The sequence below is a fragment of the Fusobacterium ulcerans genome (assembly GCF_003019675.1).
Taxonomy (GTDB): domain Bacteria; phylum Fusobacteriota; class Fusobacteriia; order Fusobacteriales; family Fusobacteriaceae; genus Fusobacterium_A; species Fusobacterium_A ulcerans.
The window spans coordinates 3,460,291-3,517,961 of the sequence record NZ_CP028105.1; the positions used below are offsets into that span (position 1 = coordinate 3,460,291).

Sequence of the window (57,671 nt, forward strand, 5' to 3'; positions counted from 1 at the left end):
TAGCATGATATTCTGTTCCATATTTTTGATCTGTTTCATATGTAGTGCTGTATACAGCATTAAAAGCATCCATTCCAACGCAACGCTGGAAGCACGCAGCTGTTTTCTGTCCCAACAATCTCTGCATTTTTACTTTTTTTACAAGATCATCTGTACTTTGGTGGATATGTGTAAATCTGTTGATTTTCTCTCCTGTCATATGAGAATCAACTACCATAAGTTCAGCATACTTTGGATCTTGTGCAAGTTCATAAGTCATTATTACTGAATTTAAAGATGGTCTGATGATAGGATTATCTACTGGATCCTTTACTCTTTCTCCAAAAAGATAAACTTCCAAGTTTAATTTTCTTAAACTCTCTAAATATTCCTGAGGTGTTTTTAAAGCCATTCAAATCACTTCCCTTTAAATTTATTTTAATCCCTTGGTATATGTAATAAGCAAGTTCCCTGCCAATGAAATAAATTTCTCTTTATTTTTCTGAACTCTTTCCAAATCAAGATTTGATATTTTTTCAAAAAGAATTAAAAAAAACTGTATTGCATAATTTCAATACAGTTTTTATATAGTTTTGCATTTTTGCAATAAATTGCAATTTTGCAACATAGTTATACTTGATGGCTTATAATTATTCCTGTCCTGCAAGTTTTCTTGTAATTGTAGCAGGATCTACCTGTAATGCTTTGGCTACCTGTCTTTGAGAACCTTTTTCTTTGAGCATATTTTTTATAAGATTCTGCTGAAATTTGAGTGTTGCTTCCTTTAAACTCATTTTATGATACTGATAAAGTTCCTCTATTACTCCTGTTTTGTCACTTCCTAATTCTAAAGCTCCCTTTTGAAAAATATATTTTGGAAGATAATCAGTAGATACTTCATTTCCTTGAGATATAATTACAAGCTGTTCTATAAGATTTTTCATCTCTCTAATATTTCCAGGCCATTGATACCTATAAAATACCTCTATTATCTCCTGACTGAAAAATTTTTCCACATCATATTTCTTATTAAATTCTTTCAGAAACCTTAAACAAAGAGGTACTATATCATCTTTTCTCTCTTTTAAAGATGGAATATTTATAGATATCACATTAAGTCTGTAATACAAATCTTCTCTGAATTTTCCCTCTTTTACTAATTCTCTTAAATCTCTGTTTGTTGCAGCTATTATCCTTGCATTTGTCTGTATAACTCTCTCCCCACCTATACGCCTTACTTCCAGACTTTCCAATACTTTCAGCAGTTTTACCTGCAAATCTATATTCAGCTCTGATATCTCATCCAAAAACAAAGTAGAATTATTGGCAAGTTCAAAAACTCCCATTTTTCCTTTTTTTGATGCTCCAGTAAAAGCTCCTGCCTCATATCCAAAAAATTCTGATTCTATAAGGCTTTCTGGAATAGCTCCACAATTTATCTCAATAAATGTCTGTTCATTTCTGTTGCTGTATTTATGTATCAGCTTGGCTATATGTGTTTTTCCAGTTCCTGTCTCTCCTGTAAGAAGGACAGAAGTATCCATCTTTGATATCTTCAATATCATTTTCAAAGTATTGAACATAGATTTGTCTTTAAATGTTATATCATCTATATCTACCAGCTGTTCTTTCATATTTTCCAGCTCATCTTTATATTTCTGTGTCAGATTCTGATTCAGAAACAATTCTCTTCTTAGTCTTTCTATATCTGACAAATCCCTTACATTAGTCACGATATATTTTCTTTTTCCATCTTCATCAAATACTGGTACACTTGTTACAAGCACTTCTTTTCCAGAGGAAAGCTTCTGATTTACTGTAGCTTCTTTTCCAGTTTCTATCACTACAAGAGACCCAGAATTGTCATATACTCCTGCCTCTACTAAATCTCTCATATTTTTCCCAATAAGGTCCTCTATATTCAATCCTGTAATACGTCCATAGGATTTATTTACCAGAAGAGTATTTGCCTCTCCATCAGTTACATAAATCCCATCATAAGATGAGTCCACTATGGATTTCATCATCTTATTAATGTATCTATTTTCTATAATCTCATCTTTTAAAGATTCTGATTCTATTTTTTCCCTGAACAACAACCCATCTTCCTTATGATCCATCCCTCTCTCCTTAGTGTTTATGTATTTTCCGACCTAACCCAATTTTATACTTTATTTTCTCTTATTGTCAATGTTTTTAATTAATCTTGTTTACTAAAAAAATTTATATATTTCTTAAAAATTCACTTTTTCTTATTTAGAATGCATATTTTTATTTTATTGTACTTAGCTCTTTTCTTATTATGTTTTTTATATTATAATTATTATATTAAAATTAAAGTTTAATTTAATGAGATTTTTTAGGGAGGTAAAATGTTTTCATACAAATATAAGATAGTAAAGGAAGATATAAACTATGGAGGTCATGTAGGAAATGAGAGAGCTCTTCTTTTCTTTCAATTTTCAAGAATGGCATTCTTTGAATCTCTTGGATTTACAGAATTAGATTTAGGAGATGGAATAGGAGTTATCCAAAAAAATGGATATGTTGAATATAATAAGGAACTTTTCCTAAATGATGAAATAGAAATAAAAATAACTAAAATAGAAATAGAAAAAATCAATTTTACTTGCCACTATGAAATATATAATAATGCTGGCGAAAAAGTTATCAACGGATACACTATGCTTGTATGTTATGATTATACAGCTAAGAAAATAAAAAGAGTTCCTCAAGGCTTTAAAGATAAAGTTGAAGCTCTGGCTTAGTTAATTGGAGGTTATTATGAAAATACTGGTCAGTGCCTGCCTGTTAGGTGTAGAATGTCGTTACAATGGTAAGGGAGAATTGAGAGAGGATATAAAAGCTTTGATGAAAGATCATGAACTTATACCAGTGTGTCCAGAACAACTTGGGGGACTTGCTACTCCTCGTGATCCTGCTGAAAGACAGGGAGATAAAATTATCACAAAAACTGGTATAGATGTTACTGCTGAATATCTGAAAGGAGCAGAGGAAGTTTTAAAACTGGCTAAGCTCTATAATTGCAGTGCTGCTGTCTTGAAAGAAAGAAGCCCTTCTTGTGGTGCTGGAAAGATTTATGATGGTACTTTTTCAAAGATACTTATAGCTGGAAACGGAGCTGCTGCTGACTTACTTATAAAGAATGAGATAAAAGTTACTGGCGAATCTGAAATAGATAAAATATTTTTATAATCAAAAAGCTGCCTGAAGAAATAAAATAATCTTCTTTATGGCAGCTTTATTTATACTTTCAAATCAACTTTGATTATATTAAAACTTCTGTATCTTCAAGTATCAGCTTCAATCTTTCAATGACTTCTTCCAGCCACAGCTCATTTGACTCAAAAATCTCTATTTTTTCCATTATACTGTCATGATACTGCATTATCTCTTTTTTTATCTCAGTGACTTCTCTTTTTTCTTTTCTCACTTTAGTTTCTGCAATCTTTTCTATATTCTCTCTAACAGTTTTTAATAATTTTTTTGTTTCTGATATTTTATCCATAGCTTTCCTCCATTAGATCAGTTATTATCTTATATTTCAAAGATTATCTTAACTATCCTTTATTTTTTCCTCTGAATAAAAAAGATGTCAATACCAGAGAAAGAAGAAAGGCAGTGATAAAATTCACTATCAAATTCCAAAAAGAAGGATATGGAATTCTCTTTGAAAGTCCCACATACATAATTATAGGTGTTGAAACAATCAGAAAAATCCAATATTTATATTTGCCTTTTTTAGATACACAGGTTTTATCTGCTGGGAGATTAACAATAGCTTTTATCACTATTATTCCTCCTAAAAGGGTGCTTATATGCTGTAATATTCTATATACAGGTATCTTTTGTCCAAACATTTTCACTGAAGATTCCAGTACTGAAAACATTTTCACAAAATGACCTGTTCTATGAGTAAAGCCATCCCATAATATATGAGAACATATCCCAATTATAATTGAAACTACAACAACATACCAGTTCTTTTTAAAATAGCTGTTCCAGTTAAAGTCTCTGAGATTCAAAAAACGTGACTGAAAAAATAGAGGCATATTATTAATCAATGCTTCTTTAATTAAGTTATGAAAAATAAAAGCAAGTAAAATCCCCATAGGAAGATCATACCATAAAATACCACTTATAGTGTGGCTGTATTTACTTTTCATTCTCAAAAAATATTCGAAATCAGGGGCTATACTTCCAACAATAAGCCCTGTCATTGATATATATTTTCGTGGTAATTTTTTTAACGGCAATATGATTGCAGGATGCGAAAATGTAAATGGCATTGATTTCTCCTTTTATGTTCAAAATTTATGTTCCTAGTAAAATAATGCTGATTTTTTGCTTTTATTCTTCTATATCAATTCCTACTATTCTGCCATTTCTATAGATACCACTCATCAAAAGATCTCCATCTCTATCAAATGCGTGCCATGCTCCATTTCTTATACCTTTTTCATAATTTACAATATAAGCTATATTTCCTTTCTCATCAAAATATTTCCATTCTCCCTGCCTCAACTGATTTATAACATTTCCATTGCACAGAAGTTTTCCATTTTTTTGATATATTGCTATGCTTATAATATTTTCTCCATCAATGAATATATTCTGCACTTCCAGTTTTCCATCTTCATCAAACATTTCCCAGAAACCGCTTCTTACACCATTGGTATAATTTCCTCTTACTTTTAATTTACCATTTTCATGATAATATACCTGTTCTCCATTTAATTTTCCATCCATATATTTTTCAACACTGAATATTTTCCCATTTTTTTCATTATAAAATATCCATTTTTTATCTCTCTTATCATCTTTGAAAAAACCTTTAGCAGCAATTTTTCCATTTTCAAAATAGCTTGTCATTTTTCCATTCTTTTTATTACCTACATATATTATTTTAGATTCCATATTTCCATTATCATAATAAGTTTTTACAGTTTCCTTTGGAGTAGAGGGAGTATTGTTCCTTATATTTGTACATCCTATCATCAAAAAACTGATGACCAGAATAATAAACTTCATAGTTAGACCTCCAGTTGTTCTATTCTTTACTTTCTATTTTACAACAATTATAGTCACTATTCAACAAATATATTCCTCTGGCTGTAAATAAATTTATTGTAATCTAAAAAAAAGATTATATCAGTATTGTTCTGAAACTAATTATCCTGATAATGGAGCTGTAATGTATTCTGAATAATGTTCTTATTGACTTTTATTGAAAAAAAAATTATACTTATCATAAGTGTTTAAAACGAAATATGATTTAGCTTGAATTCATGCTGAAGTTTAAGGAGGAAAATAATGGATAGATTAAAAGGAAAAATCGCTTTAGTTACTGGAAGTGCTAGGGGAATAGGAAGAGCTGTTGTTGAGAAATTTGCTGCTGAAGGTGCAGAAATGGTTATCTCTTGTGATATGGGAGAAGCTGTATATGAGCAGTCAAATGTTAGACATGAAATATTAAATGTTACTGACAGACCTGCTATAAAAGAATTTGTTGCAAAAATAGCAGCTGAATATGGAAGAATAGATATCTTAATAAACAATGCTGGTATTACTAAAGATGCTCTTTTACAAAGAATGACTGAAGAGCAATGGGATGCAGTTATAAATGTAAACTTAAAAGGAGTATTCAACATGACTCAAGCTGTTGCTCCTATTATGTCAAAAAATAAATCTGGATCAATAGTTACTCTTTCATCTGTAGTTGGACTATATGGAAACTTAGCTCAAACTAACTACTCAGCTACAAAAGGTGGAGTTATAGCTATGACTAAAACTTGGGCAAAAGAATTAGCAAGAAGAGGAGCTATCAGAGCAAACTGTGTAGCACCTGGATTCATTGAAAGCCCAATGACTGATGTATTATCAGAAAAAGTAGTTGCTGGAATGATGGAGAGAACTCCATTAGCAAGATTTGGAACTGCTGAAGATGTAGCAAATGCTATTCTTTTCTTAGCAAGTGATGATGCTTCATACATTACAGGACAAGTTTTACCTGTAACTGGAGGACTGGTTATTTAATTTTTCACAAATTAAAATAAAATTTAGGTATAGGAGGATTTAATGAGTAAAGTGTACATTGTAGCAGCTAAAAGATCTGCTATAGGAAGTTTTTTAGGAAGTTTAGCCCCTTTATCATCTAGCGACCTTGGAGCCGCAGTTGCAAAGCAAGTTATTGAAGATGCAAAAATTGATCCAGCTAATCTGGACGAAGTAGTTATCGGAAATGTATTACAAGCAGGTCAGGCACAAGGTGTAGGAAGACAGGTAGCCATAAAAGCTGGTGTACCTCAGGAAGTTCCTGGTTATACACTGAATATTATATGTGGAAGTGGAATGAAAACTATCATTTCATCATATGCTAACATTAAAGCAGGAGAAGCAAATCTTATCCTTGCTGGAGGAACTGAATCAATGTCTAATGCTGGATTCATCCTTCCAGGAAAAGTAAGAGGCGGACATAAAATGGCTGACCTTACTATGAAGGATCATATGGTATTTGATGCTCTTACAGATGCATTTACAAATGTACATATGGGAATCACTGCTGAAAATATAGCTGCTAAATATGGAATCACAAGAGAAGAGCAAGATGCATTCTCATTTGCTTCTCAACAAAAAGCAATAGCTGCTGTTGACTCTGGAAGATTCAAAGATGAAATAGTTCCAGTAGTTATCAGTACTAAAAAAGGAGATATCACTGTTGATACAGATGAATATCCTAATAGAAAAACTGACCTTGAAAAATTAGGTAAATTAAGACCTTCATTCAAAAAAGATGGAACTGTAACAGCTGGAAATGCTTCTGGACTAAACGACGGAGCATCAATGATGGTACTTGCTTCTGAAGAAGCTGTTGCTAAATACAACCTTAAACCTTTAGTTGAAATTGTTGCTACTGGTATTGGTGGAGTAGACCCTCAAATAATGGGAATGGGACCTGTTCCTGCTATTGGAAATGCTCTTAAAAAATCTGGAATGAAACTTCAAGATATGGAGCTTATTGAATTGAATGAAGCATTTGCTTCTCAATCTCTAGGAGTTATGAAAGAATTATGTGCACAACACGGTGTAGAAAGAGAATGGTTCAACGATAAAACTAACGTTAATGGTGGAGCTATCGCTTTAGGACATCCAGTTGGAGCTTCTGGAAACAGAATCATGGTTACTTTAATATATGAAATGAAGAAAAGAGGATTAACTTATGGACTTGCTTCTCTATGTATTGGTGGAGGAATGGGAACTGCTATAATCCTTAAAAATGTTGACTAATTAAAAAATTTTAAACTTAGAAGCTGGTAAAAAAACCAGCTTCTTTTTTTGCTCAATTATGATATAATTATTATAAGAGAGGTGATGATAATGTTTAAGAAATTATTATTTTTATGTATCATTATGAGCAGCTTTGCTTTTGCAGCACCTGCACCTAAAGATAGTGTTGAAATGAGAATAAAACAATTTAATGAATATAAACAGCTGGTTGATTCAAACAGGGAAAAAGAAATAGCTAGAAATACTCCTAGTAAGGCAGAGGTAGAAATAGAACTCATGAGAGAAAAGCAGGAGTTTGATAAACAGATAGCTATGGAGAGAGAAAAAAGAGAACAGAGAAGAGATAACCTTGTAAACACTGTTTTGATAGGTGGAATAGGCTATGGTGGCTATAGAATAGGAAGACATCATAGATGGTGGTAAAAAAATAAAAGCAGATGACTAAAAGCTAGAATAATTTTTAGTCATCTGTTTTTTTCATTGCAGCTATTACAGTTTTATCAGAAAATATGGTGAAAGCAGACTATCTAAAAGTGGTTCTATTCCTAGAAAATCTTTAAACTTTCCATACTCTTCAAATCTTTTCTTCAAAGATTCAGTTGTTGTCTTTTCTTTTATTCCTCTGATAAGTGTATTCTTAGGAGTATGCTCCATGTCTATAAATTCCATTACCTGAGTTCTATATCCACATAATTCTAATGCCTGAGCTCTAAAAGCATCAGTGGCAATAGTTGCATATTTTTCTAAAAGTATTCCATGCTTTCCTATAGGAAGCTGCGATGCAAAGAAATCACTTTTTTTATTGGCACTTAGCTTATCATTAAATTCATGCTGACAGCATGGAACTGCAAGAATAGCCTTTGCATTTAATTCCAGTCCTTTTAAAAGTGCATAATCTGTAGCATTATTACAAGCATGAAGAGAGAATATTATGTCTACATTTTGAAGCTTATCAAAATCTTTAATATCCCCTGTTAAAAATTCCAGATTTTCACATTTTAATTCCTTAGCTATATCATTGCATTTCTTCATTACATCTTTCTTTAAATCCAATCCTATTATCTCAAAAGTAAAGTTTTTGATATTCTTTAAATAGTGATGAAGTGCAAAAGTAAGATATGATTTTCCACATCCAAAATCTACAAATTTAATATGAGAACCTATGAGTTTTCTATTTTGAAGTTCTCTTATAGTGTCATCTATAAATTCAAGATATTTATTTATCTGTCTGAACTTGTCGTAACTCTGCTTGAAAACTTCTCCCTTTTCTCCCATCACTCCCAATTTTATAAGGAAAGGTACAGGTGTTCCTTCTTCAAGTATATAGTTTTTCTTTTTGTTATGCTCCAGTGTTTTTAATGTTTTTGTATTTTCTGATTTTTTCAGATTAAAGTCGTTTTTCCCTTTCAATATCTGGTAATCACTTCCGTTTACAGATATAAGAATCTGTTTAAAATTATCCAGTATTTCAGAAAATTTCATTTTTGAAGAATCTATACAGATATTTTCATGGAAAGCCTTGTTATCTTTAAATTGTTCAAACTGTATAAAGATTTCATCTTTTATTTTTAATGGCTTTATATTTATTTTTGAATATGGATACTCTTTGTTCACAGGACTTGAAATAACCCCTTTAATAAAAATATTCTCATCTATAATATCAGAAAATAATCTCTCAATATATTCCTTATTTACTTTCATTTCTACCACTCCTTTACCTTGATGTTAAGCCTCAAAGGATCTCTATTAATCTTATCATATGAGAGAAATAATGTCCACTTCTTTAAGGTTATAGGTTTACTACTGTTCAAAGTATGTACAATAACATTCTTATTTATATATTTAAACAAAATCAAAAAGATATTTAATATAAAGTCGTATACCTTAAAAGGATAAAGGAATAAAAATATCTTTTATTATCTAATTGACAAAGAATAATAAATATGATATTTTATATATAGGGTATGGGGGTATATACTATATCACTTGTAGATTAATTAAATAATTAATAATATTATGGAGGATATATATGAAAGTAAGAGAGTATGCAGTAGATAATCTTGGCTGCGCCGGATGTGCTGCCAAAATACAACATGAAGGTTCTAAAATGTCAGGTATACTAAACAGCAATCTTGACCTTTACAAGAAAAAAATGATAGTTGAAACTGATGATAATTTTAATGAAGAAAAATTTTTATCAGATATCAATAAAATAGCTGACAAGCTTGAACCGGGAACAAAAATATACAAAAAAGAAAATGAACAGATAAAAACAAGAGAATATGTTGTAGAAAATTTAGGATGTGCTGGATGTGCTGCTAAGATACAACATGAAGGTTCTAAAATAGCAGGAGTTATCAACAGCAATCTTGATCTTTACAAGAAAAAGATGACCATTGAATCTGATTCATCTTTTGATGAAGAGAGCTTTCTGGAAAAAATAAATACAATAGCTGATAAATTAGAGCCTGGAACTTTAATATACAAAGCTGAATCTGATGATGATACTGATGAAGCAAGAGCTAAAAGAGAAGAGGAAATAGCTCAGGAAAAAGCAGAAGAGAAAAGGGAAAAAATGCTTCTTATTATTGGAGCTGCTCTATTTATTATCTCTGTTTTCCTTAAACCATTTCCAATGCTGAAACTTGCTGTATCTATAGTGGCATATATAATTTTAGGTGGAGATGTTGTTCTTAATTCATTTAAAAATATTACAAAAGGAAATTTCCTTGATGAAAACTTCCTGATGACTATTGCCACATTTGGTGCTTTTTATCTGGGAGAAACAACTGAAGCTGTTGGAGTAATGCTTTTCTATAAAATAGGAGAATACTTCCAGGAATCAGCTGTAAGAAATTCAAGAAAATCTATTGAAAAACTTTTGGATATCAGACCTGATTATGCAAATATAAGAGATAACAATGGTGAAGTAATAAAAGTTTCCCCTAAAAAATTGAAAATTGGAGATATTATTATTGTCAAATCTGGAGAAAAAGTTCCAGTAGATGGAATTGTAGTAAAAGGTGAAAGTGACCTGAATACTGCTGCTCTTACTGGAGAATCTGTTCCTTCTGATGTTGCTGTAAACAGTGAAGTTCTAAGTGGAAGCTTGAATGGAGCTGGAGTTCTTGAAGTAAAAGTTACAAAACTTTTCAGTGATTCTACTATCAACAAAATAATTGAAATGGTAGAAAATGCAAGCAACAAGAAAGCTGAATCAGAAAAATTTATTACAAAGTTTGCAAGATATTATACTCCAATAGTTGTGGTAATAGCTCTGATAGTTGGACTTGGATTCCCAACATTATTTGGTAATTTCAATATGTGGTTTGGAAGAGCATTGATATTCCTTGTTATATCTTGTCCATGTGCTTTGGTATTATCTGTACCGCTTACTTTCTTCAGCAGTATAGGAAAAGCTTCTAAAAGTGGTATCCTTATCAAAGGAGGTAACTATCTTGAAGCTCTTACAACTATAGGTGCTGTTGTATTCGATAAGACTGGAACACTTACTAAAGGTAAATTTAAAATAGACAAGCTTGAAGCTGTAAATGGAAATGAAGATGATCTTTTAAAAACAGCTAAAATAGGTGAATTTTATTCTAATCACCCAATAGGAAAAGCTATTATAAGTCATGGAAGCATTGAAATAAATGAAGAATATATAGAAGGGTACAAAGAACTTTCCGGATTCGGAGTACTTTCATATTATGAAGGTAAAATGATTCTTATAGGTAACTATAAACTTATGAAAGAATACAAAATAGAAGCTGAAGAAAAACATTATGCTGGAACTGTTCTATATGTTGCTGAAAATAATATCTTCCTAGGATATGTATATATTTCAGATGAAATAAAAGAAGATTCTCCTATGACTATAGAGGGATTGAAAAAAGCTGGAATCCAAAGCTATATGCTTACTGGAGACAGTGACAGAATAGGTGCAGTAGTTGGAGAGAAATTAGGATTACAACCTGAAAATGTATATTCACAGCTGCTTCCACAGGATAAAGTAAGCAAACTTGAAGAAATTAAATCTAAAAATGATAAAGGTGTTGTCTTTGTAGGAGATGGTGTCAATGATGCCCCTGTGTTGTCTCTAGCTGATGTAGGAATCGCTATGGGTGGTGTAGGTAGTGATATTGCAATAGAGGCTGCTGATGTGGTTATAATGAAAGATGAGCCTTCTAAAATACTTGAACTGTTAAAAATAGCAAAACAAAACAAAAAAGTTGTTATGCAGAATATAGTTATGGCTCTTGGAGTAAAAGTAATAGTTATGGTACTTGGAGTTTTTGGTATAGCAAATATGTGGATGGCTATATTCTCAGACGTTGGGGTATCATTACTGGCTGTTCTTAATGCTTCTCAAGGAATAAAAAGAAATTAAATTTAAATAATAAAAAGAGTGATAAAAAAGCTAGATTAATTTTCCAGTAATTACATCAGTTAATAATTTCAACTGACATAATTACTCAGATACAACAGTAGAATTGTTGTAATCTTTAATTATTTTTGCTTATGAATCACTCTTTTTTTCATATATAATACTAAAAAAGATTTATTTTAAAAGATAAAATGGTATAATCTAAATAATAAAACTATTGGAGGAAAAATAAATGATGGGAAAAGATATAAAAGAATGCTATGAAAGAGAAAATGAAAAATATTTTGATTATTTTGTATTAGGTATATCGGGAATTTACTTAATTCTTACTCTTGCAACTTACTGGCTTAGTTTTTTGCTATATCGTGGTCAGGCTGCTAATATAGCAGGAATTATTATTGGAATCTTCTTTCTGGCTGTATATATTGTATATTTTAAAATGGACAAATACTACAAGTTCATATATTTCTTCATATTTATTATTTGTTCATGGGTATCATCTTTCACTTTGTCAGGTATAGTATCTTTTATCATAATTCTACCTGCACAATATTTAAGTGATTCCAATCTGAAATTTGAGTATATTCTTATGTTCATTCTTATTATGAAAGGAATTATTGGTATGTTTATAAATTCATTTTTATATCAGCTTTTTAAAAAACTTTCATACAAACATATTTATCTAAATCCAGAAAAATATGAAGAAGAGGAAGACGATGATGAAGAAGATGAGAATGAAGAATATACTATCTAAATAACAAAATTGATAAAAAATTAACTTTTCATTATTAAATAATCAAAAGTTTTTAACTGCTATAATTATTTAGAAGTAGCTATGTTATTGTAAAAATTTTATATTTTTCTATATTTTATAAAAAAATCAAAGATAGCTATTTTTATAGGAAAATTTTTTAAGTATATCCAATCTCTAAATTCTCTCTTTTATATTTCATTAAATATTTTATTGAAAGAATTTAAAAACTATCTTATATATTATCTAATAAAATAAAAGGATGATTCAAAGAAAATTAAATTTATCACTTTTCTTTCAAATCATCCTTTTTAAATTATTTATTTTTTGTAAAAACTTATGTCTGCTAATGGAAGTTCAGATAAAGCTTCCTGCAAATTAAGAGCAAGAGGTTTCATTGTAATATAAGTAACCACCCCTGAAATCACTCCTCCTATATATGGAATAGCTCTGCTCACTCCAACAGAAAAACTCTGCTGACTGACTTTAACTCCCAATATAGAGGCAGCCTTTTTAATTATTGGATATACTGCACTTCTTGTCAAAGCTTTCTGCAATATCTTTTTTTCAATATTTAATGCAGCACTTTGAGCAAGTTTAACGACAGCATTATCTGCTAAATCCACTCCAAACATGACACCCATAAGTAAAGTCATACGATCAATTGTATCTTTACTCAGCTCCTCATTCTTTTCAAACATATCTTTCCATCCATAAAGATAGGCTAATTTTTGAGTTATTCTGATTATATGTCCAAAATATTGAGTAATATCAATAGCTATTGTTCCCACAATAACTATTCCTCCTGGAACACCTATAATTGTCGAGATAAGAGTAGCTTGTCTTAGTTCATAGGCAATTACCTTATCTGCTATTTTATTTATTTCAGAAACTTCTATCCCTGCAATAGCTGGATTATCCTGAACAGCTTTTTTTACTATATCTTCAGAAAAATATTTTGATAATTCTTTTTTCAAGAAGCCTTCTCTATTTATTTTGACTCCACGAATTTTCATTACTTTTTCTAAGACAGCATCAAATTTATTCCTATCCATACTGACCCCACTTAACTAGTATAATTAAAAAGCTGACCCAAATCATTTGATCAGCTTTTATTTAAAAAATTATTTTTTGATTCTTTCTACATATTCATTTGTTCTAGTATCAATTTTAATCCACTCACCTTGCTCAACAAATAAAGGAACTTGAATTTCAAATCCAGTGTTGATTTTAGCAGGTTTCATTACTTTTCCACTTGTATCTCCTCTTAGTCCTGGCTCAGTATATTCAACTTGTCTATCAAGGAAAGTAGGTAATTCTACAGCAACTGGAGTAGATTCATAATATATTACATCTAGTTCCATTCCTTCTTCAAGATAGTTGATAGCATCTCCTAAGTCTTCCTCTTTAAGTTCTACTTGATCCCAAGTTTCTGGATTTGAGAATACATAAAAACTTCCATCATTGTAAGAATAAACAGTTTTGATTTTATCAAGTCTGATGTCATCCATTTTCTCGTCTGCTTTGTAAACAGCATCTGAAATGTTTCCATTTAATAGATTTTTCATTTTAAATTTTACCACTGCTGCGTTTCTTCCTGATTTGTTGTACTCTGATTTTAGAACTACAAATGGATCGTTTCCAATTTTAATTGTACTTCCTGCTCTTAATTCTTGAGCTATTTTCATTTTTGACCTCCTAAAATTTCTCTATAAAATCTTTTATTTTATTTATAAGATTACAGTTTGAGATAAGAAAATCTCTAAATAGAGAATTGCATCTTTCTATCTCCTTCAGATTGTTGAAGAAAAATAAATATTCCTCTTTTCCTTCTTCTAAAGAATTTTCTCTTCTAAAATTGTAATCTTTAAAAAGCTTTTTATACTCAGACAGATATTCTTCTGAAGTTTTTCCCTTCATCTGTCTTTCATATTTGTCTAAGAATCCTTCTATCTTATCCATATGAGCATAATCTTCCTGACAGTAAATATGCCATAGATAAGGCTTTCCAGTGAGTACTGCTCTTATAAAAGAATCCTCTCCTCTTACAAAATTAAAATCTGTCAGATTTATTAATTCTTCATAATCTTCCTGACTTAAAAATTTGCAGAACTGTACTTCTATTTTACCATATTTATAAATATTTCCAAGCTTTTCTATAAAATTTTTCTCAAAAAAGTTTTTAAAGCCTTCCTGTGTCTTTTCTCCCATAGCTAAAATTACTACTTCTTTGTCTAAAGACTTCAAGTCTCTAAATAATGGAGTAAAGTTTTTTTCATATGAAAACACTGTTCCTATGATTTTTTTATCAATATTTTCTATTTCTGAGAAATATTTTTTTCTGTAATATTCCTTGTTTTCAATTACATTTTTTATTCTATCCAAATAAAGTGAATCAGCAATGACTCCTCCACTTTTTTCAGTGAATCCAGGCATAAAAAATATCTTCTTTAATTTCCCTTTTCCGCTTGGTGATTCTTGTAAATGACAGCTCTCTATCCAGTCCTCTGCTGAAAGATATTCCAGATTTATAAGCAAATCTGAGTTATCATAAGCCTCATTCATATACTCCTCAGGTATTGTACACCCAAAGGCTTCTATTATAACATTTGCAGTAGAAAAAGTACACATATTTTTCTTAACATATTCATAGGTAACATATTGAATTCCGTCTATCTCTTGATTTTGAATATTTTTCACATTTGAATTTATATTAATAAACTCATCAAGTCTGTTGAGTATTACTCTTATCTTTACGTTTTCTCCAAATACTTTTTTAAATTCCTTTCCCAATCTGTATACTACACCTATATCTCCAAAATTATCTATTATTTCACAGAATATATCAAGACTCTTTAATTCCATTTCTTTTTTCATACTCCTTCTTTGCTGCTTCTGCCCAGTTTGGTCTTGCTATCATAGCTCTTCCCACTGCTACAAAATCTAAAAGATTATTTTCTACAAGCCAGCTGGCTTCCGTTTCTTTTTTTATCTTTCTTACTCCTATTACAGGTATATTTACATGCTTCTTAATCTCTGTTCCCATATATATTACCCAGTCCAAAGGAAATTCACTTGGCATTTCTATTTTCCTTTCCTGTTTAAATACAGGATCAGGTACACCACTTGATACATGAAGAATATCTACTCCCAATTTCTCCAGATACTTTGCTATCTCTATTCCATCTTTTACTTCAGGTTCGTTTCCACCCATTCTGTAGCCTAAAATAAAATCATCATTAAAAAGTTCTCTTGTTTCCTCTATGAGCCTTTTAGAAAAGTACATTCTCTTTTCAAAAGTTCCCCCATATTTATCATCTCTCAAATTCCACAGTCTTGAATTTAATTGTGATATAAGATAAGTATGAGCTCCATGTATTTCTATTCCATCAAACCCCGCTTCTCTCGCTCTCCTAAAAGCCCTTTTAAAGCTTTCAAGTATTTCATCAAGAATATGTTCAGGGACATCCTTTATTTTCTCTTTAAAACCTGCATGGTGAAGTTGTATAAGGACTGGAACCTCATACTCATGACAAATATCTGCTATTCTTTTAAGTCCAGCAATAAATTTATCATCCCATATCCCCAACTGGTTGTCTCTCAATTTTCCATCCTCTGCTACAGCAGAAGCTTCCACTATCACTAGTCCAGTTCCTCCAGCACAAACATCTCTGTACCATTCCACCACTCTGTCAGTAACAAATCCATCTTTTCCCACCATCGAAAATCTTACTAAAGGGGGAAGAACTATTCTGTTCTTTATTTTTATATTTTTTATATTTATACTATCAAATAATTTTGGCATTTTTACCTCTCTGAAACTTTGCTTTGATGTAACATTATATCATATTTTTTATAATTCTATTCAATTTTTTTTGTTTTTTAGAGATAAAGTTAAAAGAAATATCACCAGATAAATATTTTAATATAATTTAAACTCCTATTGCTAAATTGTCAATAACTGTGGTATAATATAATGATTTTTTGAATACGTATAAAAGTAAAATTTATAGGAGGATATATATTAAATGATAGCTACTAGTAATCTTGGAATGAGATTTTCTGGAAGAAAACTGTTTGAAGATGTTAATCTTAAATTTACTCCTGGAAACTGTTATGGTCTTATAGGAGCAAATGGTGCTGGAAAATCTACATTTGTTAAAATACTTTCTGGAGATCTTGATCCTACAGAAGGAGAAGTAATTTTTGATAAAAAAAATAAAAGAATGGCTGTATTAAAGCAGGATCACTTTGCTCATGAAGAAGATGAAGTACTTAATGTAGTTCTTATGGGGCATAAAAAACTTTGGGACATTATTGTGGAAAAAAATGCTATATACGCAAAAAGTGAATTTACTGATGAAGATGGTTTAAAAGCTGCTGAATTAGAAGGAGAATTTGCTGAATTAAATGGTTGGGAAGCTGAAACTGAAGCTGAAACTCTTTTGATGGGATTAGGTATAGGAATTGACTCTCACCATAGACTTATGAAAGAATTAACAGAGCCTGAAAAAGTTAAAATACTTTTGGCACAAGCTCTATTTGGACAACCTGACATACTGCTTTTAGACGAGCCTACTAACGGACTTGATATCAAAGCTATCTCTTGGCTTGAAAATTTCCTTATGAATCTGGATAATACAACTGTTATAGTTGTATCACATGACAGACACTTTTTAAATAAAGTATGTACTCATATTACAGATATCGATTATGGAAAAGTTAAAATGTATGTAGGAAACTATGATTTCTGGTATGAATCAAATGAACTTATGGTAAAACTTCTTTCTTCTAAAAATAAGAAAATTGAACAGAAAAGACAAGAGTTACAAGAATTCATTGCTAGATTTAGTGCCAATGCTTCAAAATCTAAACAAGCTACTTCAAGAAAGAAGCTTCTTGATAAACTTCAATTGGAAGATATGCAGGTATCAAATAGAAAATATCCATTTATAGAATTCAAGCAAGAAAGAGAAGCTGGAAACAACCTTCTTAAAGTTGAAAACCTTACTAAAACTATTGATGGAGTTAAAATTCTTGACAACCTTACATTCACTATCAATACAGGAGACAAAGTTGTTTTCCTTGCTAAAAATGATATTGTTAAAACAACTCTTTTATCAATATTAGCTGGTGAAATGGAAGCTGATTCAGGAACATACACTTGGGGAGTAACTACTACTCAAGCTTATATGCCTAAAGATAACACTAAATTCTTTGAAAATAAAAATCTTAACCTTATAGACTGGTTAAGACCTTACTCACCTGATCAGCATGATGTTTTTGTAAGAGGATTCCTAGGAAGAATGCTTTTCACAGGAGAAGATGCTATGAAGAGCTGCGCAGTTCTTTCAGGGGGAGAAAAGGTAAGATGTATGCTTTCAAGAATGATGCTTACAAATGCCAATGTTCTTATGTTTGATAACCCTAATGACCACTTGGATCTAGAGTCTATCACATCATTGAACAAAGCACTTATCAACTTTAAAGGAACTATATTATTTGGAGCTCATGACCATGAGTTTATCCAGACAGTAGCCAACAGAATTATTGAGATAACTCCTAATGGAATTCTTGATAAAATGATGAGCTATGATGAATATCTTGAAGATGAAAATGTACAGCAAAGATTAGAAGAATTATACGCTGAGTAAAAGTAAAGAAGGATGATTAAAATCATCCTTCTTTTAATTAATATCTATAGAAAATACTGTCTCCAATAAATTCTTTAAGTATAGAATCATCTGGAATATATTTTGAGTCTATATCTACAAAGCAATACAAGAACTTTGTAAGCCTCTTTGCTTCTTCATAATATGGACTGTCTGTTTTTATTTTTATTAATTCTCTTATAGCATATCTTTTTAATACTCCAAGTTCATACACTAAGTTAGAGTTGAACATTGCATCTGCATCTTCCTGGAATGGAAAAATATACTTTTCTTCCCCTTTTCTTACAGAATTCCACATAGCAATAGTTTCCTCAACAGATGTATCTCTAGCCAAACTATCTCTTACCAGACGTCTTATTTCTCTTACATCACTTGTTGCAATTCTATTATGTCTGTCTATATTTAACTGTGTCAAACAGCTCACATATATCTTAAATTTATTTTTCTTTGGTATAGCAGCTGTTAATTTTTCATTAAGTCCATGTATTCCCTCTATGATTATAAGTCCATGTTCTGGAACTTTCATCATTTTTCCTACTTTTTCTCTCTCACCGCTTATGAAATTATATTCTGGTATCTCTACTTCTTTTCCAGCTATAAGATCTCTAAGATTTTCATTCAATAATTTCAAATCAAGAGCATCTATAGTTTCATAGTCCTTATTTCCGTCTTCATCAAGAGGAACATTCTTTCTTCCAATATAGTAATCATCCAGAGATATCACTATTGGTGTTATTTCATTAGCTCTTAAATGAAGATACAATCTTTTACTGAATGTTGTCTTTCCAGAAGAAGAAGGCCCAGCAATAGTTACTAATTTTATATTTTCATTTGCTGTTATCTGATCAGCTATTTTACCAATGTTTTTATGATGAAGAGCTTCGTTTATTCTTATTAATTCTGGAATTTCTCCTTTTAATATTTTTTCATTTAATGTACCAATAGTAGAAACATCAAGGATATCATTCCAACGCCCTGTTTCTTGAAATACTTTTGCCATTTTAGGATTATCTATATATGGTGGAAGTTCATTTGGGTTTTTAGTTGGATACTTTATTAAAAATCCTCCATTATATACAGAAATTTCATATAATTTTACATCTTTAGTGGATGAATATGGAACTTCATAAATAAAATCAAAATATCCATCTATTTCATACTCCATCATTCCAGTCCATCCAGAATTATCAAGTAATGTTCTTATATCTTTTCTTGGTATAGTACTGCTTCTGCTTTTTAAAGCATCATTATCTTGACATATCAATCTTATTGGATACCCTTTTTCTATTATCTCCTGCATCTTTTTATCTATTTTTTTAATACCTTCTTCAGTTATTTTTTCACCTCTTGTTACTGTCCCATAAGTTCCATTATTTAAAGAATGATCTATTTCTACTTCAATATCTGGAAAAGTTTCATATACTGCTTTTAGAAAAATAAGTTTTAATGTTACTGCATACTTTTTAGGATCAAACGCTACCATAAAAACACCTCATTTTTTCATATTTTAAGTTTCCAACAATCTTTTCTGTAATATTATTAAAGACTTGTTTATATTATACCAGATATTTCGAGAATTTTTCTACTTTTTAAATAAAAAAGGAGAATAAACTGCAAGCAGAAATATCCCTTTAGAAATTTCATTTCAACTTTTCAGCTATTCTCTCTTATTTTTTATTTTATCTAAACATTAAATTGCATATCCATACTGAAGTTAATAATCCTGCTAAGTCAGCCAAAAGTCCAGCTGCTACTGCATGTCTTGTCTTTCTTATACTCACTGCTCCAAAATATACTGCAAGTACATAGAATGTTGTTTCTGTTGATCCCATCATTGTTGAAGCTATTCTTCCTATTAACGAATCTGGTCCATATGTCATCATCAGGTCGTTCATTACTCCAGTTGCTCCTCCTCCAGATAATGGTCTCATTATTGCCATTGGCAGTACTTCTCCCGGCATTCCTATCACTGAAAATATTGGATTTAATACTTTCATCATTATATCTATACATCCTGAGCTTCTGAATATTCCTATTGCTACAAGCATTGCCACTAGAAATGGAATTATTCTTATTGCTGTTGTAAACCCTTCCTTTGCTCCTTCACAGAAAACTTCATATACTTTTATCTTCTTCACAAAGAATGCATATCCTACTATTACAAATATTATCATTGGTATTGCAAAAAGTGATATCTGATTCATTATCATTACAAACATTTTCTATTCCTCCCTCATCTGTTTTATTACTAAATTTTCTCTCTTTTAAAGGCTGGCAGCTTTTGTAAAATTTTACAAGATATTATCCCTACTGCTGTTGAAGCTATTGTAGCTATTATTGTAGGTGCTATAATCTCTGTTGCGTTTGCTGAACCTGCTGCCGTTCTGTATGCTATTACACTTGAAGAAATAAGAGTTACAGATGAAGTATTTATTGCCAAAAACATTACCATTGCATTTGATGCTTCGTCTTTATTGGTATTCAAGTCCTGTAGTTCCTGCATAGCTTTTATCCCTAATGGTGTTGCTGCATTTCCTAATCCGAAGAAGTTCGCTGCCATATTCGCTACCATACTTCCCATAGCTGGGTGATCTGCTGGTACTTCTGGGAACAATCTTATCATAAGAGGCTTCATCGCTCTTCCCATTGCTCTTACCATTCCTGCTTCTTCAGCTATTTTCATAAGACCTAGCCATAATGCCATTACCCCTACCAATCCAATTGATATCTCTACTGCTGTTCCTGCTGAAGATATCGCCGAATCAGTAACTGCCTGAATCTTTCCAGTAAACATAGAAACTATTACTCCAATAACAATAAGTCCGCACCAAATTCCATTAATCATTTTTTTTCCTCCTGAATGTTTTTGTTCATATTATCTGTTCTATATTATATTCTATCAAATTTTCTGGAATTTTCTATCAAACAAAATAAATATATATTTGTTCATATTTTTATAAAATAACCATTAGAAATAAAAGATATTAAAAAAAATAAAATTCATATTTTATGTATAAAAATAATTTTACATATAAAAAACCCAGCTGATTCATACCAACTGGGTTATGTCATCTTATTTTATTTTTTCTCTAAATATACCACATTTTCATCTACAAATCCAAGTTCTTTAGCTAAATGACAAGCATAGAAATGTCCTTCTCCAACTTCTTGAAGTTTTGGATCTTCCTGTCTGCATATATCTTTTGCATAAACACATCTTTTTGCAAATCTACATCCTTTTTCAGGATTGATAGGAGAAGTAATCTCTCCTTGAAGTCTTATTCTTTCCATTTTCTTAGTTACACTAGCTACTGGTATAGCTGATAATAGTGCTTTTGTATATGGATGAATAGGATTCTTAAACAAGTCTTTTGATGGAGCTTTTTCAACAAGCTGTCCTAAATACATAACTGCAATATCATCAGAGAAATGTTTTACAACTGATAAGTCATGTGTTATGAACATATATGTAAGTCCAAATTCCTCTTGAAGATCTTGCATCAGGTTCAATACTTGTGCTTGAATAGAAACGTCAAGAGCAGATACTGGCTCATCACAAACTATGAATTTAGGATTCAATGCAAGTGCTCTGGCAATACCTATTCTTTGTCTTCTTCCTCCATCAAGTTCATGAGGATAAGTGTTTATAAGTCTTTCACTTAATCCAACTGTCTCCATAAGTTCCATTACTCTTTTATCACGATCTTCTCTATTTTTATAGATTCCGTGAATAATAAGTGGTTCTGCAATAATTTCACTTACAGTCATTCTTGGATTCAAAGACGCAAACGGGTCTTGGAAAATGATCTGCATTTTTTGTCTGATTTCTATCATTTGCTCTTTTGTATAATTTCTAATATTTTTTCCTTCGAATAAAATTTCTCCATCAGTAGCTTCCAGAAGTCTCAAAATAACTCTTCCTGTAGTTGATTTTCCACAACCAGATTCTCCAACTACTCCTAGTGTCTTTCCTTCACGAATTGAAAAATTTACATCATCTACTGCATGAAGTAATCCTTTTGGAGTATTAAAATATTTCTTTAGATTTTTTACTTCAAGTAAAACTTTGCTATTTTCCATTATTTTTTATCCTCCTGTTCCTCTTTAAATTCTACCAATCCTTCGCAAATAAGGCATCTTACTTTATGTCCTTCAGTTACTTCTACAACATTTGGATCCTGCTTAGAGCAAAGTTCTGTTGCATGAGGACATCTAGGATGGAATTTACATCCTTTTGGCAGATCAGTAGGGTCAGGCATTAACCCTTGAATAGGTTTTAATCTAGTAGTTTCTTCATCTAAGCTTGGAATAGATCCAAAAAGTCCATGTGTATATGGATGTTTAGGATTTTCAAAAACATCTAATAATGTTCCTGCTTCTATTATTTCTCCAGCATACATTATAGCTACTTTATCACATACTTGTGCAACTACTCCAAGGTCATGTGTAATAAGGATCATTGCAGTTTTAAATTTTTCTTTAAGGTCATTCATCAAATCAAGAACTTGAGCTTGAATAGTAACATCTAGTGCAGTTGTTGGTTCATCTGCTATCAGAAGCTTTGGATTACATGCAAGAGCTATTGCTATGACAACCCTTTGCTTCATTCCTCCAGAAAATTGATGTGGGTAATCATTTACTCTGGCACCTGGAATTCCAACAAGCTCAAGCATATCTTTTGCTTTTTCTAAAGCTGCTGCTGCTCCTATTTGCTCATGGATATCTATAACCTCAGCTATTTGTTCTCCAACAGTCATAACTGGATTAAGAGAAGTCATTGGATCTTGGAATATCATTGATATCTGGCTTCCTCTGATTTTTCTCATTCCTTCTTCAGTTTCTTTCAAAAGATCTTTTCCAAAGAATTTAATAGATCCTTTTATTACCTTTCCAGGAGGATTTGGAACAAGTCCCATAATACCTAGAGCAGAAGTTGTTTTCCCAGCTCCAGTTTCTCCAACAAGACCTATAGTCTCTCCTTCATTAAGTTCTATATCAAGTCCATTAACAGCAGATACTGTTTCGCTTTCTGTAACATATTGAATAGTTAAATCTTTTATGTCCAATAATTTTTCGCTCATTTTATAATTCCCCCTAACTCTATTATTGTTTTAATCTTGGATCTAGTGCATCTCTAAGTCCGTCTCCTAAAAGGTTCAATGATAAGATAGTTATCATTATAGCCACTCCTGGGAATGTAGTTACCCACCATGCATATCTAAGGTATTGTCTACCTCCAGACAGCATAGATCCCCATTCTGGAGCAGGAGGCTGTATTCCTAGTCCAATAAAACTCAATCCTGCTGTTGATAAGATTGCACTTGCAACCCCTAGAGTTCCTTGTACAATTACAGGAGCTAATGAGTTAGGAATTATATGTCTAAATATTATTCTTGCATTACTTGCACCAATAGCTTTTGCAGCTTCAACAAATTCCTGATCTCTTATAGAAAGAACTGAAGCTCTAACTATTCTTGCATATCTAGGTATATTAGATACACTGATAGCAACCATCAGGTTAAGTATACTTGGTCCTAGTGCAGAAACGATAGCAATAGCCAAAAGAATACTTGGTACTGCTAGGAATATATCCATTATTCTCATAATTATATTATCCAATTTTCCACCATAGTATCCAGCTAGAGCTCCCAAAGTTCCTCCACATACAATTGATATTCCAACTGCTACGATTCCAACTTTTAATGATACTCTTGCACCATGGATAAGTCTTGCAAATATGTCTCTACCAAATTCATCAGTTCCAAGCCAGTGAGCTGCACTTGGTCCTTGCAATCTGCTTCCTAAATTCTGTTTGATTACTACTGTGTCATAATTCGCTATAACATCAGCAAATAATGCTAATAAAACTAATATACATAAAATAACAAGTCCTAAAAGAGCCATTTTATTCTTTTTCAGCATTCTCCATACTTCTCTCCATTGGCTTCTTTTTTTATTAGCTTGTTTTGTATTTTCTTTAGATGACATCTTAATCCCCCTTACTACTTATATTGTGATTTGATTCTAGGATCAACATAAGCATACAATATATCTACCAATAGATTTACAACACTGAATGTTGCGGCTAGGAATATAACCGCTGCTAGAACTGTTGGAGTATCCTTTTGTCTGATAGCATCAACCATAAGTCTTCCTACACCAGGCCATGAGTAAACTGATTCTGTAAGAACAGCTCCTCCTAAAAGACCACCAAATTGTAATCCAACTACTGTGATTATTGGGATTAGCGCATTTTTAAGAGCATGTTTATTGATTACAACTTTTTCTGCAACCCCTTTAGCTCTCGCAGTTCTGATATAATCCTGTCTTATAACTTCCAGCATAGAAGAACGCGTCATTCTCGTTATGATAGCAGCAGATCCTACCCCTAAAGTTACTGACGGCAGTATCAAACTCTTGAGGCCATCAAATCCTCCAGAAGGTAATAACCCTAATTTAACAGAGAAAGTAAGTATAAGCATAAGTCCTAACCAGAATACTGGCATAGAAACTCCAAGTAATGCTAATATCATACTGAAACTGTCTAAGAACGAATATTGTCTTGTAGCCGAAATAATACCAACTGGTATACCTATACAAACTGAAATTATTATTCCAATAACAGCTAATATAAGTGTATTTGGGAATCTAGAAAATATTTCTCCAAAAACCTCTCTTCCAGTAGTGTAAGATCTTCCAAAGTCACCAACAACAGCTTTTCCCACATATCTAAAATACTGAACCAAGAATGGATCATTAAGTCCCATTTCTTCTCTCAATTTCAAGATTGCCTCTTTAGGTGCATTTTCACCCAAAATTAACTGTGCTGGATCCCCAGGAGTTAATGACATGATAGTAAAAACTAAAAGCGATACTCCTAATAATACAGGAATAAGTAATAAAAGTCTTCTTAATACGTATTTGTGCATCTTTTAGTACGACACTCTAACTTTTTAAAGTGCTCTCTCCTTTCCTTTAAATTTTAATATATATTTTAATTTTTGTTGCAAACCCTTTTTATTTTAAAGGGCTGAATCTAAAAAGTATAAATTTTAGATGCAGCCCTTCTCTAAATATTTATTTTTTAAGTTAGTTTCTTTTTAAAATTAAATTTGTTTAAATTTTGTACCATATAATCTATGGTGTCCTGCTGCTTTTAATTTAAAGTTGTCTACATATTTTTGTAATCCAGCATTTTGAGCTTTGTATGCTGTTATGTATAAAGGCACTTCTTCTTGAACTATAATTTGTACTTCATTATATAAAGCTTTTCTTTCATCTTGATCATTTGAATTTCTTGCTTTTGTTAATAATTCATCAACTTTAGGATTGTCATAGAATGCTCTGTTTCCAGCTCCACCGAAGCAAGATGTATGAAGTAATGGATATAATCCATAGTCAGCATCTCCAGTTACACTTACCCATCCTAGGATAAACATTTCATGGTCTCCTCTAGAAGTACCATCTAAGAATGCTCCCCACTCAAGAGTTTCAACAGCTATATCTACTCCAATAGCTCTTAATTGATCTTGAACTATTATAGCAATATCTCTTCTGTCTGGATTTTCATTGATCCAGATTTTTGATTTAAATCCATTTGGATATCCAGCTTCAGCTAATAGAGTTTTAGCTTTATCTATATCAACTGTCCAAGCTTTTGCTTCATCACTATGTCCAAATACTTTTGGTCCGATAAGTGAATTAGCTTTTGTAGCTGATCCTTTATATACTGTAGAGATGATATCGTCTACATTGATTGCAGATGCAATAGCTTGTCTTACTCTTACATCATTAAATGGTGCTTTTTTAGTATTAAATCCAATGTAATCTATAGATAGAGATGGCTCTTCTAAGAATACTAGGTTTTTGTCTTCTCTTATTCTTTCTTTATCCATTCCTTCAATATCATAAGCTATATCGATTTCTCCAGTTTCTAATCCTATTGTTCTGTTAGTTGCTTCAGGTATTGCTCTGAATATAACATTTTTTATAGGAGTTTCCCCTAAGAAATAATCTGGGTTAGCCTCAAGAACTATTCTGTCTCCAGAAGCCCATGATACAAATTTGTATGGTCCAGTTCCTACTGGATGCTGTCCATATGAATCTCCAGAAGCTTTAACAGCTTTTTCATTAAGTATAGCTGTTGTTGGATGGCATAAATGGCTTAATAAAGCTCCAAATGGTTGTTTAGTTATTACTTTAACAGTATTTTCATCTACTACTTCTACTTTATCCACAGTCCCTATAATGTGAGATACTTGTGGAGAACTTTTCATTCTGTCTAAAGAGAACTTAACATCTGCTGCTGTTAAAGGCTCACCATTGTGGAATTTTACTCCTTTTCTTAAATGGAATACAGTTGTCACATCATCTGGCTGTTCCCATGATTCAGCAAGACTTGGTATAATATTCATATTTTCATCTTGTTCAACTAATCTATCATATATTTGAACTGTTACTTTTGATGACGGTGCATCATTTGTTGCATGTGGATCCAAAGATTTTGCATCTGCTCCATTAGCTACTACCAAAGTATCTTTTGTTGCTGCCTTTGCTCCTGTTGTTTCTTTACTTCCACCACAAGAGATAAATAAGAATACTGATAGAAGTGCTAAGATCAATAGATGTAATTTCTTTTTCATAAATAACATTCCTCCCTAAAATTATATTTTTATTTTCGTTTCATTTTGAAAAATTATTGCCACATTTTTAAAAATGAAAACTTATTTTGAGTGTACATAATTGAAATGATTGTTTTTATTACAACACTCTTTCTATAATAAGGATACAACATTTTAAAAATAAGTAAAGAAATATTTTTTTCTACATCCCTTCAACATTGTCTTTTTTAAATATAATTATAGAAAGAATGTACTATTTATTAGGCTTTAAGTCAAATTTATAAAATTTATATGGCAAATATAGATTTTATATATGATAAAATATCGTATTATCTATAGAACAAGAATACCAATTTTTCAGTCTTAAAATTAATTTTTTTTAATAATTAGTGAAAAAATGAGCTTATTTTTTTGAGTAAATTTTTGAAGCTACATAAGCTGTTATCGGCACTGCAACCAAAATACCTATGCTTCCACAAAAAGCTCTTAATATCTCAACAACTATTGATTCAAAGTTTAATATTCTTATAAGTGGATATTGACTTTTTTGTAGGTATATAAAAATGGTAGTCATAAGACTGCTTCCTATATAAGCAAGAATAAGTGTATTGATCATTGTTCCAATGATATCACTTCCTATTCGCATTCCAGAAAGAAACAATTCTTTTCCATGTATATCTTGATTTTTTTCTTTTATTTCATTCAATGCTGAAGAGATAGACATAGCTACGTCCATTACAGCTCCCATACTTCCGAGTATAACCCCAGCTGAGATAACCTCTTTTATTTTTATATTCTGCAACATAGAAGCATAATTTAAAGCCTCAGTTGTAACATATCCAGTCAATCTCATTGTATTTACAAAAGTGAAAGACAGTATCCCTGCCACTAAAACTCCACCTATTGCCCCTAATATTGCTATTATCCCCTTGTTATTAAAACCTGTCATGAGATATATAGTAACTATAGAAGCAAAGAGGGCTGTTATAACTGATAATAATATTGGAGAATATCCAACTATTATTCCTGGAATAAAAACTTTATATATGAATACAACTACAAGTAAAAGCGCTATCATCGCTTTAAATCCTTTGAACTTTGAAAAAGCCAAAGTTGTAATTACAAAAAGTGCTCCTAAATATATTATGTCATTTCTTTTATCTTTGTCTGCTACATAATATTTTTCATTTCCCTCTTCATCAATATCATGATAAAGAACTACATTGTCTCCCTCTTTTACATTTATATTAAAAGCATCTTCCCTATAGATAGGAAATTCAACAAGAATTTTATCCCCTTTCCTATCTCCTTCCATTATAACCACATCATAAAGAAGTATTTCTTTTAACTCTTCAACTTCTTCCTCTGGTGAAAGACAGTCTTCCAATTTCAATATTTTCCCTTTTATGTATTCCTCTTGAGAATATACTGTCATAGAAAATAATGAGTATATCATTAATGCTAGTAATAAAATTTTTTTCATAATCCTCTCCTGTTATCATTTATCCCCATACTTAGTAGAATACTTTAAATCCATACAAAATTCAACTTTTATTTTAAAAAAATTATAAAAAAAACGAGGATATCTCCTCGTTCTTTATTTAATTATTTTCTGATTCCTAATCTAGCGATTAAGTTTCTGTATCCTTCAAGATCTTTCTTAGTTAGGTAAGCTAGTAATCTTTTTCTTTGTCCTACCATTTTTAATAATCCTAATCTTGAGTGGAAGTCTTTTTTGTGAACTCTTAAGTGATCAGTTAGGTGATTGATCTTTTCAGTAAGAAGTGCGATTTGTACTTCAGTAGATCCTGTATCTCCTTCAAATTTTCCAAACTCTTTAACTATTTCTGCTTTACTTCTCATAGCCATTTTATGTTTCCTCCTAAATTATATATTATTTGAGCCAAGTAATACGGGGCTAATCGTAAAACTGAGCACAAATTTACTAGATAATCATATCATATTATCTAAAAAATGTAAATGCTTTATTATTTTTATTCTTGATTTTCTTTATCAAATTCCTTATCTTCTTCTATTTTTTCAATTACTTCTTCTTTTTCTTTCTCTTCTATAACTTCATCAGCTTTTATTTCAGCAGCTTCTTTTTTTGATTCAGCTAAATCAGCAAGAGTCTTTCCGTTCATTAAAGCTTCAAATTCTGCTCTGTTAAGAGTTTCTTTTTCTAATAAAGCTTTTGCTATGACATCTAATTTATCAAAATTATCTCTTAATAATTTTAAAGTTTCTTGATACTGAGTATTTACTATTGAAAGAATTTCTTCATCTATATCTTTTCCAGTTTCTTCACTGTAATATTTCTGCTGGAATAAATCTCCTTCTCTAGTTCCGTCAAGAAGTATTGGTCCAAATTTATCTGACATTCCATAAACTTTTACCATACTGTGAACAATACCTGTAACATGCTGAATATCACTGCTTGCTCCTGTAGTTATATCATTAAATACAATCTGCTCAGCTGCTCTTCCACCTAAAGCATATTTTATCATATTTAAGTATTCACTTTTAAAATAATATCCCTTTTCCTCTTCAGGAAGCGACATAGTAAACCCTCCAGCTCTTCCTCTTGGAACTATTGTTACTTTATGAACGGGGTCTGTATTTGGCAGTAAATGAGTTACAACAGCATGTCCTGCTTCGTGATAAGCTGATATTTTTCTCTCTTTTTCTACTACTACTTTAGATTTTCTTTCTGGTCCTATACTTACTTTTTCAGATGCTTCTTCCAAGTCATCCATAGTTATTTCTTCTCTGCCTTCTCTTGCAGCAAGAATTGCAGCTTCATTAAGCATATTTGCAAGGTCAGCCCCTACAAATCCCGGAGTTTTCTTAGCTATTATAGATAAGTCTACATCTTTAGCAATTTTTTTACCTCTAATGTGTACTTTTAATATTTCTTCTCTTCCTTTAATATCAGGATTATCAACTATTACCTGTCTGTCAAATCTTCCAGGTCTCATTAAAGCTTTATCCAGTATCTCAGGTCTGTTAGTTGCAGCAAGTACTATGATAGTTTCATCAGTTCCAAACCCATCCATCTCTACTAGAAGCTGGTTAAGAGTTTGTTCTCTCTCATCATTTCCTCCACCTTGTCCAGAACCTCTTTTTCTACCTACAGCATCTATCTCATCAATAAATATGATACAAGGAGCACTTTTTCTAGCTTTGTTAAATAAATCTCTTACTCTTGAAGCTCCTACCCCTACGAACATTTCTACGAATTCAGATCCAGACATGCTGAAAAATGGTACTTTAGCTTCTCCAGCTACCGCTTTAGCAAGAAGAGTTTTACCTGTTCCAGGTCCTCCTAGCAGCAATACTCCTTTAGGTATCTTTGCTCCTACTTTTTTAAATTTTTCTGGTTCTTTTAAGAAACTTACAACTTCTTCAAGTTCTACTTTTGCTTCTGGAATACCTGCTACATCAGCAAATGTTACCTTAGATATCTCTTCACCATTATCTTTAGCTTTAGATTTTCCCATATTAAATATTTGAGGTCCTCCACCGCTTCCTTTGTTCATTCTATTAAGCATGAATATCCATACTCCTATCAATAGAAGCATTGGGAACCAAGATGCAAGCATATTTAATAAGAATGGTAATTCCTGAGGTGGAAGTGATTTTATAGAAGCACTGTTCTCTTCTATTGTTTTAACTAAAACAGGATCATCTCCCAATCTGTCAGTTATCATTCTTGCTTTATATGATTTCACTTCTTTCTTTTCATCTTCAGGTGAATAACCATATACATATCCTTCTTTTTCATTAACTTTTATTATCTCTTTGTTTTTTACATGACTTATAAATTCACTATATCCAATTTCATTACTTGGAGTTTTAGTATTAGTTGATAAAAGAGCTGGAGCAGAAGCTATCAATGTAACAATGAAAAGCAGCATAACAAAACCCTTAAAATTAAATTTTCCTCCAAGGCTTTTTAATTTGTTAGCACGATCCTCTTCTTTGTTGTTGTTTTGGTTCAATCCATCTCTTAATTTAGATTTAAGCTCTTCTTTTCTTTCTTTTATCTCATCATGTATTTTCTCTTTTTCTTCTTTTTTCTTTTCTTCATCTTCTTGTGGTTTTTTACTATCTGGCTCTTCAGAGGTTTTCTTTTCGTCTTCTTGTGGTTTTTCTTTTTTCTCAGACTCTCTTACCTCTTCTTCCTCTATGTAAAGCACTTTTTCTTCCATAAAATCTTCTCTGTTCAACTACTGATCCTCCTTATATTCAATTTTACACAGCTTTTATAATCAGAATTTTTATATTTTTCATTTCCTTTTATTCCTGCAATCCATACTATCTCTTCATTATACAAAACTAAAGGGATTGTATCTCTTTTTTCTTTTGGAACTTTTTCATTTATAAGGATATCTTTTACTTTCTTTTCTGATGTCATTCCTATTGGAATTATTCTGTCTCCATCTTTTCTGCTTCTGATTTTAAGTTTATCTCCCATTTTTAAGCTGGTATAAAAGTTTTGATTGTCATATAATATTTTATCAGTAAAAGATGCCTCTATTACATATTCTCCAAATATTATCTGACCTGGTATTTCTAATTCCACTTCTTTTATACATTGATTTTCCTTTTTTGTGTTCTTTTCTATTGCAAGGAAATCATATTCTTTTTTAAGAACAAATTCCCCATTTAAAGAAATATCTTTGCTACCTCCTTTATCTAAAATATCTTCTATCAGTTGGATTTTCTTTCTCGACACTTCTATACCATAACTGTATAAATATTGTATCAATACTTTACTGAGAAGATATTTATCTAGCTTTTTCAATTTTTCTATACTTAATTTATTATTAACAACATATTCTTCAAGCCTTATTTCCAAAACTTTATTTACTTCTCTTATCTCTTCTATCAAAGAGTAAAGTTTATCTTTAAATTTAGGATTATATCTTTTTTCTATAAATGGAATAAGATCTAATCTTATACTATTTCTTGTAAATTCATTTTCAAAATTTGTCTCATCTATTCTATAAGGAATACTATTCTTATTCAAATATTCAACTATATCTTTTTTATAGATTTCAGATATTGGTCTGATATATACATCTCTTTTAGCAACAATCCCTTCAAGTCCTTCAAGACCAGCTCCTCTTGTCAATCTAAACATAAATGTTTCTAACTGATCATCTTTATTATGAGCCAAAGCAATTTTATTAGCTCCTATTTTTTCAAAGACTTCTTTAAAAAGATCATATCTTGCTTTTCTTCCAGCTTCCTCTAAAGTAAGACCCATATCTTTACCTAGTGCTGTTATATTTATTTTTCTGCTAAAAACTTGTAATCCTTTTTTCTTTCCATATTCTATTGAAAATTTTTCATCACCATCAGAATTTTCTCCTCTTAATAGGTGATTTATATGCACAAGAACCATATCAAAATTTATGTTTTCCCTGAGTTTCATCAACATTTCAACTAAAAAAACTGAGTCAGGGCCTCCTGAAAAACCAACTACTATTTTATCATTTTTTTCTACTAAATTGTCTTTTTTGTTTTTTCTTAGGATTTCCCCGTATAAATTCATAAATTCTCCATTTCATTTTCATAAAATTATAACATATCTTACTGTTTTTTTGCAAAATTATTTAATTATATTTCATTATTTTTTATTACTTCATACTCTCGTGTTTTATAATTGAAGAATATGTTTATTTCCTCTTTATTTCCATTAAAGATATTAAAAGAAAAAAGTTCAAGTTCACTATTTTTATGCCCTTCTCTTACACTTTTAAAGCCTTTCTCTTTTATTATACTGTTGTGAAGCTCAGAATCCTTTAAGCTAATTAACCATTCAGGATAAAATCCTGGTTTTCCTAACATTATAAAATCAAATTTTAAATATTCTTCAAAAACTTTAATATCCTTAAATCCTTTTTCTATATAGAAATCATGTAATATGTTAAAAAGTGCTGATTCTTTATGATTTATTTTTAAATATCCTTTTTTGTCATAATAATCTGCTATTTCCTCATAAAAATCAAAAGAGCTTTTATAATATCTCTTTATTATATAATCTGCACTCATAGTAAATTTCTCTGAGTTATAATAGTAATCTAATATCTTTTCAAGATTTTTAAGTTTTATTATTTCAGCAAAAGATATAAATTTATTTGAAAAAACTTCATATGGAGGTTTAGAAAAATATTTATACTCATATTTTTCAGCCTCATTGTACATTTGAGTTCCCCTTAATAATTTCAGGAATCCAAGCTGTATCATCTCTGGTTTTAAATCATGAACATATTCAAAAGACTTTTTAAATATTTCATATGTTTCATAAGGAAGTCCAGCTATAAGGTCAAGATGAAGATGAATATTTTTATTTATCCTTCTTACATTATGAGCCAGTTTATCCAATATATTATTCCTGTTTATACTTTTCATAGTATCTGGATTTATAGTCTGCACTCCTATTTCAAATTGAAAGTATCCTTTTGGCACTGTTTCAAGAAAATCCAATGTTTCATCATCAAAAATATTTGCATTTATTTCAAAGTGAAATGTTATCCCTTCTCTATAATTTTCCAAAAGAAATTTCCATATCTCCATATATCTTTCTTTCTTCAGATTAAATGTTCTGTCTACAAATTTTAAAAGTTTTATTGGAGAATCTAAAAATATTTTTAAATCCTCTTTTACTCTGTCCAATGAATAATATCTTACAGTTTTATCTATTGAAGACATGCAGTATGAACAATTAAAAGGGCATCCTCTTGAACTTTCATAATAAAATATCTTAGTTTTATCCTGCAATTCTTCTTTTTCATATGGAAATGGAATTATATCCAAATCTTCTATTATCTTTTCTGTGCCATTGAAACATACTTCTCCATCTTTTCTATAAACAAGGCCCATTACTTTGTCGTTCTCTTCAGTCAAAAAGTTTAAAAAAACTTTTTCTCCTTCTCCTATAAGGATACTATCTATTTCTGGGTTTTCTTCCATTATCTTCTCCCAGCCAAAAGATACTTCTGGTCCTCCCAATATAATTTTTACATTTGGAAGTACTTTTTTTATCTCCTTTACTATCTCGAATACATATTCTTTATTCCAGATATATGTTGAAAAAATTATTTTATCTGGATTCAGCTCAAAAATATCCTTTATTATATTCAAAAGCTGATTATTAATATTTGTTTCATATATTTCTACTTTTATATTACTATTTGTTTCTGTGTATTTTTTAAGATATCTCACTGCCAGATTCAAATGCACATATTGGCTGTTTATGGCAGCTATAACTACTTTGCTCACTATTTATTCTCCTTATTTTTTCTTTGAAATTCCAAATGTTCTCTATATGTTTTGCTAAAAAAGTGTCCTCCATCCCCTGTGGCAACAAAAAACAGGTAGTCTGTATCAGCTGGATTGTATGCTGCTTCTACTGAAACTACACTTGGATTAGATATTGGCCCTGGGGGAAGTCCCTTATATTTATAAGTGTTATATGGTGAATCTATTTCCAAATCTTTATAATACATTCTTCTTTTTTTATAATCATACAAAAAATTCACTGTTGCATCAGAAGAAAGTGTCATTTTCTTTTTTATTCTATTGTAAAATACAGAAGCCATAAGAGGTTTTTCTTTATCAAGTTTAGCTTCTCTTTCTAAAATAGATGCCATTATCAATTTTTGATAGAATTCATCTTTATCTTCATATTTTTCTGGTGGAAACTTTTTCAGAAATTCTCTCAATAATGTTCTTATTATAAGTCTCTCGTTATAACTTTCTGGTATATAATATGTTTCTGGATATAAATATCCTTCAAAATTTCCTTCTGGTGTAGGATAGGGAAATTCTATTCCATTAAACTCTTTATAAAATTTATCCTTGTCTATTCTTCCATTTTTTTCTAAAAGATCAGCTATTTCAGCTATGCTGTATCCCTCTGGAATAGTCAATTTAAATACTTTATCTTTTCCTGCCTCAAGAACATCTATAAGATCTTTCATTGACATTTCGCCTTTCAGCTCATAATATCCTGCCTTTATTCCTTTTCCTTCATTTCTGTATTTCAAATAAACTTTAAAAACAAAGCTGTCTGAAACAGGGAGGCTTGATAGAGATGCTTTTAATGGGACACCTCTTTTTATCTCAATTATCTTATGATAATTTACTTTTTTATTTATTTCAAAGTAGAAGAAAACTACTACTATTGTTGCAATTAGAATGAACATCCCTGCAATAGTATAGATCCATTTTTTCATTTCAAACTCCTTATATTATATTTTCTTATATTATAACATAATCTACCCTACTATCAAGGATTTGTTGCTTTCTTTTTCAAAAAATAAAAACGACTCAAAAGAAATCTTAATGAGTCTTTGAGCCGTCTTATATATTTATTATTGTTTTTTCTCTTTAGCTTTTTCTATTAAAGGCTTTCTTCCTTTTTTCTCTTGCTTGAATATTTCAATAATCTCTTCTGCTTCTTGGAAAGGAACAGATAAGAAAGAGAAGTTTTCATATACTTCAACATTCTTTAATTTTCTTTCATCAACTTTAGTTTTACTAGTTACCATTTCTACTAATTTCTTAGGAGTCATGTCATTTTTTCTTCCTAAAGCAACAAATAGTCTTACTTTACCAGTTTTTTCCAATGGAGCACTGTTATTTATTTCATTATAATTGCTTTCATCAAGAACATCTTCATATGAATGTTTGATAAGAGCAGCAACGATATCCACTGCATCTTCACCATTTAAAAGTTCTCTTGAAAGTTCTTTGAAGTTATCAAAATTATTTTCAGCAAGTATATGATTTAATTCTTCTATTAATCTGAATTTCTTAACTTGAATTACATCTTTTACACCTGGAACTCTTTCTTTTCTGATTTCAGTTTTTACAATTTTTTGAATTTGAAGAAGTCTTCTGTATTCCTGTGGAGTGATAAATGTTATAGCAGTTCCTTCTTTACCAGCTCTTCCAGTTCTTCCAATTCTATGTACATAGCTTTCAGCTTCCTGTGGTATAGAATAGTTGATTACATGAGAAAGATCATTTACATCTATTCCTCTTGCAGCTACGTCTGTTGCTACCAATACATTTATTTTTTTAGCTTTAAATCTCTTTAAAGTTACTTCTCTATAGTTTTGACTGATATCTCCATGAAGCCCTTCAGCGTCATATCCTCTGTCATTTAATTTTCCAACTACATCATTTACATCATTTTTAGTTCTACAGAAAACTATTCCATAGAAATCTTTAGTAAGATCTATTATTCTGCATAAAGCTTCAAATTTATCTCTTTCATGTACTTCAAAATAGATTTGATCAGTAAGGTCAGTTGTAAGTTCTCTAGTTTTTACAGCTAAAACTTCATAATCTCTCATATGTTTTTTAGCAACTTTTAATATCTCATTTGGCATTGTAGCAGAGAAGAAAAGCATTCTTTTTTCATCATTTGTAGATTCAAGAATTTTTTCTACATCTTCTAGGAATCCCATGTTAAGCATTTCATCAGCTTCATCTAATATGAAATATTTAAGGTTGTCTAATTTTATAAGTTTTCTGTCCATCAGATCCATTACTCTTCCTGGAGTTCCAACTATTATGTCAGTTCCTTTTTTCAATTGTCTGATTTGGAATTCTATTGATTGTCCCCCGTATACAGGAGTTATTCTTATTTTTTTACCATTTGCAAGACTGTTCATTTCTTCAGCAACTTGGATAGCAAGTTCTCTAGTAGGAGCTAAAACAATAGCTTGTACTACTTTTCCAGGCTCAAATCTTTCTAATATTGGTAGAGAGAAAGCAGCTGTTTTACCAGTTCCTGTCTGTGCCTGTCCTATTATATCCTTTTCTCCATCTAATAATGCCGGTATAGTTAAAGCTTGTATAGGTGTTGGTTTTTCATATCCTTTTTTTGAAAGAGCCTTTATTGTTTTCTCTCCCAGTCCTAATTTTTTGAATTCTTCTAATTTTTCCATTCTTCACGTCCTTATTTAAATTATTTTATTTCATCATACCACACTAAAAAATCTCATATGCATTTAAAAACAATCAGAGTTTCTTTCCCTCGTGTTCTACAACAAAAAATGTTTTGTAGCATTATAGGAATCCTCTTGTTCTTTTTAAAGATATTTTTAACGGTGTGTTATAAAACAAAATACATTTAAATAAATATCTATCTTATTAAAGAATCCTATGTTTACTACCTAAGAATATATTATACTACACTTTTTAAGAAAATGTAAGCCTTATTTTTGTTCTAAAAATGAAACATGCTCTTTTCTCAATAAAAACAGCATGTTTCAAATGTAAATTATTTTTTTCTGCTTATCTTTTTTATCATAAAACTACTTAATAGGAGTACAATCAAACCAATAAAAATATTATAATACAAACTCATATCTTTTGGTTCTTGAACTGGTTCTTTTTCCACCAAATTCATTTTACCTGTTGAAACCAAATCCCTGTCCTTTATCATGCTGCTGAATTCTTCTAGATCATACTTTGGCTTATAAAGATTTTCATCTCCAAAAGTTATCTTGTATTTGCCATTTTCCTCTGTTTTAAACATTATCTTAGCAGGTATATATTCCCCTTGGATTTCAGTTATTGAAAGAGGTTTGCTGTCTCCATTTTTTATCTCCAGTACCATTTGTTCTGATCTTGATATTCTTCTGAAATCTATTTGCATATTTTCTTTATTACCAACTTTGAAAATAGTTCCAGTTCTATAATAATCCCTATTCCCAATTGAATAATTTCTTTTAAATTCACCATTGGCTCTTAAATATATTTTATGTACAGGAAGATTATTAGTTTCTATTGTAATTATACTATTTTTATCTTTTTCCTCTGATTGATATTGTAATTTTAGTAAAATAGTTTCAGTTTCCTTTTTTTCATTTCCATAAAATTTTAGAACTGCACCTTTAAAATTACTTTCTTTGTTTAAGTCAGTTACCAGTTTATAGTATGTATATTTTTCTTCTGGAAAATCTATTAATAGATTTTCTTTGTCTGGAGTTTTGTATATCTCTCCATAAGTTATATACTCCCAGTTTTTTCCATTATTACTTCCCAGTAACTCATATTCAAAATAGAAATTTCTTTTAGGTATTATCTCTATTCTATTTCCAAATACATCATCTAATTCACTTTTAGGTGAGAATTTAAAAACTGTTTCTAATTTTTCCTCTTTAGTTGTCTCAGAAATTATATTTCCTGCTGAAATTATTTTTTCAACATCATTGTAACCAGCATCTTTTTTCTCAATTACATAAGGTATTTCCTGTCCTTTATCATCTAATATTCTTATATCTCCCAAGTCATTTTTACTCTTAGAGTAGATATCTTCTGTTATATAAAATTCTTTATATTTACTATTTCCATCTACTTCTATCTCTTTAAAATAATCATAAGAAAAAGACTGCAAAGATACTATAAAGAATAGTACTGGTATTATTCTATTCACCTTTTTCCTCCTTTTCTAATTTTTTAAGAGCTGTCTGATAGATATATGAAGTTCCTATCAATATAATTCCCATACTGAAATATGCAAGAAGTTTATATGTACTACTGAAAGAAACAAAGTCTATAAAGAAACTTTTCAAAACAAAGAATATTCCTATTCCAAGTCCTACTCTTCTTATATTTCTATTAGGTGTTTTGAAACCTTTCCAAACCAGATATCCGCACATAAGCAGTCCTACAATATTTATTACCAGATTTGCTCCATCTATATAGAGTACATTGTTCATTACTAAATAGGAAACTACAATTATATATATTGATTCTCCTATTATCCATGGAACTTTTTTCTCATTAGTTTTAAATATAGTAAAATGTATATCTTTTCTTCCAAAGAAAAATAGATATATATTTACAGCTAAAATTACTGCTATTAACACTATCTTTTCTTTTCCACTTTCATATTTTACATACCCAAACATGTTTATTACATTTATTATCAATATCGAAAATATTTCTATTATTGTTAAAAATATTAAACTAAATCTGTCCTGAAGTTCTTTAACCTTATATGTTACAGTTCTTAATAGGAGATTTATAACTAGAATTCCTATTAATACTCCTAACATCTCTTTTGTATAATATCTTCCTGGCAATTTTTTGATATTCAAAAAAATCACATTATTAATGAAGAATATCGAATATAGGAATATAAGATACTTAAATGGAGCCATTAGACTTTTAATAGTTTTGTTATAGCTTTTTTCCTTCACAATAAAATAAACTACAAAAGAAAGTGAAATTATCAGAATATCCTGTATATACACAAGATAATATTTTTCCTCCCTTATAAAGAAATTTGTTAAAAGAGTTATTAAATATATAAAAACTGCTCCATATTCCACTTCTTTGTTTTTGTATTTTGAAGCCATAAAATATAAAAATACTGCTTCCAGTCCCCATGCTACCACTATATATTCTTTAGAAAGTATTACAGGGATTATCACTATAAAGCATCCTAAAGCTATTACATAGAAAATTTTTGATACTCTGTTTTCTTTTAGTTTATCTCCAAAGAATCCATATATAATACCTACTCCTGCTACCAATCCAGCTTTCATCCAGCTTGGTGTTGTCCCATCTGACAAACTATATATCAGCGAAAACTTTACAATAAGATTAAGGCTGAGAAGTATATAATCAACAATATTGCTTTCTCTATTCTCTTTTCTGTGGGAATTAAGGAAAATAAAACTATATGCTGTTGTGAATATTACAATATAGAAAAATGCAGTAAGTTTATCATCCATATTTTTTGACAGATAAAATACTATTCCTGCCATATTTGTTGAACCTATTACAAATCCAATTATTTTACTATACAGCCAGTCTTTTTTCCAAGATATTCCTAAAACTATTCCTTGAAGTATCAATGAATAAGCTATCAGATAATATATTTTTGTAATTCCGCCTTCATAGTAGATATAAGCTCCATATGGTAAATATCCCCCTATCAAAGCTAGTACTCCTATAATCTGTGAACTATATCTCAAGGCCAGTACAACTACCAGCCCTGTTAAAATAACTGAGATAAAAAGCCCCAGTATCATAGAGAACAGACCTAAATACATTGTAGATAACAAGGTAGTTATATACAGTATGCCTATTCCTCCACCTATTAAACCTACAGCAAAATGTTTTTTCTTTTTTTGATATAATCTCTCACCAGCAAAAAGAAAAATAATTCCCAAAAGATACGATCCCGAACTTTTAATATAGTCATTATTAAAGAAATCTCTAAATTGTGTTTTAAATACCAGAAATATTCCTAAAAATATTGAAATTATCCCTAGAAAATTAAATCCTTTCAATCCGATAAGTTTTTCTAAAACAAAATTCTTCTTCTCTTTTTCATAAAGATATTTATCTTCTTTTAAATCATATTCTTTCTGTATCTCACTATGAAATACAGAACTCTCTTCTCCAAGTGAAATACCCGCTTCTAAAGCCTTTTTTCTTGAATTCTCTATAAATATATCTGCTTTTTCAGCCACTGCTTTTAGTTCAGCCCTCAACTCATGAGATTCTTTAGACATCTCTTTCATCAATTCTTTATCTTGAATATTAATTTTTTTATGAAGCTCTTTTCTAAAATTATTGAGTCTATTTATTATTCTGTCTTCAAGATCTATCTTTACTTTTTTAGCAGCCATTATCTGAAACTTATTTATTTCTTTTTCTCTTCTTAATCTTTTACTTTCCTTTAACTCTTCTAAAAGTACTACATTTGAATTTTTTAAATCCTCTATTTCCTTTGTTTTCTTCTGTAGTTCATCTTTAATTTCTTTTAGAATTTTCTCAAGTTTTTCTTTTTCTTCTAAAAGCTGAGTTTCTCTATTTATATCAGCATCGTTTTTTATGCCTGATATTATGGATTCAGCTTCTGAATTAAGCCTCTTTATCTCTTGATATTTTGCTTCCAAGAGTTCAAGTTCTTTTTTCTTATCTATCATTTTTTCACCTGTTCCTCATTTCCATTTTCCTCTGTATCTGTAACTTTTTTATTTACTATTTCCATATTTTTAGTTACATACATCAGAAGATACAATACTCCCATAATCAAAAGTGTCCCTGTAAGAAGTGCATAATCTTCCATTTTTAAAATTGAGAATAGTATAGAATATATACCTATAAGAAGAGCAAACATTCCCAATCCATACTTGATATTTTTTGTAACACTTGCTATGTATAATGATACTGGTACTATAACTGCTGTAGCTGATATTCCATAAGCAGTTATAAAACTTATATGCTCAGCTAATGATAAAAGCAGAAGATAAAACATAACTAAAGAAAATCCTACAATTCCATATTGAACATAGTGAGTTTCTTTTTTTCCTGATACTTCAAAAAGATATACTGCTAATAAACTCATCATTATAAATAAAACTCCATATTTAGCTGCTCTTATTACCTGTCTGTAATGAGTTATTCCATTATATAGAGCCACTCCTGCCTGTGCTTCTGATAAATCTATTTTATTACCATCACCTATAAAAAAGTATTGTTTATAGTTTCTTGTAAGATGAGATATATTCCAGTTGGCTGTAAATCCATTTTCATTTATGACTCTTTCTCTAGGAAGCATCCCATAGAAACTTGGATTTTCCCATGCTGATTTTATAAAAAAGCTGTTGTCTTTTCCCATTGGCAGAAGAGTTATCCCTTCGCTTCCTCTAAATACCAATTCTATATTAAATGGAATTTCTTCTAATTCCTCATTCTTTGTTCCTAATTTTCCTGAAATTCCTTTAGATATCTGAAATGGTTTTCCTAAACCAGTTCCTGATTCCAGTTCTATCTCCTTACCATTAAAATTAAATTTATCAATTTTAAGAAGAGCCTTTATATCTGTTATTCCTAAAGATACACTTATTTCATTATATTCTATAACTGAATTTTCTGGAATATTAGACAATACTTTAGAAAAATTTCCTTTCATATTTAATTCTCCAGTATATACCATAGATTTATATATACCTCTTTTTCTTACCTCTTCTTTTAGATCAACGTTTACATCTAATTTTTCTGGTAAAACTACTAAACTATTTTTTCTTTTTTTACTTTTAATAACTTCTATTTGTTTTCCCTGCTTGTCTACTGTGTACTCTCTTTCATAATATTCCTCTGTATAAGGAACTACAATAACAGGCCCTGCTATTGTCTGTGTCTCTCCCCATTCTCTTCCTATATTCTTAATTGTAGAGTCATACAAATAATTTCTTTCATGTACCACTCCATTTACAAACATAAGAGGAATCTGTAATAAAAGGCTGAAAAAAAATAAAAATAGAGCCTTCTTTAGTAGTGGATTACCTGCTGTCTTAACTTTCTTCTTCATTGCTTTCCCTCCCGAATCCATGTTTTACATGCCTTATTAGATTAAGTTTATCATATTTACTCCTTTTGTTCTAATTCTTTTTTGCTCTAAATCGGAAAGAAGTTTTTTTAAAATTTAGTATTGTCTTTAATTCGTAATTTGGGTATAATAAGAAAATACATTATTTTTTTTAATATTATTATTTAAATACAAAAGGGGGAATAAAATGAACACAAAAATGAAAGCATTCAAAGCTGCTTTTCCTCATACCATTCCTATTTGTGCTGGTTTCTCATTTTTAGGACTGGCCTATGGGATATATATGAATAAAATGGGATTTTCTTTTGTGTATCCGATGCTTATGAGTCTCACTATTTTTGCTGGATCTATGGAATTTATAACTGCCAATCTTCTAGTCTCGGTTTTTGATCCGCTAAACGCTTTTCTACTGGCTGTTATGGTTAATGCAAGACATCTTTTCTATGGGGTATCTATGCTGGAAAAATATAGAGGAACTGGAAAGAAAAAGTTATATCTGATATTTGGAATGTGTGATGAATCATTTTCCATCAACTGTACTGCTGATATTCCAGAAGGAATAGATAAGGGTTGGTTTATGTTTTTTGTTACTCTTTTAAACTATGCTTACTGGGTATCTGGAGCTACTTTAGGCGGAATATTAGGTTCTTTTATAAATTTCAATACAAAAGGAATTGATTTTGTAATGACTGCTCTTTTTGTTGTTATATTTCTTAGTCAATGGGATTCTCAAAAAGATCATCTTCCTGCTATAATAGGAGTTTTAGCTTCTGTTGCATGCCTTCTTGTATTTGGAATGGGAAATTTCATCATTCCATCAATGATAGCTATACTTATTTCACTTACACTGAGCAAGAAGAAACTTGAAAAGGAGGAAATTAAATGAGACTTACAGTAGAACAAGAAATAATAACTGTAGCTATGGTAGTACTTGGGACTCTTTTAACAAGATTTCTTCCCTTTATAATTTTCCCTGCTAACAAACCTACTCCGAAATATATACAGTATTTAGGTAAAGTCCTTCCATTTTCTGTAATAGGAATGCTGGTTGTTTACTGCCTGAAAGAAGTTTCAGTTGTTTCTTCTCCTTATGGACTTCCTGAATTTATTTCTATTGGAGGGATAGTAATACTTCACAGATGGAAAAAAAATATGCTTCTATCTATTGGTGGAGGAACTATTTTATACATGATACTTATTCAATATGTTTTTTAAATATAAAAATCGGCTCAAAAATATCATGAGCCGATTTATTTTTTATAAATATTTTAAAATTTTTTACAATTTATTTCTTATAAAATAAATTATTTAGTTAACCATGCAGTATACATCCAGATATGTTTTTGATAAGCTGCACCTATTCCTGTAAATAAATCTGCTGTTTCCTGATCTTCAAGGTCTCCAGCCATTTTTAATGCTACATTCATTTCGTCTAAAAGAAGTTTGAAGTTTTCAAGTATTCCTTTTACTGCTTCTATACCTGTATATGGTTTTGATTCTATTTCTTGAAGCATAGAATGTTCAAGATATACTTTAAGTGAAGCAAAAGGTCTTCCTCCTATCATCAATATTCTTTCTGCTACTTCATCTATATGTTCATCTGTTTCAGACATTACTCCATCAAGCATTGGATGTATAGTGAAAAAATGTTCTCCTTTTAAATTCCAGTGGTAATTATGCACTATAGTCTTAAAAATGTGTAAATTTGCCAAAAATTTGTTCATTTGATAGATTAATTCTTCTTGTTTCTTTTTCATGATAAAAACCTCCTGATAATTTTGTTTATTCTCTAGTTGCCTCTGTATATATTATTAGGTGGTTTTCTATTATTCCTTTTAATATTTTAATATTTTTTTAATCTAGCTCCTGAATTCCTCCTCCATTAATAAAAAGTATTTGTCCACTTGTCCAGCTTGAAGCAGGACTTGCAAAATACAGTACTCCCATAGCTATATCATTTACTTCTCCCAATCTTTTTACAGGAGTTTTAGCAAGCATTTTCTCTTCAATTTCTGGAGTAAGCACAGATGCAAGAGCCTTTGTTTTTATTGCTCCCGGACCTATTGCATTAACTCTTATTTCAGGTCCCAAATCAAGAGCTGCATATTTTGTAAGCTGATTTATTGCAGCTTTTGAACTTCCATATACACTCATATTTGGACTTACCATATTACTTGCCATTGAACTTATATTTATTATTGAACCATAATTATCTTTTCTCATGTATGGAGCACAAAGTTTCATAAGAGTAAAAATGCTGAATACATTAAGCTTATATATAAAAGTTATATAATCAAGAGTAAGCTCTTCAAGTTTTTCTCTTCCTCCTCCGCCTCCTCCAGCATTATTTACTAATATATTTACTTTTCCAAAATTCTTTATAGTTTCATCTACAAGGTTTTTCAAATCCTCTTCTATTGTTACATTGCATTTTACAGCTAAAGCTTTTATTCCAAATTCTGCTGCTTCTTTGGCTGTTTCTCTGGCTTTCTCAATATCCAAATCACTACACACTACATCAGCACCTGCTTCAGCTAGCTTTAAAGCAGAAGCCTTTCCTATCCCGTCTCCAGCTCCTGTTATTATAGCAATTTTTCCTTTTAAATCATATTGCTCTGCAATTTTCATTAAAATCATCTCCTTAAATCATTTCAGTTCTTATATTCTGTTCCTTTGATTATATAAATATTATATCATAATTTTACTAAAAAAACTTTCTTTCTCCTTGTTATAAAGCAGATTTTTATGAATATACAACCTATATTTATAAAATATAAAAACTATATTATACAAATTCTGAATTATCTCTTATACTTATTTCTAATTAAAATGTTTAAAGGGAGGATAATATATCATCATGAAAATAGCTGTAAATAACGGAATTTTAGTAGATCCCAAAAATAAAATATTTGAAAAAATGAATCTCCTTATTGAAAATGGAAAAATAAAAGAATTATCCAATCAAAAACTATCAGGAGATCAAGAATTAGATTGTCAGGGATTGTATATATCTCCTGGCTTCATTGATATGCACATGCATGAAGATCCTATGAAAAATGGTAAAATTAAAATAAATATATTTGAAAAAATGTTGAAAATGGGGGTTACTACTGCTATTGGAGGAAATTGCGGAATAGGTCCAAATAACATAAAAGAATATCTTGATACAGTTGAAAAAGGAAATCCAGTAAATTTTGGACTTTTTCTCCCTCACAGTATACTTAGAGAATATATTGGAGCAGCTGACAGATATGAAAACCTAGAAAGCAGAGACATTGAAAAAATGTATCAGTATGGTAAAAATCTCATTAGAGAAAATGATCTTTTTGGAATAAGTTTTGGTATAGAATATATTCCGGGAATAGATTTTAATGAATTAGTCACTCTGGCTGGACTTGGAAAAAACAGAATAGTCAGTGCTCACCTTAGAAATGATGGGGCAGATGTATTTGGAGCTTTAGAAGAATTTTTAGAAGTTGGAAATTATGTAAAAACTCATCTGCAAATTTCACATATAGGAAGTATGGCTGGTTATGGACAGATGGCTGAATTTCTTTCTGTAGTAGAAGAGAAAAGAAAGGCTGGAATTGATATTTCTTGCGACTGTTACCCTTATGCTGCTTTCAGTACTCATATAGGATCAGCTGTATTTGATAATAATTATATCCAAAAGCATAAAGTAGAATATGATTGCTTAGAAATTATGGAAGGAAAATACAAAGGTCAAAGATGTACTGAAGAGTTATTTAATATTCTTAGGGAAAAATTTCCTGATACTCTTGTCACAGGTCATATGATGCTGGAAGAAGATATAGAAACAGCTTTAAAAAATCCTAATACTATAATTGTAAGTGATGGAATACTGGGAGAGGATGGAAGTGGACATCCTAGAGCTGCTGGTACTTTCCCAAGATTTATCTCTAAATATGTAAGAGATAAAAAAATTATGTCTCTATATGAGGGAATAGAAAAAATAACATCTCTTCCTGCTGAAATATTAAAGTTAAATAAAGGAAGCCTAGGTATTGGTGATGATGCAGATATTACTATTTTTTCTTTAGAAGAAATAGAAGACAAGGCTACATTCTCTGAAAATGCACTCTCTCCTGTTGGAATAAAATATGTCCTTATCAATGGGGAAACAGCATTAAAAGATGGCGAAATTATCAATTCAAAGCTTGGAAAAACAGTTAAATATCCAAAAATATAATCACAGTATTCTGCTTGTTTAAAAAGTTTAAAAGTAGAGAGATATTCAAATTTCTTTATAATCTTTTATAAAAAATATTAGGCCGTTTAGAGCTAACAAAAACTGAAAAATTTTTAAATATCCTTATCTAAGTCGCAAAATTAAGCTATTTTATAATTATTAAGCTTCTTTAGACAAAAAAATGGGGTTCTTGCTGATTTTGCAAAAGCCCCATTTTAATTATCCTTTTAAATTTAAATATCTTTGAGTATAAGGACATACTGCAAAACACAATCCACAAAGATCAACATCAATTCCAGTAGCCTTTTTCATTCTTTCTAATTGAGTTTTTTTACATACTTCCTTTATAAAAATCTTTTCTCTAGACATACCTCTACTCCAATTTACTCCAAGAAAAGCTTTTGCTGGACACTTGTCTACACAATTTCTGCAATTTCCACATCTGCTTTCTTTAACAGCTTCATCTGCTGGAAGTGGAGCATTGGTAATGAGGCTTGAAATACGAACAGCACTTCCATATTCTTTTGTAACTAGAAGGCAGTTTTTTCCAATCCACCCTAAACCTGCATTTGTAGCCACTGTTTTGTGAGGAAGTGGAGTACACCAGTTTTCATCTTTTTTTACAATTTTTAATGTATTAGCTTGAGCTTTATATCCTTTTTTTATCAAGAATTCTGCTCCTGCCTCTACTATTTCATCTAATTTAGCATTTAATTTGTGGTAAGTATCAAAATATTCTTTTGTTGGAGCTGTTTTCAAATCCTCTACTATGTGTTGAGGAACTGGAACAGCTACAGAGATACCAATATTTTTTTCGTCTTGAATAATTTCTTTAAGATCAGCAACCCCAGTCAATACTGCCCCTTTTTCTCTCAACACTTCAAATAGTTCAGCTTTTAATTCAAACATATCTGTCATAATATTTCTCCCCTTAAATAATTTTGAAAGACTCTTTTAATCAACTTCATATTTTAATACAAATTACCTTTATTTTTTACTTTGAAATAGACTTAAAACACAATCCCACGCCGTCTCCAAAAGGAAGTAACACAAATCTGTCTTCTCTTTCATAGAGATAATCTATGAAACAATCCAGTCTTTTGACAATAGTTTTAAATCTCTTTGGATACTCTTTATACAAATATCCTCTGAACATTATATTATCAATAAATACTATTCCACCATCATTCAGCAATTTATATGAATCCTCAAAAAATTCCATATAGTGCCCTTTTGATGCGTCTATAAATACAAAATCAAATTTGTTATCTATTTTTTTTACTTCTTCTAAAGCATCCCCTTTTATAGAAATGATATTATCCAATCCAGATTTCTTAAAATTTTCCTGAGCAAGATTATATCTCTCTTCATCTATTTCAATGGTGTATAATATTCCACTATTTCCTTTTATTTCTTTAGCCATAAGTATACCAGAATAACCAATAGCTGTCCCTATCTCCAAAACATTTTTAGTTTTGTAGCTTTTCACTAAAAATTTTAAATACTCAGCTACCTCTTTTGTTACAATAGGAACATTATATTCTTGAGCATATGCTTCCATCTCAAGAATCAATTCATCTTTTTCTTTGATTTTTCCTACTATATATTCATTAGCTTCTTTTAATTCTTCTAACATTTTTTACCTCTTTTTTCTGATTTTTGCAATATAGAATCCATCTAAAATATCTTCATTATAGTCAATTGTAAATCCACCAGCTTCGTCATAAGTCCCTTTTACGTTTTCTGGAATATACACTTCTGCTGTTTCAAACTCTGGATATTTTTCTAAAAATCTCTTTATATTCTCTGTATTTTCCTCTTTTAAAATGGTACAAGTACTATATACAAGTTCTCCATCGTCTTTAAGAACTTGGGAAGCTGATTCAAGTATTTCAAATTGTAATTCAGCCAAAAGTCCTACATTTTCAGCAGTTTTGTTATAAATAGCCTCTGGTTTTTTTCTAAGAACACCATACCCACTGCATGGAGCATCTACTAATATCTTATCAAATTTCTTTCCTTGCTGATTCAGTTTTCTCGCATCCATTTTCACAGGTTTTACTATATCTATTCCTAATTTTTTACAATTTTCTTCTATAAGTTTTAATTTATGAGGATAGATATCCAGAGCTAAAAGCTCCCCTTTATTTCCCATCAATTCACCAAGTACAGCTGTTTTTCCACCTGGAGCACTGCAAGTATCCAAAACTAAATCTTTTTCACTTGGATTTAAATTTTTAGCTGATAAATAAGATGAAGCATCCTGTACTATTATTTTTCCTTCTTTAAATTCGTCACTATACAATAGTATTCCAGAATCTACATAGTATACTGTATCTACTTTTTTTATTATTTCTATATCTTTAGCTAAAAGAAGTTCTTCAAATTCTTTTTCACTGTATTTTAGAGTATTTACCCTGAAGCTTATATATGGTATCTTTTTCAAAGACTCCAAAAACAATTCAGCTTCTTCTCCATACTCCTCTCTTATTTTCTCATAAAACCATCTAGGATATGACAGAAGAATATCAAGTTTATCTGTTTCTCTCAATTCTTTTATGTCATCTTCCATTTCTCTCAAATATCCTCTCAGTACTCCATTTACAAATTTACCTACTGGAACACCAAACTTTTTCTTAGCAAGCTCAGAAGCTTCCCATACTACCCCTTTATTATCACTTTTCATAAAAGTAATCTGGTATATAGATATTCTAAGAAGATTTCTTATCCAATCTTTTTTTATTGTACTTACTCTTTTATTTATCTCATAATCTAAAAATATTTTTTTTCTTATTACCCCATAAAAAAGTTCTGTTATAAAGCCTCTCTCTTTTCTATTTAGAGTGTTTTCTCTAAAATAATCATTTAAAGCTATATTGGAATATTTTCCATTTTCAACTTCTTGTATAAGCCCAATGGCTCTTTGCTTTACATTCACTTTTATCCTCCTAAAATCTCTCTATCTTAATTATTATACAATATTTACAGCATAATTAAAAGTTTTCTGTTCAGATAATAAATTTTTTTATAAACAAATATTGCGTTTTTTCTGAGAAAATGCTACCCTTATATGTGTAACAAAATTTTTAGAAATGGAGGTGGAATATGGAAAATGTTTTGTTTTTCCTAGAAAATAACCAATTAGCAAAATTGAAAGAATCACTTATGGAAGAAAATCCAGTAGATATTGCAGAGCTTCTTGAAGATTTAACTAAAGAGCAAAGTCTTAAAATATTTAGAATTCTTCCTAAAGATACTTCAGCGGAAGTATTTTCATATCTTTCTTCAGAGAAACAACAGGAAATTGTTGAAAACATAACAGATGAAGAAATACGTCATATAATTGATGAAATGTTTATTGACGACACTGTGGACTTTATTGAAGAGATGCCTGCAAATATCGTAGATAAGATATTGCAGAATACCTCACCAGACACCAGACAGTTAATCAACCAGTTTTTGAAGTACCCAGAAAACAGTGCTGGTAGTGTAATGACAGTGGAATATGTTTCTCTAAAGAGCGGTATGAATATTGGGCAGGCTTTAAATCACATAAAAAAAGTAGGTATAGATAATGAAACCATTGATATCTGCTATATTATTGACAATCAAAGAAAGCTTGTTGGATTTATTTCATTGAAAAGTCTTATTTTCTTAGATGATATACTTCCTTTAGTTGATGCTATGGAAACTAATGTTATCAGTGCCATTACTACAGATGATCAAGAGTTTATTGCTTCTCAATTCAGAAAGTATGACCTTACATCTATGCCAGTAGTAGATAATGAAGGAAGACTTGTTGGTATCATAACTATTGATGACGTTGTAGACGTTATTGATCAGGAGAATACAGAGGACTTTCAAAAGATGGCTGCTATGAACCCATCTGATGAGGAATATCTTAAAGAGTCTGTATTTTCTCTTGCGAAGCACAGAATAATATGGCTTCTAGTACTTATGATTTCAGCTACTGCTACAGGTATTATAATAAGAAGATATGAGGAAATTCTTCAGTCAGTTGTTATTCTTGCTGCATTTATTCCTATGCTGATGGATACTGGAGGAAATGCTGGTTCTCAGTCTTCTACTTTGATCATCAGGGGAATTGCTCTTGGAGAAATACAGCTCACTGATATTGGAAAAATATTATGGAAAGAATTCAGAGTAAGTTTAATTGTTGGAGTTACTCTGGCTTTTGTGAATTTTCTAAGAATATATTTTATAGACAGAGCTGGTCTTACTATCTCTTTAGTAGTATGTGCAAGCCTGCTGTTCACAGTTGTAATAGCTAAGGTCGTTGGTGGAGTTCTTCCAATAATGGCAAAAGCTTTTAAACTTGACCCTGCCATTATGGCAAGCCCATTGATTACTACAATAGTAGATGCCTGTGCTTTGGTAGTTTACTTTGGACTATCAACTCACTTTTTAAATCTTTCATAACATTAAAAATATAAGTCAAATAATAGATTAAGTAGATAATTAAAAGCTGGATTAAATGTTAGAAATTAGAAAATTAGAAAAATTTGTTTTTTCTAGTAAAAAAATTTTTAAATTATATTCTGCTTAAAAATTATCTACTTTTTTTTATTTTTATATTGACATGAAAAATGATTTATGGTATATAATTATTAGCCACATTAGATATAGAGTGCTAAAAGGAGGATTTCAAAAAATGAGAAAAGAATCAAAAGTGTTTCAGGCAGAAACAAAAGAATTACTTAACTTAATGATAAATTCTATCTACACAAATAAAGAAATATTTTTAAGAGAACTTGTATCAAATGCAAGTGATGCAATTGATAAGTTGAAATTTAACTCTCTTACTGATAGTGAAATATTAGGTGAAGATAAAGATTTTAAAATAACATTATCAGTAGATAAAGAAAAAAGAGAATTGACTATAGCAGACAATGGTATAGGAATGACTTATGAAGAGGTAACTGAAAATATAGGAACTATTGCTAAATCTGGTTCTAAAGCTTTCAAAGAAAAATTAGAAAACGCTTCAAAAGATGAAATAGATATTATCGGACAATTCGGAGTAGGTTTTTATTCTGGATTTATGGCTGCTGATACTATCACTCTTGTTACTAAATCTCCTTACTCTGACAAAGGGGTAAAATGGATATCTTCTGGAGATGGATCATATGAAATTGAAGAGATTGATGCAGAAAAAAGAGGAACATCTATAACTCTTTCTATAAAATCAGGGGAAGATTATGATAGTTTCCTTGAAGAATGGAAAATTAAAGATCTTGTTAAAAAATATTCTGATTATGTAAGATATCCAATCTACTTCAATGATGAAGTAATCAACTCTACAAAACCTATATGGAAAACTGACAAATCAACTTTAAAAGATGAAGATTACAATGAATTTTATAAATCTAATTTCCATGATTGGGAAGATCCAATGATGCATTTTCATCTAAAGGTACAAGGAAATATTGAGTATACTTCACTTTTATATATCCCTAAAAAAGCTCCTATGGATTTCTACACAAAAGACTATAAAAAAGGATTGCAGCTTTATACTAAAAATGTATTTATCATGGATAAATGTGATGAATTGATTCCTGAATACTTCAGCTTTATCAAAGGTCTTGTAGATTGTGATAACCTTTCACTTAACATTTCAAGAGAAATTTTACAGCAAAATAGCGAACTTCAAGCTATATCAAGAAATCTTGAAAAGAAAATAATCAGTGAATTTGAAAAACTTTTAAAAACAGACAGAGATAAATATATAGAATTCTGGGAAGCTTTTGGAAGAAATATAAAATTTGGTATCCATGATATGTTTGGAATGAATAAAGATAAACTTCAAAATCTTCTTATCTTCAGAAGCTCTCTTGATGAAAAATATGTTACATTAAAAGAATATGTAGAGCGTATGGGTGACAGAAAAGAAATTCTTTATGTAGTAGGAGAAGACCTAGCTACTGTTGCTTCTCTTCCTAAAATGGAAGCTTTAAAGGAAAAAGGAATGGAAGTTCTTCTGCTTACAGATAAAATAGATGAATTTGCTTTGAAAACTATGATGGAATATGATGGTAAATCATTTAAATCTATCAATGATTCAGACTTTAAAATAGATGACAGTAAAGAAAAAGAAGAGGAAATCAAAAAACTTTCAGAAGAAAATAAATCTCTTCTTGATAAAATAAAAGAATCTCTATCTAATAAAATAGTTGATGTAGAACTTAGCAGTGATTTAGGAAAGGCTGCATCTTCTCTTCTGGCAAAAGGAAGTGTTTCTTTGGAAATGGAAAAAGTTCTTTCTCAAATCCCTGGAAATGAAGGTGTAAAAGCTGAAAAAATACTTGCCCTAAATCCTGAACACCCTGTATTCAAGAAACTTCAATCTTCTGAAAATACAGAAACTTTCAATGATCTTCTTGATGTATTATATACTGAAGCATTGATTTTAGAAGGATTCCAAATAGAAAATCCTGTAGATTTCATTAAAAAATTAAATAATCTTATTAAATAATATTAGTTAATTTTACTTAGAGGAGCGTAACTTATAGATTTAAGTTATTCTCCTCTATTATTTTTTTAAAAAACATTGTATAATTAATTAAAAACTATATCTCAAGGTGGGTTAAGAATGAAAAACGAGATTATCGATGAAGTTCCTGTATACCAGAAAATAGCAATCGATATTGCCAAAAAAATAATTAATGGAAAATATAGCCTTGGAGAAAAACTTTCTGGAAGATCTACTCTTGCCAGTGAATACAGGGTTTCTCCTGAAACTATTCGTAAATCTGTATATATTTTGAAAGAATTTGATATATTAAATATTTCTAAAGGAAGCGGAATAGAAATAAGGTCTATTGAAAATGCTATCAGATATATGGAGCAATATGGAGAAAGTCAGACTATTGACAGTATAAAAAAAGATATTCATGATTGGGTAAAGAGACAGAAAAAAGAAAATGAAAAACTTCTAAATAGCATAACTAAGCTTTTAGAAATTACAGATAAATTTGAAGCTGTAAACCCTTTTACTCCTCTTGCTATACGTATTACTCCCAGCATGAATTTTATTGGAAAAACAAGTGCTGAAGTAATGTTTTGGAATCACACTGGAGCTACTATATTTGCTATTAAGCATGGTGACAAAACTATTCTTTCACCAGGACCACAAACTGTTTTTCAGGAAGGAGATATCCTTTATTTCATAGGAGACGAACAATCTTATGACAGAGTTAAAAACTTTTTTACCAGTGCTATTCAAAGTTAAATAAAAAACTGATCTGAAGGATATTTCCTCTAAAGATCAGTTTTCTTTATTATTTGACTATTTCATTATTTCAAACATATAGATTATTTCTTCCTGTTTTTTCATCTCATCTTCCAAAACTCTTTTTGCATCTGCATATTTTTTTGCAAGCTGATTATATTGCCCCTTATAATATCTAAATTCTTTTACATCTGCTATACGTCTTTCCTGAGCAATTATCTGCTGGTATGTAGCTTTTTGTTCTGCTAATACTTTCTCAGCTACTTCAGCCTCAGCTTTTCTCTGATTATACATAGCTCTCTCTTCAGCTTCCAACTGTTGAAAGTTTTGCTCTAACTGTTCAAGCGTTACCATGACATCCGTTGCTGCAAAAGCTGTTGAAGATACTACTAATAAACATCCTAATAATATTTTTTTCATACTGTTTTCCTCCCATTTTTGTATAAGAGAATGACTTTGATATCTATTTATAATTTTAAAGTTTTTAAATTTCAAACAAAATCTTAGCCATTCTCTTATTATTTAATTAGTTAGAATTTGTAATTGAATCTTACACCATATTTAATTGATGAATCTTTCTTATGACTTTCATCTGCTGCTTCCACTTCGAATGTTACTCCCATGTGGTTGGCTTTTTCTACTGTAAGTCCAATCTTACCAGTCAGTTTTCCTTCTCTCTCTTCTGGAGTGATTAAGCTGTAATATCCTTCCTCTCCATTTTTAAGTCTTGCTTTGTTTCCATCATAGTTGTCTCCAAATTCATATGCATATTTTACATCTGCTGTTACTTTTACTGAGATATCATTTCCTGCATAGATTCTTTGAGATGCCTTCACTCCAGCTCCTGCCTGTGCGCTTAGATAATCATTATCTTTAATCTGCACTTCAAGTCCGCCTTTGCTTCCAGCGCTTTCTTTAAAGTCATCTATTTTTCCATACTCTAAGTCTAAATCAGCATATACATCCAACTGTCTAGACAGATCTGTATAGATAACCTTTGTAAGTCTGTTGTCAAGTGCTACAGAGTAAGTATTGTACTCTCCTTTGTTTTCAAATGTTTCATGAAGATTAAGCTTTCTCTTAGCAATATGTCTGTTGTATCCAAGCTCTATTCTTGACAGCCATGATACTTTATGTTCCTCACTTAGATTTTTAACTCTATGTGCTCCTACTCTCAATGAGTATACATCCTCTTTTGATCCACCATCATCAAAGTCAAACTTCGATCCTGCAAATCCTACTGTATATCCATATTTGCTTCCATATTCTGACCCTTCTTTTTCTTTCATATACAGAAGCCCCATTACTTTGTAATCATAGTCATCTATTCCTAAAGTAGAATCTTTGTAGTTTCCATCAGTATAGATAACACTGTATTTACTGCTGTCTTTTGTCAGATTGTATGAAGATTCAAGTTCATAGAAAGAGTTGTCAAATGCTCTGTTGATATCCTGCATTCTTCCTTGAATAGTTGCATATATATCCCCTCTGAATTCTGAAAGCTTTTGTGATGTTTCTCTTTCAAACTGGTCTGCTGCTAATCCATCTAAATATTCATTTAAACCTTTTAGTATTTCAGCATCTCTTCCGCTTCCACCACTATTTTTAAGTATATTGTCAAGTCCTTTATCCATAGCATCGAACTGCTCCCCTATTGTAAGGTCGGCATATGGTCTTTTCACCACAGCTAAATGTCCATCTGTTGTTATCTTCGCTACAAACAATGGTGATGTCTTTGTAGTTAGTTTTGAACCTGATACTGTTCCTGCTGCTGTATTTAGGAAATTCTGGAATAGATATGAAATTCCATTTCCTGTAGATGCAAAGTTAGAAAGCAGTTTTACCTCTCCAGTTACATTTGAAGCATTAAACATAGGTACTCCTGTTGTTACATCTACATAAGCGCCATTTACAACAATGGCTCCTGCTGCATTTAATGTTCCTCCAATAGCTACATACTGATCATTAATTGTAATAGTTCCATCAGATTCTATTTTTACAGCACCTATGTTAGCTGGACCAGATGATCCACCAAGATTTGTTGCTGTTCCGCTTCCTGATACATTAATAGTTCCTTTATTTATAACTGTTCCTGCTCCCTGTATTCCTACACCACCAGTTACATTAAGAACTCCTGTATTATCAAGAACAGCTCCAGTTTCCACAAGCATTCCTACTCCAGCATTTACATTTATAGTTCCTGTATTAAGAATTCTTCCACCATTAAATGCTGCCATTCCTACAGTTTCTGCTCCACATGCTGCCAGATTAGTTCCCAGAGTAATAGTTCCTTCATTTAATGCTATTCCTCCATCTTTTACAAGGATTCCTACTCCTCCGCCGTCAATGTTCAGTACTCCAGCTCCTTTATTTGTAAAGTAGCTTCCTGTACCTGTTACATAAACTCCTACTGAATGATCATGATTAACAGTTATTGTTCCTGTATTTTCTGCAATAGTTCCTCCTGCCAGATACATTCCAACAGAGTTTAAATGGTCGTCAGTTTTACTATGATCTCCTGATGGTCCTAAATCAGTAGCTCCCACTGTTATATTTCCAGAATTATATACTTTATTCTTTCCATCAGAGAAGATTCCAACTGCTGATGTATCAAGTATCATACTAGCCCCATTATTTATTGTTGATGCCAGTGCTCCTGATTGTTTTGCATAGATACCGTATCCACCTTTTCCTATATTCCAGTTCCCTGCTGATGTTGTAATTACTCCTGCTCCATCAGCTTTATAGATACCAATAGACTTCTCTCCTACACTTATAGCGCCATTATATGTCACATTTCCAGTTCCTTGACTTACAATTCCTACAGCTGTATTATTTCCAAGAGATATATCTGAAGTAACCTTCATATTAATTCCCTTACCATAGAAGGCAATTGTTCCATTTCCTCCTGTAGTTCCACCTGTAAATTCTGCTTCCATATTTCCAGATGTTCCTGTTCCATAAAAACCAATAGCGTTATCTTCAAGAGTCATGACATTTCCTACTCCCAGATGAGTTATACTTCCTCCTGTCATCTGATCTCCATAGATTCCTATACTGTTCTCTTTTACAGTAACATTTCCACTTCCAGTATATGTTCCACCTTTCATAAATATTCCAATAGACGAACTGCTCTTATCAGCTGTATATGTAGAATTTCCTACGAAAATTCCTGAATTTGCTGTGATATTACTATTATCTCCATAGATTCCTATATTTTTATCTCCTGCTATTGTCACTGTTCCACCAGCATTAAGTACTGACCCTTGCTGCGCCATAATTCCTATTTGGTTCTGTCCTGAAATATTTACTCCGCTGGCTGTACCAGATGAATTGTTCAATACCATTCCTATTGTATAGTTTCCTGTTTGATTGATAGTTGGAGCTGTTCCTATTCCAGTTACACCATCATAGTAGATACCCATTGAATATTTTGAAGCTGTTCCGCTTTGCAGATTAATAGCAGTCCCTGTAAGTGTTGGTACAGAACCTTTGATGTATGCTCCTATTCCACCATTTGTTACTGTAATTGATGTTGCTCCAAGTGTTGCTACAGTTCCCCCATTAGCAGCTATTCCTATCTGATCATTTACAACAAGATTTCCAGCAAATGATAAATTTCCCCCATTTGAATAAAGGTATACTCCTCCAGTCCCTACACTTACTTTAGAAGCATCATTCACCACAGCTGTTGATGCTGTATTTACATATACTCCTATTCCATTAGCTCCTGTTGTAACTGTAGATGCAGCGCTAAGTGTAACATTAGCACCGTTTGTTGCTACAATACCTATTGCGTTGTTTCCAGCACCTACTGATATATTTCCATTAATTATTCCTGTTGCAGCTGCTCCTGTAGCCATTACTCCAATACTGTCTGCTCCAAGTGAAATAGTTCCTACAGATGTTGGTACAGCTGTATTTTCAAGTACAAGTCCTGTATTATTTGAACCTGATCCTGTTATGCTGTTTCCTGATGCAAGAGCTACTCCATCTTTCAGATAAACTCCTATTCCATTACTTCCATTCATTTTTACATTATTATTTTGAACTGTAATTCCTGTACCATTAAATACTGCATATATTCCTATTCCATTAGCTCCTACATTAATAGTTCC

General features: G+C 30.8%; 49 protein-coding genes (2 of these 49 only partly in view). 14 read left to right on the forward strand and 35 right to left on the reverse strand.

What is annotated here, in order from left to right; all coding sequences use genetic code 11:
• On the reverse strand, positions 1-391 hold the 5' end (the start) of the coding sequence (locus C4N20_RS16070) for a 4-hydroxyphenylacetate 3-hydroxylase family protein (RefSeq protein ID WP_005980187.1). It extends 1,061 nt beyond the left edge of the window; only the first 391 of its 1,452 coding nucleotides appear in the window; the start codon lies at positions 389-391; its stop codon lies off the left edge, out of view.
• Between the two features lie 238 nt (positions 392-629).
• Complete coding sequence (locus C4N20_RS16075; RefSeq protein ID WP_005980189.1) at positions 630-2,099, reverse strand: sigma-54 interaction domain-containing protein; 1,470 nt, start codon at positions 2,097-2,099, stop codon at positions 630-632.
• Between the two features lie 252 nt (positions 2,100-2,351).
• Between C4N20_RS16075 and C4N20_RS16080 the strand changes: the two genes are divergently transcribed.
• Entirely contained in the window at positions 2,352-2,747 is a 396-nt protein-coding gene (locus tag C4N20_RS16080) for an acyl-CoA thioesterase (protein ID WP_005980192.1), read from the forward strand.
• A 16-nt stretch (positions 2,748-2,763) separates the two neighbouring features.
• Entirely contained in the window at positions 2,764-3,195 is a 432-nt protein-coding gene (locus C4N20_RS16085; RefSeq protein WP_005980195.1) for a 2-thiouracil desulfurase family protein, read from the forward strand.
• A gap of 73 nt (positions 3,196-3,268) precedes the next feature.
• Here C4N20_RS16085 and C4N20_RS16090 read toward each other — a convergent pair whose 3' ends face one another.
• The 3 genes from C4N20_RS16090 to C4N20_RS16100 all read right to left on the reverse strand — a co-directional run bounded on the left by C4N20_RS16090 (position 3,269) and on the right by C4N20_RS16100 (position 5,031).
• Positions 3,269-3,508 carry a hypothetical protein gene (locus tag C4N20_RS16090; protein ID WP_005980197.1) on the reverse strand — a complete coding sequence of 80 codons (240 nt, stop codon included), beginning with the start codon at positions 3,506-3,508 and terminating at the stop codon, positions 3,269-3,271.
• Positions 3,509-3,560: 52 nt separating this feature from the next.
• Positions 3,561-4,289, reverse strand: a complete 729-nt coding sequence (locus tag C4N20_RS16095; protein ID WP_005980199.1) for a DUF4184 family protein — start codon at positions 4,287-4,289, stop codon at positions 3,561-3,563.
• Positions 4,290-4,350: 61 nt separating this feature from the next.
• Positions 4,351-5,031: a toxin-antitoxin system YwqK family antitoxin gene (locus tag C4N20_RS16100; RefSeq protein WP_005980200.1), complete on the reverse strand. Its 681-nt coding sequence runs from the start codon at positions 5,029-5,031 to the stop codon at positions 4,351-4,353.
• A 282-nt stretch (positions 5,032-5,313) separates the two neighbouring features.
• Here C4N20_RS16100 and fabG point away from each other — a divergent pair, with 282 nt between their 5' ends.
• The 3 genes from fabG (at position 5,314) to C4N20_RS16115 (ending at position 7,710) form a co-directional block, all read left to right on the forward strand.
• Positions 5,314-6,036 (forward strand): 3-oxoacyl-[acyl-carrier-protein] reductase, encoded by a 723-nt coding sequence (gene fabG, locus C4N20_RS16105; RefSeq protein WP_005980203.1) that lies wholly within the window; start codon positions 5,314-5,316, stop codon positions 6,034-6,036.
• A gap of 42 nt (positions 6,037-6,078) precedes the next feature.
• Entirely contained in the window at positions 6,079-7,287 is a 1,209-nt protein-coding gene (locus C4N20_RS16110) for an acetyl-CoA C-acetyltransferase (protein WP_005980205.1), read from the forward strand.
• A gap of 90 nt (positions 7,288-7,377) precedes the next feature.
• On the forward strand, positions 7,378-7,710 hold the full coding sequence (locus tag C4N20_RS16115) for a hypothetical protein (protein WP_005980207.1): 333 nt from the start codon (positions 7,378-7,380) through the stop codon (positions 7,708-7,710).
• Positions 7,711-7,776: 66 nt separating this feature from the next.
• Here C4N20_RS16115 and C4N20_RS16120 read toward each other — a convergent pair whose 3' ends face one another.
• Entirely contained in the window at positions 7,777-8,988 is a 1,212-nt protein-coding gene (locus C4N20_RS16120) for a class I SAM-dependent methyltransferase (RefSeq protein ID WP_005980209.1), read from the reverse strand.
• Between the two features lie 328 nt (positions 8,989-9,316).
• Here C4N20_RS16120 and C4N20_RS16125 point away from each other — a divergent pair, with 328 nt between their 5' ends.
• Positions 9,317-11,677, forward strand: coding sequence for a heavy metal translocating P-type ATPase (locus C4N20_RS16125; RefSeq protein WP_005980210.1), 2,361 nt, complete (start codon positions 9,317-9,319; stop codon positions 11,675-11,677).
• 229 nt (positions 11,678-11,906) lie between these two features.
• Positions 11,907-12,428 carry a hypothetical protein gene (locus C4N20_RS16130; RefSeq protein WP_005980212.1) on the forward strand — a complete coding sequence of 174 codons (522 nt, stop codon included), beginning with the start codon at positions 11,907-11,909 and terminating at the stop codon, positions 12,426-12,428.
• Positions 12,429-12,745: 317 nt separating this feature from the next.
• Here the strand turns inward: C4N20_RS16130 and C4N20_RS16135 are convergent, their stop codons facing one another.
• The 4 genes from C4N20_RS16135 to C4N20_RS16150 all read right to left on the reverse strand — a co-directional run bounded on the left by C4N20_RS16135 (position 12,746) and on the right by C4N20_RS16150 (position 16,230).
• Entirely contained in the window at positions 12,746-13,480 is a 735-nt protein-coding gene (locus C4N20_RS16135; RefSeq protein ID WP_005980214.1) for a hypothetical protein, read from the reverse strand.
• Between the two features lie 69 nt (positions 13,481-13,549).
• The gene (gene efp, locus C4N20_RS16140) at positions 13,550-14,113 is read right to left on the reverse strand and encodes an elongation factor P (RefSeq protein ID WP_005980216.1); all 564 of its coding nucleotides are present in this window, start codon (positions 14,111-14,113) and stop codon (positions 13,550-13,552) included.
• A gap of 10 nt (positions 14,114-14,123) precedes the next feature.
• Positions 14,124-15,290 (reverse strand): elongation factor P maturation arginine rhamnosyltransferase EarP, encoded by a 1,167-nt coding sequence (gene earP / locus C4N20_RS16145; RefSeq protein ID WP_005980218.1) that lies wholly within the window; start codon positions 15,288-15,290, stop codon positions 14,124-14,126.
• Positions 15,271-16,230, reverse strand: coding sequence for an NADH:flavin oxidoreductase (locus C4N20_RS16150; protein ID WP_005980220.1), 960 nt, complete (start codon positions 16,228-16,230; stop codon positions 15,271-15,273). The genes earP and C4N20_RS16150 overlap by 20 nt, the downstream gene beginning before the upstream one ends.
• A 223-nt stretch (positions 16,231-16,453) precedes the next feature.
• On the opposite strand from C4N20_RS16150, the gene C4N20_RS16155 reads away from it, so the two are divergent.
• Positions 16,454-18,079, forward strand: coding sequence for an ABC-F family ATP-binding cassette domain-containing protein (locus C4N20_RS16155; RefSeq protein WP_005980222.1), 1,626 nt, complete (start codon positions 16,454-16,456; stop codon positions 18,077-18,079).
• Between the two features lie 37 nt (positions 18,080-18,116).
• On the opposite strand, the gene C4N20_RS16160 is transcribed toward C4N20_RS16155, so the two are convergent.
• From C4N20_RS16160 to creD, 18 genes are all read right to left on the reverse strand, one after another.
• Positions 18,117-19,580: a uridine kinase family protein gene (locus C4N20_RS16160; RefSeq protein WP_005980224.1), complete on the reverse strand. Its 1,464-nt coding sequence runs from the start codon at positions 19,578-19,580 to the stop codon at positions 18,117-18,119.
• A gap of 196 nt (positions 19,581-19,776) precedes the next feature.
• On the reverse strand, positions 19,777-20,316 hold the full coding sequence (locus C4N20_RS16165; protein ID WP_040490835.1) for a spore maturation protein: 540 nt from the start codon (positions 20,314-20,316) through the stop codon (positions 19,777-19,779).
• 29 nt (positions 20,317-20,345) lie between these two features.
• Positions 20,346-20,942 carry a nucleoside recognition domain-containing protein gene (locus C4N20_RS16170; protein WP_008695544.1) on the reverse strand — a complete coding sequence of 199 codons (597 nt, stop codon included), beginning with the start codon at positions 20,940-20,942 and terminating at the stop codon, positions 20,346-20,348.
• A gap of 233 nt (positions 20,943-21,175) precedes the next feature.
• Entirely contained in the window at positions 21,176-22,177 is a 1,002-nt protein-coding gene (locus C4N20_RS16175) for an ABC transporter ATP-binding protein (RefSeq protein WP_005980226.1), read from the reverse strand.
• Complete coding sequence (locus tag C4N20_RS16180) at positions 22,177-23,178, reverse strand: ABC transporter ATP-binding protein (RefSeq protein ID WP_005980228.1); 1,002 nt, start codon at positions 23,176-23,178, stop codon at positions 22,177-22,179. The genes C4N20_RS16175 and C4N20_RS16180 overlap by 1 nt, the downstream gene beginning before the upstream one ends.
• A gap of 22 nt (positions 23,179-23,200) precedes the next feature.
• Positions 23,201-24,085: a nickel transporter permease gene (gene nikC / locus C4N20_RS16185; protein ID WP_005980230.1), complete on the reverse strand. Its 885-nt coding sequence runs from the start codon at positions 24,083-24,085 to the stop codon at positions 23,201-23,203.
• A 14-nt stretch (positions 24,086-24,099) separates the two neighbouring features.
• Positions 24,100-25,026: a nickel ABC transporter permease gene (gene nikB / locus C4N20_RS16190; protein WP_005980232.1), complete on the reverse strand. Its 927-nt coding sequence runs from the start codon at positions 25,024-25,026 to the stop codon at positions 24,100-24,102.
• A gap of 177 nt (positions 25,027-25,203) precedes the next feature.
• Positions 25,204-26,739 carry a glutathione ABC transporter substrate-binding protein gene (locus tag C4N20_RS16195; RefSeq protein ID WP_005980234.1) on the reverse strand — a complete coding sequence of 512 codons (1,536 nt, stop codon included), beginning with the start codon at positions 26,737-26,739 and terminating at the stop codon, positions 25,204-25,206.
• Between the two features lie 382 nt (positions 26,740-27,121).
• Positions 27,122-28,201, reverse strand: a complete 1,080-nt coding sequence (locus C4N20_RS16200) for a YibE/F family protein (RefSeq protein WP_005980236.1) — start codon at positions 28,199-28,201, stop codon at positions 27,122-27,124.
• A 122-nt stretch (positions 28,202-28,323) separates the two neighbouring features.
• Positions 28,324-28,581, reverse strand: a complete 258-nt coding sequence (rpsO, locus tag C4N20_RS16205; RefSeq protein WP_096404543.1) for a 30S ribosomal protein S15 — start codon at positions 28,579-28,581, stop codon at positions 28,324-28,326.
• A 131-nt stretch (positions 28,582-28,712) separates the two neighbouring features.
• A complete protein-coding gene (gene ftsH / locus C4N20_RS16210; RefSeq protein ID WP_302820883.1) occupies positions 28,713-30,929 on the reverse strand; it encodes an ATP-dependent zinc metalloprotease FtsH in 2,217 nt (738 codons plus the stop codon).
• Between the two features lie 14 nt (positions 30,930-30,943).
• Positions 30,944-32,278, reverse strand: coding sequence for a tRNA lysidine(34) synthetase TilS (tilS, locus tag C4N20_RS16215; RefSeq protein ID WP_005980242.1), 1,335 nt, complete (start codon positions 32,276-32,278; stop codon positions 30,944-30,946).
• A 65-nt stretch (positions 32,279-32,343) separates the two neighbouring features.
• Positions 32,344-34,008 (reverse strand): B12-binding domain-containing radical SAM protein, encoded by a 1,665-nt coding sequence (locus tag C4N20_RS16220; RefSeq protein WP_005980244.1) that lies wholly within the window; start codon positions 34,006-34,008, stop codon positions 32,344-32,346.
• Positions 34,008-34,964: an endolytic transglycosylase MltG gene (gene mltG / locus C4N20_RS16225; RefSeq protein ID WP_005980246.1), complete on the reverse strand. Its 957-nt coding sequence runs from the start codon at positions 34,962-34,964 to the stop codon at positions 34,008-34,010. Before mltG ends, C4N20_RS16220 begins: the two co-directional genes overlap by 1 nt.
• A 138-nt stretch (positions 34,965-35,102) precedes the next feature.
• The gene (locus C4N20_RS16230; RefSeq protein ID WP_005980248.1) at positions 35,103-36,686 is read right to left on the reverse strand and encodes a DEAD/DEAH box helicase; all 1,584 of its coding nucleotides are present in this window, start codon (positions 36,684-36,686) and stop codon (positions 35,103-35,105) included.
• Positions 36,687-37,021: 335 nt separating this feature from the next.
• A complete protein-coding gene (locus C4N20_RS16235) occupies positions 37,022-38,179 on the reverse strand; it encodes a hypothetical protein (protein WP_005980250.1) in 1,158 nt (385 codons plus the stop codon).
• Positions 38,172-40,688, reverse strand: coding sequence for a DUF2339 domain-containing protein (locus C4N20_RS16240; RefSeq protein WP_005980253.1), 2,517 nt, complete (start codon positions 40,686-40,688; stop codon positions 38,172-38,174). Before C4N20_RS16240 ends, C4N20_RS16235 begins: the two co-directional genes overlap by 8 nt.
• The gene (gene creD / locus C4N20_RS16245; RefSeq protein WP_106878604.1) at positions 40,685-42,076 is read right to left on the reverse strand and encodes a cell envelope integrity protein CreD; all 1,392 of its coding nucleotides are present in this window, start codon (positions 42,074-42,076) and stop codon (positions 40,685-40,687) included. The genes C4N20_RS16240 and creD overlap by 4 nt, the downstream gene beginning before the upstream one ends.
• A gap of 205 nt (positions 42,077-42,281) precedes the next feature.
• On the opposite strand from creD, the gene C4N20_RS16250 reads away from it, so the two are divergent.
• Both C4N20_RS16250 and C4N20_RS16255 read left to right on the forward strand, forming a co-directional pair.
• Complete coding sequence (locus C4N20_RS16250) at positions 42,282-42,980, forward strand: AzlC family ABC transporter permease (protein ID WP_005980257.1); 699 nt, start codon at positions 42,282-42,284, stop codon at positions 42,978-42,980.
• A complete protein-coding gene (locus C4N20_RS16255) occupies positions 42,977-43,309 on the forward strand; it encodes a branched-chain amino acid transporter permease (RefSeq protein WP_005980259.1) in 333 nt (110 codons plus the stop codon). The genes C4N20_RS16250 and C4N20_RS16255 overlap by 4 nt, the downstream gene beginning before the upstream one ends.
• 89 nt (positions 43,310-43,398) lie before the next feature.
• Here C4N20_RS16255 and C4N20_RS16260 read toward each other — a convergent pair whose 3' ends face one another.
• Both C4N20_RS16260 and C4N20_RS16265 read right to left on the reverse strand, forming a co-directional pair.
• Positions 43,399-43,851, reverse strand: coding sequence for a Dps family protein (locus C4N20_RS16260; protein ID WP_005980261.1), 453 nt, complete (start codon positions 43,849-43,851; stop codon positions 43,399-43,401).
• Positions 43,852-43,948: 97 nt separating this feature from the next.
• The gene (locus C4N20_RS16265) at positions 43,949-44,722 is read right to left on the reverse strand and encodes a glucose 1-dehydrogenase (protein ID WP_005980263.1); all 774 of its coding nucleotides are present in this window, start codon (positions 44,720-44,722) and stop codon (positions 43,949-43,951) included.
• A gap of 229 nt (positions 44,723-44,951) precedes the next feature.
• On the opposite strand from C4N20_RS16265, the gene C4N20_RS16270 reads away from it, so the two are divergent.
• Positions 44,952-46,304, forward strand: a complete 1,353-nt coding sequence (locus C4N20_RS16270; protein WP_005980265.1) for an amidohydrolase family protein — start codon at positions 44,952-44,954, stop codon at positions 46,302-46,304.
• 219 nt (positions 46,305-46,523) lie between these two features.
• Here the strand turns inward: C4N20_RS16270 and C4N20_RS16275 are convergent, their stop codons facing one another.
• From C4N20_RS16275 to rsmB, 3 genes are all read right to left on the reverse strand, one after another.
• Complete coding sequence (locus tag C4N20_RS16275; protein ID WP_005980267.1) at positions 46,524-47,222, reverse strand: 4Fe-4S double cluster binding domain-containing protein; 699 nt, start codon at positions 47,220-47,222, stop codon at positions 46,524-46,526.
• 76 nt (positions 47,223-47,298) lie between these two features.
• The gene (locus tag C4N20_RS16280; RefSeq protein WP_005980269.1) at positions 47,299-47,940 is read right to left on the reverse strand and encodes an O-methyltransferase; all 642 of its coding nucleotides are present in this window, start codon (positions 47,938-47,940) and stop codon (positions 47,299-47,301) included.
• Positions 47,941-47,943: 3 nt separating this feature from the next.
• Positions 47,944-49,242, reverse strand: coding sequence for a 16S rRNA (cytosine(967)-C(5))-methyltransferase RsmB (gene rsmB, locus C4N20_RS16285; protein WP_005980271.1), 1,299 nt, complete (start codon positions 49,240-49,242; stop codon positions 47,944-47,946).
• Positions 49,243-49,409: 167 nt separating this feature from the next.
• On the opposite strand from rsmB, the gene mgtE reads away from it, so the two are divergent.
• The 3 genes from mgtE (at position 49,410) to C4N20_RS16300 (ending at position 53,553) form a co-directional block, all read left to right on the forward strand.
• Positions 49,410-50,744, forward strand: coding sequence for a magnesium transporter (mgtE, locus tag C4N20_RS16290; protein ID WP_005980273.1), 1,335 nt, complete (start codon positions 49,410-49,412; stop codon positions 50,742-50,744).
• Between the two features lie 232 nt (positions 50,745-50,976).
• On the forward strand, positions 50,977-52,797 hold the full coding sequence (gene htpG / locus C4N20_RS16295; protein WP_005980274.1) for a molecular chaperone HtpG: 1,821 nt from the start codon (positions 50,977-50,979) through the stop codon (positions 52,795-52,797).
• Positions 52,798-52,914: 117 nt separating this feature from the next.
• Positions 52,915-53,553 (forward strand): GntR family transcriptional regulator, encoded by a 639-nt coding sequence (locus C4N20_RS16300; RefSeq protein WP_005980276.1) that lies wholly within the window; start codon positions 52,915-52,917, stop codon positions 53,551-53,553.
• Between the two features lie 57 nt (positions 53,554-53,610).
• On the opposite strand, the gene C4N20_RS16305 is transcribed toward C4N20_RS16300, so the two are convergent.
• Both C4N20_RS16305 and C4N20_RS16310 read right to left on the reverse strand, forming a co-directional pair.
• Positions 53,611-53,973 (reverse strand): adhesion protein FadA, encoded by a 363-nt coding sequence (locus C4N20_RS16305; RefSeq protein WP_005980278.1) that lies wholly within the window; start codon positions 53,971-53,973, stop codon positions 53,611-53,613.
• Positions 53,974-54,083: 110 nt separating this feature from the next.
• Positions 54,084-57,671, reverse strand: partial view of an autotransporter-associated N-terminal domain-containing protein gene (locus C4N20_RS16310; protein ID WP_106878605.1) — the final stretch only. Its footprint extends 6,339 nt past the window's final position; the window shows 3,588 of its 9,927 coding nt (coding positions 6,340-9,927); the start codon falls outside the window, past its right edge; its stop codon occupies positions 54,084-54,086.

Coding starts and splice junctions, on each gene's coding strand:
- C4N20_RS16255 (WP_005980259.1), top strand. CDS start 42,977: ATGAGACTTACAGTAGAACAAGAAATAATAACTGTAGCTATGGTAGTA.
- C4N20_RS16075 (WP_005980189.1), bottom strand. CDS start 2,099: ATGGATCATAAGGAAGATGGGTTGTTGTTCAGGGAAAAAATAGAATCA.
- C4N20_RS16250 (WP_005980257.1), top strand. CDS start 42,282: ATGAACACAAAAATGAAAGCATTCAAAGCTGCTTTTCCTCATACCATT.
- C4N20_RS16175 (WP_005980226.1), bottom strand. CDS start 22,177: ATGGAAAATAGCAAAGTTTTACTTGAAGTAAAAAATCTAAAGAAATAT.
- C4N20_RS16125 (WP_005980210.1), top strand. CDS start 9,317: ATGAAAGTAAGAGAGTATGCAGTAGATAATCTTGGCTGCGCCGGATGT.
- C4N20_RS16265 (WP_005980263.1), bottom strand. CDS start 44,722: ATGAAAATTGCAGAGCAATATGATTTAAAAGGAAAAATTGCTATAATA.
- C4N20_RS16120 (WP_005980209.1), bottom strand. CDS start 8,988: ATGAAAGTAAATAAGGAATATATTGAGAGATTATTTTCTGATATTATA.
- C4N20_RS16155 (WP_005980222.1), top strand. CDS start 16,454: ATGATAGCTACTAGTAATCTTGGAATGAGATTTTCTGGAAGAAAACTG.
- C4N20_RS16200 (WP_005980236.1), bottom strand. CDS start 28,201: ATGAAAAAAATTTTATTACTAGCATTAATGATATACTCATTATTTTCT.
- mgtE (WP_005980273.1), top strand. CDS start 49,410: ATGGAAAATGTTTTGTTTTTCCTAGAAAATAACCAATTAGCAAAATTG.
- ftsH (WP_302820883.1), bottom strand. CDS start 30,929: ATGGAAGAAAAAGTGCTTTACATAGAGGAAGAAGAGGTAAGAGAGTCT.
- C4N20_RS16300 (WP_005980276.1), top strand. CDS start 52,915: ATGAAAAACGAGATTATCGATGAAGTTCCTGTATACCAGAAAATAGCA.
- htpG (WP_005980274.1), top strand. CDS start 50,977: ATGAGAAAAGAATCAAAAGTGTTTCAGGCAGAAACAAAAGAATTACTT.
- C4N20_RS16080 (WP_005980192.1), top strand. CDS start 2,352: ATGTTTTCATACAAATATAAGATAGTAAAGGAAGATATAAACTATGGA.
- C4N20_RS16085 (WP_005980195.1), top strand. CDS start 2,764: ATGAAAATACTGGTCAGTGCCTGCCTGTTAGGTGTAGAATGTCGTTAC.
- C4N20_RS16270 (WP_005980265.1), top strand. CDS start 44,952: ATGAAAATAGCTGTAAATAACGGAATTTTAGTAGATCCCAAAAATAAA.
- C4N20_RS16095 (WP_005980199.1), bottom strand. CDS start 4,289: ATGCCATTTACATTTTCGCATCCTGCAATCATATTGCCGTTAAAAAAA.
- C4N20_RS16115 (WP_005980207.1), top strand. CDS start 7,378: ATGTTTAAGAAATTATTATTTTTATGTATCATTATGAGCAGCTTTGCT.
- C4N20_RS16195 (WP_005980234.1), bottom strand. CDS start 26,739: ATGAAAAAGAAATTACATCTATTGATCTTAGCACTTCTATCAGTATTC.
- C4N20_RS16110 (WP_005980205.1), top strand. CDS start 6,079: ATGAGTAAAGTGTACATTGTAGCAGCTAAAAGATCTGCTATAGGAAGT.
- nikB (WP_005980232.1), bottom strand. CDS start 25,026: ATGCACAAATACGTATTAAGAAGACTTTTATTACTTATTCCTGTATTA.
- C4N20_RS16135 (WP_005980214.1), bottom strand. CDS start 13,480: ATGGATAGGAATAAATTTGATGCTGTCTTAGAAAAAGTAATGAAAATT.
- C4N20_RS16160 (WP_005980224.1), bottom strand. CDS start 19,580: ATGGTAGCGTTTGATCCTAAAAAGTATGCAGTAACATTAAAACTTATT.
- nikC (WP_005980230.1), bottom strand. CDS start 24,085: ATGTCATCTAAAGAAAATACAAAACAAGCTAATAAAAAAAGAAGCCAA.
- C4N20_RS16180 (WP_005980228.1), bottom strand. CDS start 23,178: ATGAGCGAAAAATTATTGGACATAAAAGATTTAACTATTCAATATGTT.
- C4N20_RS16170 (WP_008695544.1), bottom strand. CDS start 20,942: ATGATTAATGGAATTTGGTGCGGACTTATTGTTATTGGAGTAATAGTT.
- C4N20_RS16280 (WP_005980269.1), bottom strand. CDS start 47,940: ATGTTAGAAGAATTAAAAGAAGCTAATGAATATATAGTAGGAAAAATC.
- C4N20_RS16240 (WP_005980253.1), bottom strand. CDS start 40,688: ATGATAGATAAGAAAAAAGAACTTGAACTCTTGGAAGCAAAATATCAA.
- fabG (WP_005980203.1), top strand. CDS start 5,314: ATGGATAGATTAAAAGGAAAAATCGCTTTAGTTACTGGAAGTGCTAGG.
- earP (WP_005980218.1), bottom strand. CDS start 15,290: ATGGAATTAAAGAGTCTTGATATATTCTGTGAAATAATAGATAATTTT.
- C4N20_RS16275 (WP_005980267.1), bottom strand. CDS start 47,222: ATGACAGATATGTTTGAATTAAAAGCTGAACTATTTGAAGTGTTGAGA.
- C4N20_RS16100 (WP_005980200.1), bottom strand. CDS start 5,031: ATGAAGTTTATTATTCTGGTCATCAGTTTTTTGATGATAGGATGTACA.
- creD (WP_106878604.1), bottom strand. CDS start 42,076: ATGAAGAAGAAAGTTAAGACAGCAGGTAATCCACTACTAAAGAAGGCT.
- C4N20_RS16230 (WP_005980248.1), bottom strand. CDS start 36,686: ATGGAAAAATTAGAAGAATTCAAAAAATTAGGACTGGGAGAGAAAACA.
- efp (WP_005980216.1), bottom strand. CDS start 14,113: ATGAAAATAGCTCAAGAATTAAGAGCAGGAAGTACAATTAAAATTGGA.
- C4N20_RS16165 (WP_040490835.1), bottom strand. CDS start 20,316: ATGTTTGTAATGATAATGAATCAGATATCACTTTTTGCAATACCAATG.
- C4N20_RS16305 (WP_005980278.1), bottom strand. CDS start 53,973: ATGAAAAAAATATTATTAGGATGTTTATTAGTAGTATCTTCAACAGCT.
- C4N20_RS16150 (WP_005980220.1), bottom strand. CDS start 16,230: ATGCCAAAATTATTTGATAGTATAAATATAAAAAATATAAAAATAAAG.
- tilS (WP_005980242.1), bottom strand. CDS start 32,278: ATGAATTTATACGGGGAAATCCTAAGAAAAAACAAAAAAGACAATTTA.
- C4N20_RS16260 (WP_005980261.1), bottom strand. CDS start 43,851: ATGAAAAAGAAACAAGAAGAATTAATCTATCAAATGAACAAATTTTTG.
- mltG (WP_005980246.1), bottom strand. CDS start 34,964: ATGAAAAAATGGATCTATACTATTGCAGGGATGTTCATTCTAATTGCA.
- rpsO (WP_096404543.1), bottom strand. CDS start 28,581: ATGAGAAGTAAAGCAGAAATAGTTAAAGAGTTTGGAAAATTTGAAGGA.
- C4N20_RS16090 (WP_005980197.1), bottom strand. CDS start 3,508: ATGGATAAAATATCAGAAACAAAAAAATTATTAAAAACTGTTAGAGAG.
- C4N20_RS16130 (WP_005980212.1), top strand. CDS start 11,907: ATGATGGGAAAAGATATAAAAGAATGCTATGAAAGAGAAAATGAAAAA.